We start from the raw sequence: 47,061 nt of genomic DNA on the forward strand, positions 1-47,061 counted from the left end.
CCTAAGAAGATTCTGAAGTATTCTTCAGGAGTCCGCCAGTCTTGGGCTATCGCATCTTCCAGTTTCGGTGAGACGTATTTTCAGAATCTTGATGAGGAATTACTGACAACTTTGACTGACATCAGTAAGCCACGACAAATCTGGTATCTGATATTCATACTATCGTTCATTTATCTGATCATTGTCGGACCAGTTTATTATCTGATCACAAAATACTCCAGATATTCTTATAGCTTCTATCTAATCTATGGTTTGAACACACTATTGTTTTGTTTCATATTTCTTTTTGTGGGCCGCTATAGCACAAACCAAACATCTCAAATTTATTCTCTGATCATTGCTGAAGTTGTCCCGGATCACAAAACAATCATTTCTGAATGGTCAAGTATGGGAATTGTTTCTGGTGGGAATTTTATAATCACTCATGAGGGAGATTCCCATATTTATTGTACGTGTCAACCCTATAACAAAGTGAGCGGTTTTACCACCAGTGGGACGCAAGGACAATTACAGGCCGATATTCCTCCGAATTCTTTTCGAACTTTCTTTCATCATGCAAGAATTCCAGAACCATTAATCATGGCGAAATCAGCTTCATTCCTTATCAATGAATCTGGCTTGGAATCGCTCACACTTGAGATTGGTAAAGAATTCCCCAGCAATGTAGAACAGGCTCATTTTGTATTTGATTCCAATATCTATGAACTGCAGAGGGAAAAGAACCAATTAATCTATCAGGGAAAATCGAGGAAATTATCCCCATTATTGTTAGAAAACCCGCTTCTCGATTCATCTTATATCGCACCGAACCAATTATTTCCATTTGTCAGACCAAAAGAAAATAATCAGAGTTTGGCTTGGGAACAATTTTTTCCAATCCTTGTTCAAAAGTCATTAAACGTATCATCAGACCACGTAAATCAAAATATCAGTTGGCCAGTGCACAAAGGAAAATTACTCGTGCTGGCCAAGGTACCAGAATCATTATTTCCAAAGACACCAGAAATCTTCAAGAAAGAGGGGCTGATTTTATATTCACTTGATATTCCGCTGTCTGATCAGGGGAGCTAACTTCCAGAATTAAACTTAAGGAAACAGGTGAGCTTTGAGAGGGTCATTCATTTTTGCCAGCTTTGCGTTAAAGAAAGATACGCGAGAGAAAAAAACGCATCTACTTCGATTTGCCTGTGTAGGAATTGTGTTCTGTATTCTCTTTTCTTCCTGGATATCCAGCTCACGAGTTGGTTCACCCGGGTTGGATTTTTTTACTAAAATAATATGGCTCAATTTCTGGCTGGTATCATTAGCCGGGATAGGATTTTTCTCCACAGCAATCACGGAAGAAAAAGAAGAAGAAACTCTCCCCCTGTTAAAACTTGCCGGGATCAATACGCTTGCATTGTTAACTGGAAAATCCAGTGTCAGAGCATTGCGTATCATTTTGTTATTATTGGGACAATTACCCTTTTTGCTGCTTTCAGTCTCGTTAGGTGGAATTACCCCGCTACAAATCTATGCAACATTTGCCGCCTTAATTGGCTACATTATCCTAATATCTAACTTTGCCTTACTCTGTTCGGTCTATGCCAGAAGATCAGGTGAAGCGATTGCGTTTGTACTTTTAGCATTATTCTTCTACTTCATAGTTCCAACACTTCAATATCGTCTCACTGTCAATCTTCAAACACGGGGATATCTCTCAACAACGGATCCCATTTCAAAAAGCAGCAAATATCTCTTTGAAATCAGCCAGGAACATTCAGTCGTTGAACAAATAAAGCAAATACTCACAACAGGATATTCAAACTCCATTCTGAGCTCACAAGTCATCAGTAATGTTTCACTGGGAATCTTGTTCTTTATTGCAGCCTGGCTGGTCTTTGATAGATGTACTTCTCATCCATCTTTCAAAGAGTCAGGAATCCGAAAAAAGCGGTCGTATCATCGAGTGATGAATTCACGTCCCGGCACAAATGTATTTGTCTGGAAAGAATTCCAGTTCTCGGGCGGTGGTATGAGAGCAAGTCTGCTGAAGCTGTTTCTATATCCAGCGTTTATTACCATCGTAGTAGGAGGAGGAATATTATTCGATCAATACACCACTTCCAGCTCAATACAGACCTTTACCTGGAAGGACTTGGTGAGCGCATCTCTTATATTGTTGTTTATCAGTTTTGCTGTGGAATGCACCATCTATACATCGCGGATTTTTCGTGAAGAACGCATTCAGAAAATGATTCCGCTCCTCTCTATTCTGCCATGTTCGATGTTGCGCATCGCTTATGAAAAAGTGGGGGGAATTCTAATTTCCCTGATACCGGTCAGTCTTACCATTGCACTTGTATTATATATTTTGCCAGAAAGCATTTCTTACCTTACAACGACAGGCCTCTACTCCCTGGTTCCCCTGATGATCATCCAATTCTGCGTTTTTCTCCATTTATTAGCATACTACTCACTGGTTGTCCGTTGGGGCTCCCTGGCAGTGGCGTTAGGCACATTTATTGTTGTGGAAGCTTGCGCAACGCCACTTTTACATCTTTTCTATTTCATGTTCCAAAATACGATCGGAGAAGCTGGGATACTGTTGCCAGCATTTTATTTGAGTCTGATTTGCTGTTTTATTCTGCAAATCCTGATCGCCGGCCGTTTACATCAAATTGCCGCAGAAGAATAAATTGATTTAATGCATTTTAGATGCGGGCATAAATCTGTTTCAATTTCTTTCCCGCAGCTTGTACTGCTTCGTAAGCACGATCGTATAAATCGGAGCGTCTGAAAAAACCATGGATCATGTCTTCATAATTCAGATGTTCTACATTCACATCAGATTTTCGCAGTAAATCCATATACTGAACTACTTCCGAATATAATGGATCATACCCTGCTGTAATAACGAGGGCATCTGGCATTCCTGTCAGATTTTTGCAGCGGAGCGGTGAAGCATAGATTTCTCTTCCCGCAGATTCGTCAGGCAGATATTGCTCCCAAAACCATTCCATCGCCCGCTTTGTCAGAAAGTAATTCGACCCAAATCTCTGGTATGATTCTGTATCGAAGCGGTAATTTGTGACGGGGTAAACTAATAACTGATAAACCAGATTTAAAGATTCTGACTGTCTCGCTTTAAGCGCTACTGCTGTTGCCAGATTTCCGCCCGCGCTATCTCCGCCGATTGCAATTTGCTGACGATCAATGCCTAATTCGCTGGCATGTGCCGAAATCCATTCCGTGGCTAAGTAAGAATCTTCAAAAGGAACCGGATAGGGGAATTCCGGTGCCATACGATAGTCTACAGAAATTACTTTACAACTGGCGGTACCAGCCAGATCCTGGCATACACCATCATATGCGTCCAATGTACCGATCACCCAGCCTCCGCCATGAAAAAAAACAAGGGCCGGTAACACTTCATTCTTTTTTATTTGGGCTTCGGGTGGAGTATAGAGTCGAATTGGGATTTCCGTACCATTCACTGGGATAGATCGATTCTCAATCGTACTGGATGGTATATGGGGATCCGGCGAAGGCGTAAGCGTACTTCTCATGAATTCCGGAGTCATTTCATCGAAGGGAGGTAGATCTATTTTTGCTATTTCTTCCAGGTATTGAGCTACTTGAGGATGTACCGGCATGGGTGTTCCTAAATCAAAAATGCGGGCTGAGCAAACCAGTGAACGCAATAAAACAAATAAGTAAGATCGCTGATCGACAGTCCGATTATAACGAAAGCAGGAACTGTTCCAGCATCTGTAATCAATTAGTTTTCAAAAAACGAATCACAAATTCGAGCATATCAAATAACTGACCTATCCTATTTAGGGGGAGAGTGTTGAATCAAAATTAACCTTTCATCTTTCAATTCATATAGTCAACCTGTTTGAGTTTGTTAAACACAAGGAAGTCTTCATGCCATCTAACCTGATTCGCGTTTTAGTTGTTGATGATTCCGCTGTCATACGTGGATTGATTTCCAAAGCTCTGGAACAAAATCCTGATATTGTAGTCGCCGGTACAGCAATGAATGGGGAATGTGCACTGAGCTGGATGAAGGCTCATCCCGTTGACGTAGTAATTCTAGATGTTGAAATGCCGGTAATGGATGGACTGACTGCGCTGCAGGAAATTCAAAAACGATTTCCTGACACCCCTGTCATAATGGCTAGCGGTTTAACCTCTCAGGGCGCAGAAACGACTGTGAAAGCCCTTTCTCTGGGTGCGATCGGCTGTGTTGCAAAACCACAAACATCCAGTGCAGCAGAAAGCATTCGTGTGCTCTCTCAGGAACTGGTTATGATGATCAAAGCCGTTGGCCCGAAGAGAAATTCAGCAAACAGTAACCAACCAGAAACTAAAAAACAAATCGCTCCTAAATTTGGAATAAAGACCCCTGACCCACAAAAAAAGCCTTTATTCAGTAAGAACATCAAATTTTATAAACAACCGGAAGTTATCGTCATTGGGACCAGCACAGGGGGCCCTAAAGCACTCGCTGAACTGTTACCTCAAATCCCGATCGACTTACCTATCCCCATACTGATAGTGCAACATATGCCCCCGGGATTTACCGAAATCCTGGCTGCACATATTCAAAAGGACAGCGGGCGAGTCACTGTGGAAGCCAGACATAACGAACCACTTGAATCGCATAAAACCTATGTAGCCCCCGGTGGCAGCCATCTTCTCATTGGTGAAAATGAGGGGCAGAAGGTAACGTTAATCAGTCAGGAACCACCTGAGCATTTTTGCAGACCTTCAGTAAACCCATTATTCAGATCAGCTGCGGAACATTTTGGAAGTGCCACACTGGCCGTTATGCTCACGGGTATGGGAGAGGATGGAATCGAAGGCAGTTTTGATATCGCAAGATCTGGTGGAACGATTATTGCGCAGGACGAAGCTTCAAGCGTGGTCTGGGGAATGCCTGGTGCAGTCGTCGGCTCAGGATTAGCGGATAAGATCCTGCCGCTCAAAGAGATTGCCGCAGAAATCAGATCCCATTGTCTTGTACGAGCCTGAATCCTGATCGCAAGGCTTCATGATCTACAGTTCAACCACCAGAATATCGTCACAATCGACACTCCTGTAATGATCCGGTAATCGTTGACAATCGATTTAAAAGTCGATTTTTTATTTCTTGTGAGGCTTCGCTCAATCACAATACGATAACTTATAATGACCTGATAAAAGAGACATCCAGCATAGTTCCAGCTGGAAATTATCAGTTTCACGACTAAGTTACCTCTCAAGAGCAAGCAACCTTGAATCTATCTGGTTGAAATTGTGGCCGTTTCGATTTGCTTCCTGTATTTTGTTTTGCCGAATTAAATATCTGGACACTTATCACTTCAGTTTTCAATTAGCTAACCAGATTTTTGTTGACCGCCAGTATCGTTCACCCCCCTCTGAACGGTGCTGGCGTTTTTTTATTGCTGCTTAGTATCGATTTCAAGCTATGTCAGGTTGTTACTATCACTTCAACCTGCAAGCGTCATATTTTCATTAATCAAATTGCGTTTTTTCGTGATGATTTATATTTCTTAAATCATCACGTTTTTTTTCAGCGTACAGTTTTGAGGAGGGATTTGCCTCTCTTGGGGCATGATAAATTCAACGTTCTTTCTATGTACAACCTGTCGTGTTGAGATAAATCCCACATCACTTTAGCTCTACTTCCATATCTAATACCTCGTTTTTTATTCAATCCGATGAAAATCTCAAAACCATTACTCAGAATAGCTTCCAAATTGCGAAAATGGTCGATCTCAGACCGTCTCAAGTTTGCTTTTGGCCTACTGGTCTTGATTCAGGTTGTCAGTGGAATTGTAACATGGTTCCAGATCTCTCTCATCAATCAGAATATATCTCAATTGGTGAATGTAGATGAACCACTTGAAGAATCCGTTCTTGAAATGGAAATCAAAGCGGGAGAAATCGCTCGCGCAGTATTGGATTATGTACGTGACAGAAACCAGAAACATCTCTCAAAACTGATTAATTCACGTGATGGTTTTTCTGATAATTATTTGCGTTACCAAAAACTGGCAAACTCGGATGACGAACTGATATTGAGAAATAAAATCTCGATTCTGTATGAAAAATATAATCTGATGTCTTCAGAAATTATTGATCTAGCTGATAGACGAGACGCTGCTCTCAATGTCTTTATCAACCATGTCGGCATCATCAATCAATTGATCGACCGTGAGAGGCTGAAATCAAATGATGATTTGTCTGAGGAGGGAATTAAACGCGCTGAAGTAACTCATAACATGGAGAAATATCTGAATATCGCTTTTGGATCGATAGAAGAATATATCGTCAAACGGAATCAGACTTTACTTTCACGCATCTTCGATGCCGAAAAGAAATTTAAAGTCTTTGAAGCAAAATACCTGAATATTATTTCGAATCACATAGAATACCAACGAGTGAAGCTAATCGATGAGGAATTTGTCAAGGCAACTACCTATGGAAATCAGGTTGTCAAAATTACTGATAAAATCGATCGTTTATTAAGCCAATTTGAACTATGCCTGGACTCGATTGATGCATTACTGCAGAATCAGGCTCACCCTTTAATACATTTAAAGACAGTCGCTGCGACACACAATGCGGATTCATCAATTCAATCAGCTAAGTTGGTAATCGGAATCCTGGCATGTGCGGGAACAATATTCGGCCTACTGTTTGTCTGGATGATCTCACGAGGAATTGTCTCCCCGATTCTGGAGCTGTCACAAAGTGCAGAACTCATTGCGGCTGGAAATGTGAACCACCGGATATCCGTTGAGTCACAAGACGAAATCGGTAGACTCGCTGAAGCGTTTAATCATATGGTGGAAGACTTGGTCATTGCACAGCAGGACGCAGAAAAAGCCAGCCATATCAAAAGTTCGTTCCTCGCAAATATGAGTCACGAAATACGAACACCGATGACAGCGATTCTGGGTTTTGCGGAAATCATGAGACAACGTAACGATGATCCGGAAATGAACCAGCATATTGACACGATCAGGAAAAATGGTGAATACCTGCTGGAGATCATTAACGATATTCTGGACGTTTCTAAAATTGAAGCTGACAAACTGGAAGTGGAAGCCATTCATTGCTCCTTAGTTGAGCTACTGGATGACGTAAAAACATTAATGAAAATTCGAGCAATCGACCGGGGACTTGATCTCTCTGTGCTAATTGATGGATCAATTCCCCGCTGGATTCAAAGCGACCCTGTCAGAATACGGCAAATTCTGATTAATCTGCTGAGCAACGCAATCAAATTTACCAGAAAAGGCCACGTAAAACTGATTGTTGCAGCCTCAGCGCTAGACACAAATGAACCGATAATTCAGTTTGATGTAGTTGATTCTGGCATTGGAATGACTGAGGAACAAATCTCACGACTGTTTCAGCCTTTTATGCAGGCAGACTCTTCAACAACTCGACAATATGGAGGAACCGGCCTGGGCCTGACAATCTGCAAGCGCCTCACTCATATACTCGGAGGAGAAATTTCTGTAAAGAGTCAGTATGGAAACGGAACCACTTTCTCAGTAACTGTCAAAACGGGTCGGTGTCAGGAACAGGAGCTTGTTGATCAAAAAACATTTGAAGCGGAATGCGTGCGTACTAATCATCAAAATACTGATACTCAATTCACGGAGATGAATTACGATATCCTGCTTGCTGAAGATGGGATCGATAATCAGAAATTGATCAGTTACCTGTTAAAAAAAGCTGGTAACACTGTGACCCTGGCTGAAAATGGATTGATTGCCCTCAAAAAAGCTATGATAGCCAAGGAAGCAGGCTCACCATACGACGTGATACTGATGGACATGCAAATGCCCGAACTCGACGGATATGCAGCCACCAGACAACTCCGATCCCAGGGTTATTCTTATCCAGTAATTGCCTTGACTGCTCATACAATGAATGGTGCCCGCGAAGAATGCCTGGTTGCAGGCTGTGACAGCTACGCAACAAAACCGATTCAACGTGAACAGTTATTTGAAACAATCAATCAGTGCGTACAGAACTTTCGGAATCAGGAATCAACAATCTGCTGATTAAGATGCCGCAGCTCGTTCGAGACGATTATTGATTGTTCTTCCCAATCCCCTCTCTGGTAGTCTAATAGCAATTATCTGATCCACGCCAGATGCATCTAAGTTTCTGAGGGCTGAAAAGAAATTGGTAGCAGCGATTTTCAGATCTCCAGTAGGAGATAAAATCTGCTGAGCGGAAAACTGGCAATCCCTGAATTCAGTGTCTTCTAACGGGTAGAGACTCAACACACCAAATAAGCCTGATTCAGGCAGTTGATCCGGATGATCAACAATGATCAGTGGGGTGCCAGGAGCATAATGCTTTGGCAGCATTCCTGGACTGACATGAGATTTTACTTCAGCATAATCTTCTATTTCAGCCATTCGAATCTCCCCTACACAAGCTTGAATATCTTCTAGAGAAATTCCCCCTGGTCTGAGTAGAACAGGACATTCCCCAAGACACTGGATGACAGTCGATTCCACGCCGACAGTACAAGTTCCACCATCCAGGATAAGTTTGATTTCTTCACCAAGCTGCTCAGCAACATCAATGGCTCGCGTTGGACTAAGGCATCCAAATTTATTTGCACTGGGTGCCGCAATCGGCAATCGAGCTAGATCCAGTAACTCTCTGGCTACGGGGTGTGCAGGAATACGAATCGCAACTGAATTTAATCCAGACGTCACAAGATCGGGAACGATCTTTTTTTTAGGTAATACCAACGTCAAAGGTCCAGGCCAGAATGTAGATGCCAGTTTTTCAGCTGTTGAAGTAAAGTCAGAAGTCAGTTCCTCAAGTTGATCCGTGTTCGCGATATGTACGATTAACGGATCAAAGTGTGGTCTTTGCTTCACTGCAAATATTTGTGCTACCGCTTCTGGATCCAGTGCGTTAGCTCCAAGCCCGTATACCGTTTCAGTCGCAAATGCAACCAGTTCTCCATTTTGAATCAGTCTGGCAGCTGACTGAACATTTCGTGAAATTTCACACTTCATCATCAATCTCGAATTGGATACTTGTAGGATGGGTTCTCTGAGGAACCCAATATAAATAAAAAACTCTCGCATCATACAAGTCTCGATGCCCGGCGAAACCGGAAAAGCAAGTCGCTCTATATCGAAACCCGAAAATACGAGAGTCATTATTTTATCAGGAACAAGTTGAAACTTGATAATCCAGAGACTTCAAATTAGCCTGAAAACTGAAATAGTGCTGGTTTTGCCTGTGGTTTTCCAGACATATTATTTACCAGTTCACCTGGTTTATGGCTTAAAATCGTATTGACACCAGCCTGCAGGTCCCGGTCGACAGGTCCGATCTCTTCCAGCTCCCGTTCGCTCATATTTACAGTCACGTCTGGATTTACTCCAACACCAGCCATCTCTCGACCTGTTGGAGAATAAAACTTGGCGGTTGTTAACCAGAAAGTACCAGAAACAGATTGCAGCGGAAAATGAGTCTGTACGGTCCCTTTACCATAGGTCTTTCTCCCGACAATCAGCCCCCTGCGATTTTCCTGTATAGCAGCAGCGAATATTTCGCTGGCACTCGCACTGTCACCATCGACTAATACGACAAGAGGTATTTTCCAGGTTTGATCATGCGTAGCTGACTCAACAGTATTATCACCCTGAGTTCGTCCTCGAGTTGAAACGATTTTACCAGATGGAACAAAACGATTCGAGATCGATATTGCCTCGGTCAATAACCCGCCTGGATTTCCTCTCAAATCGAATACCAGTGACTTCATGCCCTGTTGATGCAGGCTCCATAAAGCTCGATCTAATTCCTGTAAAGCCCCCTCACCAAATTTTTCAAGCCGGATGAGTCCTACCTTCTGTTGTACATCAACCATTTTGACTTCGCTGATATTGGTAATGCGAATTGCCTGACGATTCAGGTTCACACGGGCATTACTATCTCCTCTACGAACATCAATGGTCACCGTGGAACCCGCTGGGCCGGTAATCAGATTGGCAACTTCGTCCAGAGACAGCCCAGCTAAATTCCTCTGATTGACACCGACGATCACATCACCTCTTTGCAGTCCGGCTTTTTGAGCTGCACCACCATTCAATGTTCTCAAAATAACAGCTCCCTCTTGATGCGTTTTCAGTTGAACGCCTACTCCGACCACACTGTTGCCACCCACATCAACACGGGGACCTGAAGAACTGGGTGTAAATTCAAACCGAGAGTGCTTATCAATCGCTTCCAGGGACCCATAAGCAAACTCATAAATCACTCCTGTTGCCTGCATTCTCAGTTGACTTCCTGCAATGTCCGCAGCCTGACGCATTACCGTAACCGAATCCTGAGCATTCCGAGCAGGATTCTGATTCATCAGTTGCTGCCAGCTTTGCTGTACCATTCGAATCTGTTCTGGTGAGGCTGCGATCCGATTGGCATTGATGAAATTCTGGTTTTCTACTGCCAAAATCAGATTTTGAAGTGATTTTCGGGTTCTCACATCATAGGAAGGTGGCTGGACATGACGTGAATCGATCATACGGTTCACTTCCAGGTAAAATGAATAAGCTCGTTGCGGATCCATATTCTGCAAAGTTCCCACAACTGAGGCACTGGAATATCGCTGTGAAATTTTATTTCTCAGTTCCTGATCTGGGTCGACAGGATACTGTTTGGGAAATTCGGTTTCATATCGATCTCGGTCATACTGAGGCATACTCCTCTGTTGTAACTCTCGAATCAGCTCTCTTAACTTTTGACTGTCGATCCTGTCATCGAAATTTTCACGACTTTGACGTCTCTGACCGGAATCAAATCGATCTCTGGAGAAAGAGTTGTATTGGTTTTGAGGTCGTTCATAAGTTTGAGCCTCTTCCGACAACAGTTGCTTCAGCTTTAATTCATACTCATCAAATCGATTTTCATCTGTAACAGGGCGATATCGCTGATGACGCCGACCGTTTGAATAAGAAGGTGTATATGAATCCCGCCCCGCATTGAATGGGTCGCGTTCAAATGATTGTCCAGAACCATTTTGATTGAAATGATTCTGATATGGGTCATACTCTGCCGCATGCGATAGTGTCGTGCATCCTGACAGAAAAACTGCGGTTAGCAGAATCACCATACTCCAGACAAACAGTCGGGCAGAATTGATGGTTTCAGTTTGTGAATAATTGAATTGTGATCGGTTCATGATCCCCTCCGATATCAACCGCTATGCGGTTATTAAGTCCGGCCTATCAACTTCCTCTATGATGGCTTAACGGAATTCTTTGATAGAAAATAATATAACGGCTCACATAATATGCCCCGTTCCAACAATTCAGTTCGCTATGCACATTGTGCATTTAATCCCTGTTTTTTTTGTGCCGAGGCGGGAGTTTCTACAACCTCTGTCTGCTTTTCTGTTTCCAGTAGTTCTCCTCGAATGACGCGGATATCACCAGGTGCTTCAATACCAATTTTGATTGCACCTTTTCCTGTTTTTAAAATCTTGATCACAATATTGTCACCAATTTGAATCACTTCATCTCGTTTTCGAGTTAATACTAACATTTCAAACTCTCCTGTTATTGCTGAGCATCAATACTCATCTCATCCCGGAATCATAATGATGTCATTTGGACATTGTTAAAGTGGCTGATTAGATCTATAGCATTCAGTGTGCCAAATACTATCACCACAATCATAGACCACATTATCTTACTATTATATATACACTTACGAATTCACATTCTCATCAAACGCACATTGAAAGCATCTCGTAAAAGTGTAACATTGACAACACACAACTAAACGCCCCCAAAATTACAATGGATCAAATCAATTCCCGTCCATTATATGATTACACCATTTATCGTTTTCCGCGTGGAATAATCCATAAATATACCCTGCAGCACAAAGCCTGCACCTTTCCCCTGGACTGCCGTCTCAGGTTTTGTATTGGCTGCGTAATTATTCTTTTGAGCTTCGAATCTTGAAGCATTAAGACTCACGGAGGATTACCCCTGAGCATGGTCTTGACGTAATTTCCAAAACCAGTAAACTTCGCCGCCTGATCTGCCGGGACACTTTGATAGGATTCTCTTTTTCTTTAGAGCACCTTCTCCGGCAATATCTTATAACACTGATATAAACGTGTTCATTTTTGACAGGGCCCATTGTTTCGAGCGTCATTTCATGCTCGGTCTTTACACAACATCGACTAAGTGATCGTCAAGGAAGGCACTTGCTGGTCAAGCCGTAGAATTCACGAGAAAGGATTGTGTGAATGTATTCCCGCCTCCACCACACTTTTTGTAATCACATGTTTTGGAAGGACTCAAAGTCCTTTGGTCCCCAGATAATGGTTATCCTTCTGGTATCCGGACTCACATTAACCTGTTTAAACTCCAACGTTCAAGCACAATCGATCAATGATGGAAACAGTAAATTAGTTAATGATTTGCTTCGTCTGTTAGAGAAATCAGAACTGGCGACACGTGATCGGGAATACAAACCTTCTGGTTTGGACCTCCCCCCTGCACCACAATTGAATACATCACGGATTAATATCAATGAAGTTCGCCAGACCCTTGAGGAATTCTCCAAGGACAGTTCCGCTCTTGCGATCAGCTTAAATCGGGTGATGTATCAGGTTCCTGGAGTGAGAGAGTATATTGCAGATGTTCTCAAAGTGAGAGCTCGTGCTTCAATCCTCGCAGATCGTGTCCGCCGCGATAATGATTTAAATCAAATTGCTGCGGAATATGGTGAAATTGATCAGCTCTGGCGAGTTGTCTCGCTTCAATTGGAAAACGTTCGTGGCCTTGACCGGGAATCTCAAAATCTGATTGCGAAAATGAATCAGTCAGATCGTAAACTGGGTGATTTACTTCAGACCGGTCCTCAGCTGAAACGAACAGAACTCCTGACTCAAACTTCTGCACTTTCCAATGCACTCGGAATTCTGGTGGAAGATATTGAGATTGAACTATCTCGCGAACCTCAGAGATTTGAACTGGTAAGAGCAGGACAAGAAGTAGAGCAACGAATGATTCAGGTCTCCAATCTGATCATAGATCGCCAGAGCTATGATGCAATCAAACGCGAGTATCTGGCTTTTCGTGATTCCTGGAATTCGTTTGCAACTCGTCTGCGGCCTTACCACAATCGAATCTTAAGCCGTGGCATTCAACGAGTTGTACAGCAGGACCGATCCATCCAGGAATTACTATGGTTGCCTCAGGATGGAGCGAACATGCAGGAAATCGCTCACTTAACAGAAGCGCTTAAACGTGATGTTGATGAATTTTATCGTAGAGCAACACTGCGTTTGTTAATCAGCCTGCCACCAGCAAATTACATTGCGACTTCCGATGAATTCTACGGAACTGTGGAAAACCTGATCGATACAGTCAACCATAACAAGTAACCTGATTACATCTTTCTCGTATATTGAGCAAGCATGGAAAGATTTCTCGGCCATGTTCCATACAGTTGAGAGCCCTGCCGCTCTTCAACTGCTGGATAAAGTTGATAATTCAATCAATGCTTTGCGGGTTTCTCTGCGAATTGAACAACCCTCAGAGAGTATTGATCTGGCAAAACTGGTTGTTTCTCTGGAAACTCAAAGTACTCAGCTCTCAGTTATTGCCGAGCAATGGCTGGCTACAGAGTCTCCTTCATTCCGTCAGTCTACTCAGAATTCCATTCGGGATTTCTCGAATACAGCCCACGAACTGCATCGAATTATTCTCATGCGACCAGCATCACCTGCTCTGGTCCGAACAAAAAGTTCAGAGTTGTTTGATAGCTGGTTCCAGGTACACGAAAAGATTTCACGATGTGAAACTCGTGAAAAATTCCAACTCCAGGAAACAGCTGTTCGTATCACACAGATGCTGATGGACCTGCGTTACGCAACTAAATAAAAATCGAATTTATCACGTACTTACAAGGCCCTCCTTCCGGGAGGGCCTTGTGCATGCGCAGCGCTTTACAATCAAAGAAAGATCGTTTTGATTGAATCTCTTTCGTGGATCTGTCCCACACATCACTGAACCGACTTATTTGTGAGAACCCAGGATAAATATGACTGTCACAAATTCTTCCGGAGATTCTCCCTTTGGGGAACATCATTCAGATTCCAGAAATCCGAACGAAACTGACTGGGTGGATTACCTGTTCGCATATTTTGAAGCATTGCAGCGATGTATTCGCATACCGATGCTTAATCTCCAGTCTGATCGCCAACAGATCATCCGGAAACGAAGTACTCTGTTTCTTCCCGCTGCTGGATTGACGTTAGCAATTCTTCTGATGCTTCTGTTAATAATCGTCCAATTATTCTGGCCATTGTATATCGCCGTTCTTCTGGTTGGCTCTCTGGAATTACTCTGCCTGCGTACTTTTACTCCTGGCGCAATCCCTCAAAGTCGTGAATTAATTTTTCCGTCTTCTTCAGCAGGTTCTGCAGGAAATATTTTTGTTTTGACGATTACGCTGATGTTGCTGAGAATGGGGCTGCTTTATCATCTGCTAACTGACTCAGTTACTCTGCTGGCACCCTGCATATTAATTATCATCTCAATTACACTGGGAATCTGGCTAATCCCCTTCTCTATCTGCTTTGCAGAGGCAACTGATGAAGCAGCGAAATGGGCAAACCCGAAGTTTCCATTAACATTAAAACAACTCACTTATTCCAGTTTAATTTTAACTCCATTGCTTCTAGCAGGAATCTGGTTTTCTCCAGGGAGGTTTGCACCGGGTTTACTTGCAGCTGCCATATTGATTTACTGGATTATTCGAAAACTGGAAGACTATCATATCGAGATTTCTGATATGCATATAGAAGGTATCTCTTCGCTGTTTCAAATTATTTTTCTGCTGATATGTAGTATTGATTTCTCATTTTGGACTAAATTTGCAGAGTAAATCAGTGTCTCTGACAATTTAGAGTCCCCGTTGTCTTAGTTCAGCTCGCATCAATCCATTATCAAACTCATTGGAACATATCACTTGAAAGCCATTGCGATCAAGCAGTGTTGAAGGATCAGACAACCGCATTGTTTGAATGTCAGCAGCAAATTTAAAGAATAGATACATGATTTTTACCCATGCTATTGCCCGCCATCGTCGAAATCGATTACCGGTCACCTGAAAATCGGCATATAACCAGTGAGCCTCATCAGTACATGCTGAGGAAATCTTTGAGACAACCTCATTGAGAGTAGCTTCATTGAAAACATCGAGAAAGAAGTTCGTAACAATCAGGTCATAATTTTGAGCTGGCATTGCGTCGTGAGTCAAATCACAGCTGTGAAACTCGATTCTCTCTATCCCGGGTAGAACGTTTTTTCGCAATCGTTTTTGAGCAAGCTCTAACATTGTTTCGCTGGAATCAATGTAATGAATTTCTTCAAACGTACACTGTTGGAGAAATTGGATCAGGAAAGTTCCGTTACCTTCCCCGATCAAAGCGGCTTTTTTGATTTCTGGCAAATCGGAGAGAAACGCGGTTCTACAGAACTGCATCTGCTCCCGGAATACAATTTTTTCTAATCGCTCGAACCAGGGAGCAACTCGATTAAAATTCATATCCGGAGGCTCAAATATAAACACGGTGTGAGCAATGCGCAATCAGCTAACACTGGTTTAAGCTGATGATTTATCGAACGCCGATCAAGTATCAATAAAATCAAACTACTGGAGATCATCGATATTTCAAATACTGGCACGAGATTTATTGCGATCGCGTAACTACAGATACATAACTGAAACATGATGAACCCCGTCAGAAAGTACGGAACTTGAATCATTAAATCGGGGTGTCTTGTAAAAAATGATACTTCGCCAGCCTGTCTGTCAGTTTGATATTCCCAACGGGAAATACAAAGGCAGTTCAATGTACATAAAAAGAGAAAGCAATTAAATGTCCATATAAAACCATTGTCCCAGCTTTGGACCTGTGACCAGATAAAGAAGTGAGTTGCCAAGGAAAAAAACATACCCACCAGTAGTTCTCTCGGAAGCAAACCTCTGGCAAATTTGGGGATATAAAAACAACTGAGGAAGTAGATTGCCAGCACAAACAGTAAACCGAAGCCCCAAACCAACTCAATTTTTGTCAGCAATTCAAATAAACAGATTGTCGAAATGAGTGCAACAAGCCCCCAGCAGATCAGCAGTGGCCAGAAGAATTCCCGAGTAAATCGATGCCGCGGCGTTCTCTCTGGGGCATCTGGTAATCGTAAACTATCCAGCAATCGGTCTCCCAAATAGGCTAACCAGGTCACACTGAATAAGATAAAATAATCATGAATCTCGACTTTAGTTGAGTACCTTGTTGAAAAACACCATAACCAGGTGATCGCAACAAATGGAGCATCCAGACTTAGTGAATTAACGAGTAAGAGAATTTTAGCCGGAAATTGACTGACTTGGCTGCAGTGGGGGGAGACAGCCCTATAATAAGGTAATCTCTCGGCTGATACTTTTTGGGCTGTCCTGTGTGTGAATTTGCTTAACATCTGATAAGAAAATGACTTCTGATTATTTTTTCTAACAAGGGGCATGAGCAAGACCACAAAATTTATTATCCGCTTACTGATCAAGGTCTGTAATAATACAATTAGAGCTGACAAGCTTCTGATCCCATAGTGTTTAAATGTATCAAACCGAATAGAATCCGGATTATTATCAGATGTTGAAACAGATACGAATATTCTAATAGAGTATAATGCAAACATTCAGGGCGTCTGCAGCAGTTCATTCCATGAAACGTGGAGTTTCAACGCAATCATCAAATCGGTTCGAGGTATCTTCGAAGCACAATCCCCCTCACCCAAATTTCATAAACTTTTAATTTGCGAAAATCGGGTCTATGAATTCTGATTCAGGATGTAAAGAATGCCGTTAAAAACGGGTACCGTCGAAGAGCCAAAGCTCGATTTGACCCCCATGATAGATATTGTTTTCTTGCTGATCATCTTTTTTATGGTTGGTACTCAGTTTACAGAGATGGAGCGCCAGTATGATATAAAGCTTCCAACAGTGACTGATGCGAAGCCTTTAACAAATCTGCCCGATGACATCATCGTCAATGTACAACAGGATGGTCAAATTTCGATTAATGGTGAGAAGAAAAGTCTGGAAGATCTGGAATCTTTCCTGAAAACGGCCACTCAAAATTTCCCGGGACAATCCGTCGTTATACGGGGAGACTCCACAGGCCCCTATCAAAATGTAATGAATATTCTGGAGATCTGCCACAGGGTCAAAATTCGTTCTGTCTCTTTAGCAAATCGATTAAGAGACGATTCCTGACATGAATAATCGCATTCATAACCTGATCGAAAAGATCCTGGCTGGTCGAGAGATGACTTTCGAGCAGATTCTATGGGGGTTTTTAATCTTAGCAGCGATCTTCGCATCCATTCATCTGCTTTCGATGCTGGTCACGCGCTGGGGAGATCGGAACGCATCATCGAAAGCGCTCTTATTTTCTATCATAGTTCATCTGTCATTATCGCTCGGAGTAGTCACTTTCTGGCCGGAGCAGGCAGTAAAATCACTGGCTAACGCAAAGCCGGAACAGGAAAACGATGACATTACCCTCAATCTGGCAGAGAGCACGGAAACGATAAAAAATAAACTGTCAGGCAACTCGCCTGTCTGGGAAAAACTGACTCCCCCCCAAAAGCAGGAACTATCCCGCATTGATTTGAGTCGACCTGAGTTCACTCCCCTGTCTGCGCCCCCAGAAAAAGAACAGCCACAGGAAATCTCAGAGACGCCGATGCCAGATGTTGTTTCGAAATCTGACTTGCCGGTCACTCCATCGAAAGTAAACATTGAAAGCGTCAGTCAGAAACGCATACAGTCTCAGGCACCTCTGGAAATCACTGATACTACTGCTGAATCCAGAGCAGAAGTCTCAGTACCGTCGACATCAAATACTCGCAGCAAAATGATTCGTAGTGGCCAGTTCAATCAGCAACTCGAGCGTCAATCAACACCAGGAGCAGTAGATCGCATTCAGCCTTCATTTAATGACCAGAAAAAAACATTGGCTTTAAATGCCCAAACAGATCCTCAGTCGGTTCTGGAACGAAATGCCTATGATTCCCTGCTGTCCAAGCGAACCGGTCCTGCACCATCAAACCTGAAAATGAATACTACAGGTGTGGAAACTGCTGAGTCCAGCGAAACCAACTCTAACGTCGCCCCCACGGAACCTCGCTTTGCCAGACGAAAATCTCGCACGACGCGATCTGCAACTGATGGGACGATCCAACGTTCAGCTCCTCAAACCACTTCGGGTAAAGCCAATCCCGACTCTGATCGATTACTGGCAGAACGAAGTACGCTGCCACTCACAATGAATCAAAAAGGGCCTCAACCTGATGCACTTCGTCCTAACTTTGATGCTGTTTCCAATCGAACCAAGGCCAATATCCCTGCAACTTACAGACTGAGAAATTTATCAAAGAGAAAAGAGATTGCCCAGAAGTTTGGTGGGACGGAAGAATCGGAACGTGCAGTTGAATCGAGTTTGAAGTGGTTAGCCAATCATCAGGAACGGGCAGGTTACTGGGACGCAAATCGGTTTGGTGCAGGCCAAGTCAAAATTGATGAACAGGGAATTGATCGCCGCAATGCAGGAATACAGGCAGATGCAGGATTAACAGCTCTCTCAATATTAGCATTTTTGGGTGCAGGCTACACTCAGGAAGAAGGCCTGTATGCTGATAATTTAAATCGTGCGATACAGTGGATGATCAAACAGCAGAATTCCGATGGTTTTCTGGGCGGAGAGGCAACCCATTATGCCCGTATGTACTCGCATGCCATGGCAACATATGCGCTGGCAGAAGCTTACGGCTTACAAAACGATCCAAAATCAAATCCGCAGTTACGAGAAAGTGTCGCTCGGGCTGTTGCTTATATTATTGAAAACCAAAACCCATATGATGGTGGCTGGCGATATGTCAAAGGACAGAAAAGTGATATGAGCATGTTTGGCTGGCAACTGATGGCTTTGAAGAGTGCTGAAATTGCCGGTATCCCCATTCCCTCGGACGCCAAACAGCTGATGGTTAAATTTCTGAAAGATCGCAGCATGGGTAAGCACGATGGCTTGGCCACATATCGTCAAGTCGAACCTGCGACGCCTCCCACCCCTGCAATGACGGCTGAATCTTTATTCTGCAAACAAATGCTGGGGATCCGCAGAGATAATCCTGCATGTACTGAAGCTGTACAGTTTCTTTCTGAACGGCCACCCCGTCGTTCAGAACACAATCTTTACTATTGGTACTATGGTACCCTGGCCATGTATCAATATGGCGGAAATCCCTGGCGGGAATGGAATGAGGATTTGAGAGAACTTTTGATTTCAGAACAAATCACTCAGGGAGATAATGCGGGAAGCTGGGAACCGCGCCCCCCGTGGGGTCCTTATGGGGGTCGACTCTATTCAACAACCCTGAGCACACTTTGTCTCGAAGTCTACTATCGGTTTTTGCCACTCTATCAGATGGGAGGTCGTTATGGAGATGAAGGCACTCCAGACTAATCTGAACAAAAACCAATCGTTTGAAAAGTAGACACTGTCTCTAAGTCATGAGTACGAGCCGGAGTTCAAAAGATCTCATTAATCTTTTTACCGAAACGAAACACTATTCGGCAGAAATAATTATTCAATGAATACTTCTAATAATACATATGAACTGTTACTTACCAGACTGAAACAGACCTCATTGCTGGCCTCCTGCTCAGCTGTGCTGGAATGGGATGAGCAGACCTGTCTGCCTCATGCAGGAGCTGAACATCGTGCGAATCAACTTGCTTTAATGGCAGGTCTGGTTCATGAGCAGGCTACCAATACTGAAATTGGTGATCTCCTGGATGAACTGGAATCAAACTCTGCCTGGGATGAAGATTCATACGAACAGGCTAATATCAGAGAATCACGCCATGAATATGACCGCATGACGAAACTTCCACGGCGTCTCGTGGAAGAACTTTCCAGGGTGGGAACTCTTTCTCACCATGCCTGGGTTTCAGCACGAAAACAAAACAGGTTCGACGACTTCTTACCCTGGCTGGATCAGATGATTGCCCTGAAGCGCGAACAGGCGTCGGCGATCGGATTTGAAGGAAATCAGGCCTATGATGCCTTGCTCGACGAATACGAACCAGGGGCGACTGCTGAATTAATTGAGCAGGCTTTTCTCCCCTTACGGAATGAACTTGTTAACCTCGTAGCAGAAATTCAGAACTCCGGAGTGAAACCTGATATTTCAATTCTGACCAGAAGCTATCCCATCGAAAAACAACGTGAGTTCAGCCTTAAAGCAGCTGAAAATATTGGATTTAATTTTGAAGCCGGACGACTGGATATCGCAGCTCATCCATTTTGCAGTGGAATTGGCCCCGGGGATTGTCGCCTGACAACCCGATATGACGAACATCATTTTCCTGGTGCTTTTTTTGGAACACTGCATGAAGCCGGTCATGGAATCTATGAGCAGGGCCTGCAAACGGAATTCTTTGGCACTCCAGCCGGGAGTTCAACATCACTGGGAATCCATGAATCGCAGTCACGGATGTGGGAGAATCTGGTTGGCCGTAGTCGAGCATTCTGGAACCGATTCTATCAGCCCGCACAGAAAATGTTTCCCGAAGCTTTATCGGATGTGGCAATCGATGATTTTTATAGCGCGATCAATAATGTTCGCCCCTCATTTATACGAGTCGAGGCGGATGAAGTGACTTATAACCTGCATATCATGCTACGTTTTGAATTAGAAAAAGCACTAATCTCGGGAGATTTGAAACCCGCTGATTTGGAATCAGCCTGGAACGAGAAATTCAAAGAGTACTTTGATCTCACTCCAGACACCCCTGCAAATGGATGCCTGCAAGATGTCCATTGGAGTGCCGGGTTGATTGGTTATTTTCCTACTTATGCATTGGGAAACATGTATGCAGCTCACTTCTATCAGGCAGCAGAAAAAGAACTGGGAGACCTGAATCAGTTGATTGAAGCCGGTGAATTTTCTTCACTTAAGAACTGGTTGAACCAGAATATTCATCACCACGGTAAACGTTATCGTGCCAATAGACTGGTCGAAGTTGTCACAGGAAACACTCTTTCACATTTCCCGCTAATGAATCAACTCAAACAGAAATACAGCGAACTCTATCACCTGTAATCAATTAATAAATAGTGTTGGAACCTGTCTCTATGAGCAATCAGAGTATGAAAAAAGATTTTACGATCGCGCTTGTGCTGGTCCTGGCTGGAGTGATTCTGTTTACTGTCTGGTTAGGCTATGGATTGAATGGAAACCGACGAGCATCACAAAATCTGACCTTGTTAAATGTGGGCGAAACGGCACCTCCATTGAAAGCGGAAGGATGGGTAAATGGCAATCCACACCAGAACAACTATCTTGAAGGAAAAGTCATTGTCGTCGATGCATGGGCCACCTGGTGTGGACCATGCAGAATGGCTGCACCGCATATGGTTGAAATCTATGAGAAATTCAAAGACCAAAAGGTGGCTTTTATCGGCCTGACCTCAGACAGTGAAGAATTGCTTCCCGAGATTAAAGAATGGTTATCTGACACAGGAATCACCTGGCCTAATGGTTACGGAGCCATCGATTCTCTTACTGCCTTCAAGGCAGAATTCATTCCTCAAGTATGGGTGGTCGGCACTGATGGAAAAATTGTCTGGAATGAAGATTCGAGATCAACCGAATCTCTCGAAGAGGGGATTCGACAGGCCTTGAAGAAGACTGACTAATCAGAAGTGGCTTCTTCATTCACTTCAACTTGCAATCAATTCTGGAATGATGAAACCGAAAGACTGGAACATGAATCGGAAACTTGTGGAGCAGAGTGTAAATGGAATTTGTATGCGAGCCCTGATCGCGGGATCTGGACCTCCTTTGCTCCTGGTCCATGGATTCCCTTTGAGCCACCAGATGTGGCTGCCACAAATTGAGCATTTTCAATCCAGCTATACGGTTATCGCGCCCGATTTGCGTGGATTTAGGGATTCAGATATTTCTCCCGGGATTGTAACAATGGAACAACACGCTCGGGATTTGAACGTGCTTTTACAAGACTTGAAAATTGAAGATCCTGTTTCCTATTGTGGTCTCTCGATGGGCGGATATATCGCCTGGGAATTCTGGAAGCATTTCCCTGATCGATTACACGCATTGATTCTGTGTGACACTCGAGCGGATGCTGATTCAGAAGAAGACGTCAATAATCGCTTGAAAATGGCCGATCTAGTGCTGAGGCATGGTCCGGAAGCGATTTCAACAGCCATGATTCCGAACCTGATCAGTGAATCCAGTCAACAGAACCAGCCTCATATTTCTGAACACCTTATCTCGATGATTGAAGCGACAGACAGCGAGGGTATTGCCGCCAGTCAGAAAGGTATGGCCGCACGTTCTGATTTTTCTGATCTGATCAAGGACATCCATATCCCGACTTTATTTATCGTAGGGAAAGAGGACCGATTAACCCCTCCGGCGGTGATGCAACAGATGAGTACTCAAGTGCTGGAATCAAAGTATTTCGAAGTGAGTGATGCAGGCCATATGGCTCCCATGGAAGCTCCAGATTTAGTGAACCAGGCGATCGATGATTTTCTTTCCACCCGTTTGAATTCCTGATATCACCTTGCTGATTATCTTAATTTTTTATCTAACTACCTCTGAACAAGGAACTGATATGGCCAAAAATCATTCACCTCGTTTTCTCGATATCGTCAATTCTGCCAAGTCACGCGTTCCTGAATGCACGGTTCATGATGTGAAATCACGCCGTGATAAAGGAGAAGAATTCACTCTGATTGATGTCCGGGAAGATCATGAATTCAGTCAAGGCAGGATCCCTGGTGCGATTCATCTGGGCAAAGGAATTATTGAACGAGATATAGAACAACAGATACCTGATACATCTACACTTTTGATTCTCTATTGCGGAGGTGGCTTTCGTTCTGCTTTAGCGGCCGACAATCTGCAAACGATGGGTTACACGAATGTGATCTCGATGGATGGTGGCTTTAGTGGCTGGAAATCTGCCGACTATGATATTGAAACCGATTCACCCTGATTCCACCAACTCTAAAAAAAGAGCACTGTATCCGTAACAGATACAGTGCTCTTTTTGAATTTGTGAGTAGCCTGGTGGTCAACCACCCAGTTCCCAGTTGTAAGTCTGGAGCTCCAGTACGAGAAAGACAATTCCTGCAATCAATGCGGAAAGAGAGACAAATAACAATCCTACGTAGATATTAGGGCCAGCTGCTTCGCCTGCACCGGCTTTTCCTTTAGATTTAGAGCTTCGAGTTGACATGGTCACCTTTCTCAATCACACCATTTTTAGCGGCGTCTATTACTGTCCCGACAGCTTTATCAGGATCGACATAAACGAGTTCAATCTTACCCAGATACTTGGGGCGATTCCCGTTCGCTTCAGTACCAAAACGATATACAAACAGTTGATGCCCTTTGCTGAGTCCATCATCACTACCCAGTGATACTTCGACAAACCGTGTACCGTTTCGTTTATCTTTCTTAGTATTGATGATCAGGCCTTCCACAGCCGGTGGAGGAGACTGCATTCCGGCGATTGCGGGATCTTGGGGATCAATCCCCAGGTTGGCAACAATCTTGTTTAAGTAGTTAAGTTCTTCTACCACTTTTGTGTGCTTGGCAACCAGGTTTTTCTCACGAATTGACTGTGTGAAAATTGTATCTTCAAGACCTTTGATTTTGGCACGTAATTCATTCACCGTATCATGCAGAGATTTATTCACAACCCGCTGTCGATCTGATTCCTGACGCCGAAACTTTGCTTCTTCCCCGGTTGTTTCTGCTTGAGCAACAGATGTGTCGCGCTCTACGCGAGCAGTATCGAGCTGAGTCTGCAAAGTCTTAGTCTGTGCCAGCAGTGCTTCGTTGGCAGCTTTGGCAGTCTCTGCTTCGCTTTGAGCTTTATTCAGCTCTTTCGTCATCTCAGTTTTTTCATTATTAAATTCTGACTCTAATTCGTTCATGCTTTTCTGCAGAGAGGCTACATTGTCTTTGAGTTTAAGACTTTCATTGCGCCAGTTGTTTTGAGCAGTAAAGACAGCACCTGCAAATCCCATGAAACAGACACTGAGTACAACTTGAACGACGACCAGTACTTTGCCGACAAACGACATCTAATCGCTCCTGATATTTGTTTTAAATGACGAGTTTATATTTTTACTTCTGAGAAAGCTCTTTTTTTTCTTCGATATTGTTTCCAGGAGCCAGCACGACTTTTTTCAACGACTCTTTTTGTCTCTGCAGTCGCTGAACTTTTCCCTGAATGCGATCGATATAATCACGAAGAGTTTTCTGTTGTTGTTCCGCTAGAAATCGTTCATTTCGAATTTCATCAATCTGATCTCGCAGGCGAAATATATCGGCTCTACGTTCGGAAGCTTCCTGATTTACTTCCAGAGTCTGCTGGCCAATTTTGATGCCTTCATTTGCAAGCTGAATGATCTGCTGATCGAGTTGAACTATTTTCTGTTTCAGCTCGGTTGCTTTATCCTTCATTGCCGTTCGATCGACTTTATTTATCAATTCCCATCTTTTGATCGATGTCTTAAGTGGTTCAATTGTTTTCGTAACCTCATCCAGCTTTTCATTCTGTTGCTGAAGTTTGTGTTTTTGTGCGGCCACGATGACTTTTGCCAATACGGGAGAAGTAGTAAGTTGCTCACCTCCCCTTCTGGTCTTTACAGACCAGATCGGGTTCTCACCAGCCTGGTATTCAAATACATAATCAGTCAAGGCGTCTTTTTCTTGAGACCAGTTGGGGCCTCCAACAGCACTGACTGCGGCAAATCCCATAAAGGCAATACTGGCAAAAAATACCAGTACTAACAGGATTTTACTTAGAAGGGTCATTGATACATTCCTGTGTCAGGGTAAATACGCTGAACTACTCTGATTTCTCTATATTTATTATGCTTTATCTTTTAAGCTTAGGCTATTCACTTTATTCCTATTGCGGAATAAGAGTTAAAAGAATTGAGTCATTTCAAGAAAGAATCAGGGCAAAATACCTGAGTTATGAAAGTAATAAAGCAGAAAATCGATCTGCGGCGAAAAGGCTCTCTTGAGACGATATGATTAGATAACTGCTACAGGTAATTCGTACGCAAAAACAACCTATATTGTGAAATCGGTTATTTCCTAATTATAAATACGCCTAAAAAGCATAGTCAAACTGAATTTAAGCTAACTGTCTGGTATTTAACTGTTTGACCTTTCTAACTTGGGTTGCAGACACAATCCCTACGTTCAGAATACTTGACATAACATCAACTTCCAGTGAAAAATCCTGAATTAATGCCTGTCGAATATCTCGATCGGTTATTTCCAGACAGCCAGCAGACATACCAGCAAGCTGATATGTTCATAAATACACATTCTTGGTTTGAAACTATATGGATGATTATTTGAAAATATTAACAAGTGATGAAGCGAACTTGTTTGTATTAAAATACTTAGTAAATCCCGCACTTTGGTCCAAATTTCGATAGGTAAATTCTGGTTCCATTGGTATTTTGCATTACATGCAACGATTATTGCCGATCTTATATAGTACGATCAAACCAGTACTCACTGATTAGACTTTAATCTAATGCCGGGCCCTCAGATGCATCAGATACCGAGATTAGTTGGAGATTGGTTTAAATGACTACCCGGGAAGCCCCTTACCGTATCACAAACGTAAACGAACATCTCAAAGTCCAGTTACTTCCAGAATTGAATGATTCAGCCTGGACGGAACTGGAATCACTGGGTGATTCGCTTCTACTGGTATTGAAGGAAGTAAAACGCCCCACGGTGATAATCGACTTATCAAAATTGAACTATATAAGCAGTTCACTGGTCGCCATAGTGATTCAAGTCTGGAAGCTGGTTGATGAACAGGGCGGGAAAACGGCCGTTCTGAATCAAAGCGAAATGGTTGAAGAAGTACTTAATATCTCCGGCTTGAAAAAAGTCTGGTGTATTGTCCCCACTGAAAAAGAAGCCATCAACCACTTAAACCAGACCCTCAAGCAGGAGCGTATTGAGCGCAGACGGAACTTCTCGACACCCATTCTTCTAGGCATTGTGGCTGTCCTTTCTGCTGTTATCTGTTTCGCATTATATGTGAGTGAATCACTCAACCTGGATCCGAAGGTTGCCTTAGCGGCCACCATTTCCTTCTCAGTCGCGGGCATATTACTAAGTGCAACAGTACTTACTGACCGCAGAAAGAATATACGGGTATTGGGTGTAGTGGTTCTTATCTGCAGTCTTATTGTAGGTGGACTTGGCATATTCAAATTGTTTTGAACCCGGAATAGCCACCACAATCACAAACGACAAATAAGAAAACAACTTGAATATCATAGGTCAGGACAGAAAGAGTTGAGCCATGTCAGATTCGTCAGCAAAACCCGAAAATAAGCAGGAAGGACGTCAGCAGGCCCTTCAGGCAGAGTTGAGAGAACTGGTTGATGTTGTAGGTCCAGGCCCCCTTGTAGATTTATTGATGGAAAGAGCATTCCAGTTACAGGCAACAGACATCCATCTGGATCCTCTGGATGATGGGTTGCGCCTCCGACTACGTGTCGACGGAATGCTGCATGACATTATTCAGCTCCCCAAAGAGGCAGCAGCTTCAGTCATTTCCAGACTCAAACTGGCGGCAAACATGGATATCACTGAACGTCGCCTGGCGCAGGATGGTCATATCAATAACGAGACGTTGCAGAACCGTCGAGACATACGGGTAGGCTCAGGGCCCACGATTCACGGCGAAAGACTTGTACTGAGGTTGATGCCAGATCATAAACGGTTTACCCATTTCAGTGAACTGGGGCTCAGTGAACGACAGACAAGTGAGATCACAAAATATTGTCAGGCCCCCTACGGGATGATTCTAAGTGTAGGTCCGGTAGGCTCGGGTAAAAGCACTACAATCTATAGTTGCCTGGACCATCTCAACCAGCCTGAAATGAGTCTGGCAACTATTGAAGACCCAGTGGAGCGTCGGATTGAAGGCGTGAACCAGATCCAGATCGACCCCAAAATCGGTTTCAGTTTCGCTGAAGCATTACGAGGTGTGCTCCGCCAGGACCCCAATGTGATCATGGTCGGGGAAATTCGTGATTCTGAAACAGCTCATATCGCCGTAAGGGCAGGTTTGACAGGCATTCGTGTACTCTCCACTTTGCATTCCAATGATGCTGTAGCTGCCATTGATGTTTTCCGTGAGTTTGGAATTCCCTCCATGTTTATCACTGACAGTCTGCAGGGCATTATTTCACAGCGTCTGGTGAGGTGCATCTGCGAAAAGTGTCGAACTCCCTATCAACCTGATACCGGAGCCTGCGAATACCTGGGCATTAATGCGGATCAACTGTCTGATTCAAAAATAGCCAGGGGTACTGGTTGTGAACATTGTTTCCAAACTGGCTATTTAGGCCGAACGGGAATATTTGAAACGCTCGGGATCAAGGGAGAGTTAAGAGACGCCATTCTCCGCGGATTGACACAATCGGAGATCCTGAAACTAGCTTCCAGCCTGGGCATGACCACCATGGAAGAATCCGGAAAGGCCAAGGTGCTGGAGGGACTTACTACCGTCCAGGAATTGCATCGTGTTCTGGTCTGATCAGACACATTCGCTTGAAATGCCTCGTTCTCAGAACCTGGTTTGCAGGCCCACTCTGTACACTATTTCTCGTCGAATTGGTAAAACAGTCTCTTTGGAGAACCTTATGTTCTCAGGAAAAAAACATTCAATTCTGGTAGAACTGTTATATAATAATACGTAATTGACAGTAATGGGTTAGCACCCTGCATAACCCTTCCGGCCATCCTCATTCACTCAGATGAGACGTTGAAGGATTGCCACATGAATTTGAACCACAGAGAGCCGACTGGTATCAATGACACAGGTGATGCCACCCTCGGCTGTTCCCAGTCAGCGACGGTTTCTATGTCGAACCAATCCAGGTCCGCAACGTATTTTAAAGCGGACTCATCATCCAAGGTCTCTGCATTAAAGGAGCGCCTGGACTCCCCTCAGGATGAATTACATCCGGACAAAAATGATGATACCATGCTCTCGCTGAAACAGAAAACCGTAATCTGGCTGGCCAGTTTTACTGCAACGGGATATTTGATTTCCTTACTTTTCCATTCGACAGTATTAACCCTGATGGCGATCGTGATTGTCGGAGGAATTAAGGGAGATGATGATATTTCTACACTTGTCAGTCTTGAGGATGATCAAAACTTCTCACTGAATGGTCCTCTCGATACCCGCATCAAAGAAGCAGGGGGGCAAACCACCGAGTTTAATGTCATGCAACCTGTCAAAACAATGACGGGGGAGAACGAAAATACAGTCGAAGAAATTCAGGAAGATTTTTCTGCTCATTTTGGCAAAGGAACAGGTGAATCTGAAGGTGACGGGGCCGGTGCGGGGGGGGGAGATTTTAAATTAAAACCAATGGGAAATGCCGTCACCGTTGGCAGTTTTACTGCCTGGACTGTCCCTAAAGACCCGGATTTAAATGAAGACTATCTGATTATTATCCAGGTTAAACTTCCTGCCAGTTATAACTCAACCCGTTACCGTGCCTCGGACCTCTCAGGTCTCGTTCTGGGGACTGATGACCATCGCCAGGCGATTCCCTGGGACTCGAAGTGGCTCAATTCTACCTTCACACCTAATGCAGTAGGCGATATCCGACCGGTTGATAAAGGGGATTATCTACCTCTCAAAAATCGGGTCGCACAATTAATCGTTAAAGTTCCAGGATCAAAAATCCCAGCGACGCGCGACACCATCAAAATCAGATCCAGAGTTCTGAAAGAAAATCAGACTCTGGAGATTGTATTCTGAACCCTGTCTCGAATCTCAGTCAATCGTCTGTCTGACCTGTTACCACCGAGATCCAACCTCTCTGATAGATTTCACCAAAGCTGGCCCAGTGAGCGGGAGGAACCATTAAATTTCCTGAACAACAAGGGCAGGGCAGGTCCGGTTGAGCGGGGAACATAGGTTTCTGTGAAAGATCTGTCGATTCCCAGGCTGCATCACACTCATCGCAGAGTATGAGAGCGTGTTTTTCACTGCTGCAAATCCGAATCCCCAGTGCGCCCTGTTCGCAAAAAGAGCAAATCCCTGCGTAATACATGTTTTGCACCTTCAATTTAATCTTTACAAGGGAAATGCTGAAATGACATCAGTGCCTTCCAGGACTATCCGTATCCTGTAAGCTTTTGGGTTTCCCTGTTGGTTACCGACGCGACCTCCCACATAACCGATCGGACGTTTCATATCGACGGTGTAAACAACTCGTGTCCCTTCTTTCTTTTTATTTACAGTTTTGCCACCTGCAAGCGCTTTGAGATAAGCCTCATCGATTAGCGCCAGTATATTTTTTCTCACACCATCACCGTCAAACACTCCATGTTTACCGGGGCGATCCGGTTGATCTTCTGCATGTTTCATCACATGCAATAAACGGTGTTTTTCCTGGCTTCCAGGACCATACTTGAGTCCTGCAGCGGACTCCCAGACTTTACCTCCTAAATCACGAAGCTGCCCCAAGTCTGGCTGCGATTTCGAATCAGATACTTTCTCAGCAGGAGGTGGCCTGCTGGATTTTGCCGGCGTTTGCTTTTCGCCCAATCCAGGTAGATCCGGCATTGTGGATTTATTTTCGGAATTCGAAGACGGTAGCTGTTCTTTCAGGGACATGCTGTCAGATGTCCTGTCTGAAGTCTGATCCTGAACTGATCCCGGTTTTAAAATGGAAGAACCACCCGATCCCGTTCTATGTGCGGAGTCCTGAGTGGCGTGCTGTTTCGGGGACTCGAACGTTTCGTTGCGAACCTCTTCAGAAGGTGTCCGCTGGTTTTGTCTGACAGAATAAATCACCAGCGCGAAGACGATGATCAACCCGATACGAATCGACCGTGAGTTAAATTTTTTCTGTTTCTCTGCGGAAAGATTCATGTGTTATCCTTTCAGGTCACCGTCAGCTTTATTCAGACAATGATTTCTGATACTGATTGTAAATCTTCTTGAGGTGATCTACCTTTTCGGGATGCCGGGCGGCAAGATTCTTTGTTTCGCCGATATCTTTGGAAAGATCAACCAGAAAAATTTGATCATCTTTTCCCAATGGTGCCTGCTGGCTGGTGTCACGGGGGTTCTCCAGTAATTTCCAGTCACCTTCTCGGACTGCCCAGCTTTTACCAATCTGCCAGTAAAAATGGTCGTGCGGACTCCTGGCATCTGCAGACTCGATGACTGCTTTCAAATTTTTGCCATCCAGTTGATGCTCAGGCAGTGGTGCGCCAGTTAAAGCTGAAATGGTAGGTAGCCAGTCACATCCGGTTGCCAGTTGATTTCGTACTTCTCCTTCAGCGATTGTTCCCGGCCAGGAAACCATTGCCGGGACACGGATTCCTCCCTCAAACAGGCTGAATTTAGCTCCTCGATACGGGCCTGCACTGCCTCCGCCTCCGAACGTTCTTTCTTCCTGTGAATGTCCATGGTCGGACTGGAAAATGATGATCGTCTTTTCTCGAAGCTGGCATTCGTCGAGCGTTGCTAACACTTCACCAATACAATCATCCATCGTTGAAACAAATGCCGCATATTTATTTCGAGGAGAGGGCAGGTGAGCATAAGCTTTTCTCCACTTTGCTTTTCCCTGTAGGGGATAATGAGGGACATTGATGGCCCAATATAAAAAAAACGGTTTATCACCTGCCTGCCGAATATAACTCTGACACTTCTCTACCATGAGATCCGGAAAAAACGCGCCATCATGCCAGACTTCTCTGCCATTCTCCCATAAGTCATGTCGGTTTGGTCCATTCCAATAGAAGAAATGTGAGTAATTGTCGATGCAGCCACCCATATGCCCGAATGAGGTCTCGAACCCTTGTCCATTAGGCATTGTTTCGGGTGTATAACCCAGATGCCACTTTCCGATATGCGCGGTTTGATAGCCGGCCTGCTGCATCATCTCTGCAATCGTGACCTGTTCAGCAGGCATGCCACTTTTACCGTGATGCGATGATACATTTCCAGGTACTCCCGCTCGTGCAGGAAATCTGCCGGTGAGCATCCCCGCCCGGGAAGGAGAACACACCGGCGCAGAGGCATAAAACTGTGTGAAGCGAATTCCCCGGCGCGCAATCGAATCCATGTGAGGCGTGATTAGATCTTTCGCACCATAGCAATTCAGATCGACTGAGCCCTGATCATCCGTGAAAATAATAATCACGTTTGGCTTCTCAGTCCTGATTGCGCTTGATGCAGTGTTGGAGAACTGTAAAAGCTGGTAAATCAGGACGAAAACCCCAATGCAAACGAAATACTTTGGAATAACAATACAATATTTCACCGAGGTCTTGTTCATACTTTCACCTGAATTTGTATCGATTGACATTAGTCGGAATTCATTATCTGGTATGGTCATCTTCAGGAATCCTCAGAGGGAGTTTCATCCCAGGCAGCCTGGAATATTTTTTCCCCGTGAACCGTGTAAGGGTTCTGCATGCTCTCTTGATATACGGCAAGGCCGGCAGTCACACAGTGTGCTCCTGCGAGGGCAACATCTGTGATCTGACGGCTGTTCCTGATAGCGGCTGCGATGATCTGTGAATCATACTCATGTCGCTCCAGCATTTCTGCAACTTCCAGAATAAAAGTCGTGGTCGATTCGCCGTATGCTTCTTTCCAGCCTATGAAGGGGCTGATAAAATAAGCGCCTGCACGCGCAGCATGCCAAGCTTGAGAAACAGAAAATATCAGGGTGGCATTTGTTCTGATGCCCAGTTGAGTCAGTTCTCGAATGGCTTTGAACCCTGACTCGCTGGCACCGACTTTAACAACAAAGTTCGGTGACATTTTTGAAAGCTTCACTCCCTGTTCCACAATCTTTTCCCAATCTGTGAGATGCGGGTCCACTTCAACACTGACCGGTTTATCTGTTCCAGAAAAGAGTCCCGCGATTTCCTCAATCACCCTAAAGAAAGGCTTGCCTGAATTTTTAATATGTTTGGGATTGGTAGTCAGTCCATCTAAATCCCAATATTCCAGGCTGTGTTTGATCTCATCTGTAATCGCACTATCCAGAAACAACTTCATTGTGTATTCCTTTCGTCAGGATAAAATGGCTATAACTTTGAATATGTGACATCAAGAGCAACTCGAAAGGAAGATTCCTTGAGAGCAAACTGATATTTTAAATTTTCCTGAATCCATTATTCTATCGCTTCGTTATTAATATAGCAGGTAATGAGCCAGCCATCGTTACTGAAAACAACCAGAAATACCCCGCCCTGCTTCAATAAAGTGTAGATTATATCATGACATTTCACTTCCCTGACTACCTGGATATCAGACGCAATGAACTTGCGACGGGAACTTCCGTTAAGTTCTCAGTTGTCAAAGATATGCCGGATATCGCACAACATATGGCGATAGCCATGCTGCGAGTTATTGAGACTGCAGAAGCGAAAGGAAAACCGGCAACGCTTATTGTCCCAGTGGGCCCCGTCGATCAATATCCCATTCTGGCAGATATGATTAACCAGCAACAATACTCCGTTAAAGACGTAATGCTGATTAACATGGACGAGTACCTGACAGATGATGATCAATGGGTCGATCTCTCTCATCCGCTCAGTTTTCGAGGTTATATGAATCGAAAGTTTTATGATCTGCTAAAACCCGATCTGGCTCCTCTACCCGAGAATCGAATCTGTCCGGATCCCAATGATGTTGGTGCCATACTAAAAATGATCGAACAGCGAGGAGGAGTGGATGCTTGTTTTGGCGGGATCGGAATTAATGGTCACATCGCATTCAATGAACCTCCGGAGGCAGATCAAACAAACAGCGCAGAAGAATTTGCGCAGCTTTCGACTCGGAATCTGGATTTGACGCGTGAGACCCGCACCATCAATTCGGTAACTGTCGGCGGTGAGATTTCGATCATCCCATGGCGGGCTGTTACGATTGGCATGAAAGAAATCCTGTCTGCAGCGGAGCTACATTTTTATTGCAATCGGATCTGGCAGAGCTCTGTCGTTCGTAGAGTCTTGCATGGCCCTGTTACCAGTGACTGCCCCGCTTCACTTCTCCAAACGCACCCTGCCGCCTCACTAACCGTTGCGGAATATGTAGCTGAGCCTCCTGATATTCGTCTTCGTTGAATAGAACTGGAAACATACTTCTGGAGCACATCACATTTAACCATAGCGTCTCTTAATATATTATACTCGGCTCAAATGGCCCTGGAAACGCTACAGTAAAACTAGATACAGTCTAAGAGTACCGTACCAATGAAATTGAATTTCGAACAGGAACGAATCCTGGCAGTCGTCGCCCACCCAGATGATGCCGAATTATTATGTGCCGGTACACTGACGCGTGCACAACAGGCAGGCGCCGTGATTGGAATCTGCGTGCTCTGTCAGGGAGATAAAGGACAACCAGACCCTCCTCTGGATAATCTGGTAGAAGTGAGACAACTGGAAATGCAGTCTGCAGCGAAAATTGTCAGTGCGGAACTGTTTTTTGGAGAGCAACCGGATGGTGGCCTCTTTGACAGTCTTGAATTACGCAGGAAACTGACCGAGATCATGCGTCAGTTTTCACCGACACTTGTCCTGGCCCATTCTCAGTCGGATTATCATGCCGACCATCGGGCGGCTTCGGTGATCACAGAAGCTGCGACATGGTTCAGCGCATCAGCGGGTAACAAAACTGCTTCACCTGCTCTGGCCAAACCACCTGTACTATGGTGGATGGATACGGTCAACATGACCTCGTTTGCCCCCCATTTTTACCTCAACATCAGTGATTTTGTCGAAACGAAAATATTGATGTTAAACTGCCATCAGAGTCAGCTGCAACGAGGAAAGGATTCCAGCTTCTCTCCCTTGCAGGAACTGATGCTTCAGCAATGCAGTACACGTGGCGCTCAATCTGGCGTGAAAGCTGCCGAAGCTTTTCAGACGCATACTGCCTGGAAACGCTGCGCCGCCTGGTAAGGCTGTCAAATTAATCCAAACTGTCGTGCTTCTTCCTCATGTCTGGGTCCACAATATAGAAATCCAGCTGTCACCCTGCCATTGCTGGAAGCGAGGCGGCGTTTACCGTTTTTCTCCAGACCCATTTGCCGGGAAACGGAAGAAGGTTCTCGCGTCATCTGCCAATGTTTTGATTTTGCGCGATGCTGAATCATAGCGGGATGACCTGTAACACTGGTGTATTTTTTCCTGCAGGCATAAAGAGAGGCTACAAATTCGCTGAGTGCGTTACCAATTCCGATTCCCTGAAAATCGGGAAGACATACAGTACGATGTTCGCGAAATGATGAAGATTGTCGGTGTGGAAAATGAATGACAGCCGTGAAAGCAGCCGGCTGCCCATCCACTAAAGCCAGAAAACAATTCGCTGATTTTTGAATGGTAGAATCTAAATAGTGATGTTTGCGGAATATTTTCCAGGCATCTCGATGCACGTTAATAATTTGGAGTGTAACGGGTGGTCGCGATTGCCTTTCAGACCTCCATTGAAATTCGCTGGTCGCAGGCAAATAAATCCAGTCTGGATTTAACCATTCGATAATATCAAAATGACAACTGACGGCGACAAACTTCTGTTTTCTTTTTCTAACAGCCCTGGCAATGGCGCAACTTCCGACTTTTGCAACAGTCCGATCAACAACAGAAGTAAATTCATCGATAACAACGGTTTTTGATTGTTCTGCAAGTGCCCTTGCCATTGTCACTCGAAACTGCTCTCCATTTGACAATGCATTGAAAGGTCTTAACCAGCCGGGAGGCGAGGAAAATCCAACCGATGAGAGTAATGACGTAATCTCTTTTATTCCCATTTCCTCTGGGAACGAATCAATAATACTTTTCTGCTTGTACCAGTTAAATTCACTGATAATTTCGTTCTTGAAACATTCCCTGGCGATGGTGGTTTTACCACATCCTGAGGGACCGACGATCAGACCTATATTCCACTCATTCTTTTCGATCGGCAAATCGACTGTCCATTGTTGTCTGCTGGTTGTTTCAGCAGACATTCCAAACATGCCTTCCAGTTGGATGACTCGGGGACTGCGAATGACCCGCGTTTTCTTTACGAGATCCAGGCGCGGCATTGTATTCCCTCTTTCTTGAATCGTTTTAATAAAGCAACCTGCCCCGCTTCATCTTCACAGTCAATCAGGATTCTGTATGTGTCCACCAGCACTGGGGTCTGATCTTCAGCCTCATACACTTCCTGGAATTCCAGATTTTCACGCTTCAGGGAATCCAGTAAATCTCGTACTTCTTCAGATTCTGTCGAAATGCTTCCGATTAGCCGTTCCAGCGCCAGCTGATCGGTTCTGGCCATGGAAGTCACGACATCAAAGGTCGCCAGTATCTTGTCGGCTTCTTTTTTAGTGACATTCAAAATCAGGCAGGGCACTTTTTCATCTTCGGCTATATCAGCCCGTAAATGTCCATCGATCAGTTCAAAAGTTCCATTCTTACAGTCACGTACCAGACATGCGGAAGCAAATCCGACTTCATTCAAAATCGCACGTAATGCCGTTTCCTGTGATTCTGTATGCTCACGCCAGTTATTGGCATTTCTTTTTAATAGAGATGCCTTGATGCGTCTGAAACTGCTGATTCGATCTTTCAATTAACTCTCCCACTCTGATTAATGAACTCTACAAGCAATCCAGACATCGGTTAGTTCCATTTCGCTGTCGAATCTGATCTTTATGAAAGTCTCCTTTAAATACAGGTCCGCCACACCTGGCGCATGTGGAAATAAGCTCATGTTTTTCCAGGACAGAACTCACACACAGATCCGGAAATTCTGCTTCCACCATTTTTGCTGCTAAAACATGTGTCTGCGCTTCTCGGTCGAGTCGTTTGACAGGCCGTGCTCCGTTAACTTTTGAAAGATAAACAATGAATTGAGGCATCTGTTTCTCCCTTTAGAAATCCGCATTAAAAAGACTTAAATCAATACACGTTTTGTATTCTAAAAGGAGAATCTCAGTTTTCTTGGGGTGCATTCAGGCAGCAGTGATCACAACGAACCAACCGGTTAAATTACGGCAACAATTCCACTTCATATTCTGTGTTGGTATCGATTGTCTGATCGACTTGTGTTGGCTGATTCTTCAACGCTTCCCAGATCATGTAACCGCCCGCTGGCACTCCGATTCCCGTTGTGATCAATCCCGCTCCCAATGCGAGTTTCGCAAGTGAACCCATCACGCTGCCCTGCTGCTGTTGTGGTTGCAGGTACTGGTGTATCACGCTGTTATCGTCGCCAATGTGCATGTCTTCGCCCTCTGGACGATTGTTGTCGGTAATCTCCTTGCCAAGAAGTTTTTCGCGGGTTGCCATTGTCAGGGAATTCACGTTATTGAACCTCGCTGCCGATTGCCTCAGCCCCTCCGCTCTCTCCCCCACTTTCACCGCCCACAGTTTCTGCGCTAGCTTCTCCTTCCAGTTCAGATCCTCCACCATCGTTACTGCTCCGTGATTGCACGAACTCACCGAACGTTCCACCTTGAAACGCCCGGTCCAGTTCGCTGTTTTCCAAGATCATGGCATTATGAGCCTCTGTACTCTGCCTGATCAGCTCGTCCAATGGGTCAGTCATTAGCTTGCCTGAGAAGGACCACCGGGAGTTGTTTTGCTGGCGACTTCACGAATACCAACGGCTTCGTCCAGGGTCACCATGCGTTTGTTTTCGAGGTAGTCATAATCAACCACCTTCTGAACGGTCACGAAGTTGTTCTGCGCGACAGTCCCGGTCTGCATCAGTTGCGTCAGCATGTGATTGGCAACATTGTCGGATAAATCCACAGCCATCTCCTTCTCACTTTCTCCCTCAATGGGGATCTCAACATCTAAAACATCATCGCCGTCTGGCATTACTTTGCCTCACTTTGTTTAACGGCCTTAAAACGAAGCTTGATAGGATCACCAAGCGGGTACGTTTGTTTTGCGACTGGTTCACCGTCTGCACCTACAATCCAGACAGGAATCTGCGTCTTATTCAGTTTGTCTATCTCGACCCTGAGTTTGTTCAATTCCCCCTGCAGGGCTGTCAGATCGGTTGTGTCCGCTGGTGGTGCTTCCGGTGTTTCCTCAACAATCAACGGCTCGCACTCACACTGGGGAAGCCTGCCGTAGATCTGGATCAACTGCCGCCGAATCAGCACGCCATCCGTGTAAATCGTGTTCTGGTAGTCATGCCCGCTGATAATGCCCACCACCTGACCATTCACCAGAATCGGCCCGCCTGAGTCACCCTTGGCTACCACCTTAGAGAAATATCGCCCGCGGCGTGTCACTCGGATCTTGGCCCGCAGTGATCGCAGGTTATAAACCCCGTTTGAATAGCCATAAGCGACCGCATCAACTCCATGTACAGGATAGGCTTCTGCCACCTTAAAGCATTTCGTGGCCTTGATGCTCTGGGTTTCGATGATTGCGTAATCGACGTTGCTTGCGTACTGCTTGTGAACGACGCGAGCGCCCCACCACTGGCCGTTATAGCCGATGTGGATGGTTTTAGCCTGGTTGACGTTGTGAGCTGCTGTGAGGAAGACAGAACGGCTCTCGATGTCTCCCACATAGGCACACGCCCCGATCCCGATCAACTGCCGACATCCACCATTGGGAGTGCATTCGGTTTCAGTCGTCCTGATCGCCAGCGCCTGCGCCTGCACAACGGAAGTTATCATCAACACAAATAGAATTGTGAGTGTTTTTACCATTTCAGATACCGATCCCAGAACAAAAGCCAGTAGTGCCAGGGGTTGTTTGGAACCTTCCCCTCAGCCCAATTAAATGCCGCCACACCAAATAACCGCACACGACGGTAGTAAATGTTTGCCATGAACTTCCCCAGATCACAGCGTCTCAAATTCCGATACAGTTGACCGTCTGCCAGTTCCCGATCTTTCTTACATCCACCCCGCTGATAGGCGAAATCATGCCAGTGGCAGGCAGGTCGGATATCAACGCCTCCCCACTGGTCCGGTGAGTAGCTGCAACCGTTTGAGATGAAGTAATCAGGAGGCTCTGGACCTTCCATCAGCTCTACCAGTGCTTCTGGCAAATCAGCTGTTGCAAGCTTTATCATGGGCTATCTCCAAACACACGGTCCTCAATGCGGCTGATCCGCCTTTCATGCGAGTTCACCATTTCGATCAACAGTTCTTTATTCGCATCCAGTTTTTCATCAATTTCTATCAGTTGATGACTGTGCTCAATTAACGTTTTCGCTGTCCAGGTAATCGCGCCCACGCCACCCGCAACAATGGGCGAAAAAATGCAGGCTATAACCCAGGCGGGAATGAAAATCCCTTTTCGATTTGACTCTGCCATGATAATCCCGCGAAAACATATATTTCTGTTGTCAGAAACCATGATTTTCATGAAAGGCACGAGTGACACAACAGAGACAGGCAATAAAAAAACACCTGCCGTTGCTCAGAACGACAGGTGTTTAAATTGCATCGGATACTATATTCCGACTCTCATAATTAAGTTATCAGTCAGTCAAACAGATCCAGCGGAAATTCGCTGATAGAAAGTTGTTTGTTTTTGACTTCCTGTAATCTTCTCCAGCCTCTGGTAACCAGAGATTCCCGCAACTTGACTTCTTCGGAATCCAGTTCCCGTTTATCAAAAGGCCCATCTACAGTAATCGGCTCAAAGCCATTGTCGACAATGAACTGAGCCAGAACGGGATTGCAGCGTACATGGTGCTCAGGCTGCGCCTGCAATTCCTCTGCATGTACTTCACCAATAACGTAGCGGAGATATAAACCGCTATCTTCGATATGTTCTACTTCTTCACCACATACCACGCAGAGATAGCCTTGGTCACACTTTGCCATAATTTTCCCTCACTTCGGCTTACCGAATGGAGTTATTGAATCTGTTCCTGATGTGAATTTTTCACCTGCCAGTTTATTTTAAACTGATCGAAATGATGAAGTGAGGGGTGATCAGGATGTTTTCAGATATTTCTTCAGGTTGGCAATTTCTTCCAGCAGAATTTTAAGAAACTCGGACGCCGCCTCTTTATTATCAGCCTCAACGATTTCTCTTACAGACTGCCTGACTTTTTGAGTCGGCGAGTAAAGATGCAGAACCATCTCACTTTCTGTGGAATGAATCACATTCAATGACATGTCATTCAGTTCCTGTTTTAATTCATTCTGGTCGAGCGGCTTGAACATGATTTTAGAGAAACCAAGTTCATTAGCCAGCTTGATTCTCTGAAGGTTTTTATCCTGGGGGTTTTTGTCAGGTCTGACGGCAGTCATCAGAATGAATTGCGGTGGCGCAACCGCACCGCTGTCTGAGTATCGCTCTACCTGTTGTGCCTGTTGAAATAAATCAACTCCATCCATGCCGCTCATGACCAGGTCTGTCAGTACGACATGAATTTCGTTATCCGTCTGGAGCAACTTGATGGCTTCGTATCCAGAAGAAGCAGTGATTGCAGTGAAGCCAATTTTTTCGACGAGTCGCGCATAATAATGGCAGGAATATCCAATATCGTCGACAATTAAAACTTTCATAGACAAACCCAAAGAATTGAAGAGTTGTATACAGTTTCATCTCTCAATAGCGTTGGCGTTTTGATCAGAAGGCTGTTTTCAACAAGTTGATTACTGTTTATATATAAATAATATTTAAATTCGACACTTTAAGGTTTTTAACTGCATACGTTTTAAAGATTTATCCCTCAACATAGAATCACTTTCGAACCTCGTTCCAGTTGACTTACGTTTGAAAAATGGACAGTTCATACAGATCGAAAACAGCCGAATACGCTAACTTCAGTGATAATAGCTCGATACTAAATCGCACTTAAATGTCTGAAATATAACAGACAACTAACTCCAGTCTTTCAGAAATTTTTTGGTCCAGTTTACCAATTATTCCAAGAAACACCTGATTTAAAATGCACGAATGTTTCAGAGATGTTTCTTTGATGGAATTGTTTATAACCAAATATCGACATGGTAAATAAGAATGATTCCAATCTCGCAATGTAACGGGATTCAGACCTCTAGGTGAAGAAAATTGGTTTAAACTTCGCGGTGCGATTGGCCTGACCAGAAATCCTGGGCATCTACGATGATATTGCTGCCAAATTTAAAGTAGGGAATTCTGGTTTCTTTCAAGAGTTCTTTGAAATTCTTCTCTGTCATTCCAAACAGCTGCGCCCAGATCTTACTGCTGAATTTTCCGGTTTGAGGAAATGCTCCAGGAGACTTTGCCAAATTAGCTACCAACTCGAATGCAAATCTATCAGACTCAATGTGCGTATTTGATTCCGTCATGAGATCAAACCCTACCAGTGATTTATCTCGTCTTTTACCAGATGCGAATGCGCGTACCTCTGACGCAAAACATATGCTTCAAAAGGTGAAAACGCGTTTCCTGAGAGTCAGGAATGACGCTTGGATTGGGTAGAATGACGCGATAAATATTTAGTGACACCTACAGCGGTCACTCCGCGGCTGCCCCCAGGCAGATATGGTATTGTGGCTTGAAACCACTCCCCGACAACGAGAATTATTGTACCAGCGATCCCTGAACAAAGCAATATACATGTTGTTTTTTTCTTGCTTCCTCAGAAACGATATTACACAGAATGAGACCTGTTTTATAGGTCTTTGTTGCATTTTTGTTGCACTTCAGGTTTACAAATCTCACCATCCTGTAAAAAGCTGATGCAACATTAAACTTCTCTTATATAATCGGCAGTTAATATTGGCAATCACGAACCTTCTGACCGGCCCGGGACTCACGATGGACTTTCAAAACGGTTTTAAAGCGGATTCCCATTTCTCACTGTCACGCCGCTCTTTCTTGAGCTCAGCCATTGCCACCACTCTTGGAATTCAGCCATACAACTTTAGCGCCGCTGAATCCCCGGTTACCTCGAAAGCACAAATCGCAATTACCTTTGATCTGGAAATGAGTCGCCAGTATCCGCGACGTGATATGCTGGAATGGGATTTTCAAAAGGGGAATCTGAATCAGGAAACAAAAGCCTATTCTTTAAAGGCAGCTGAAATTGCATCCGGACTGAATGGACTCGTTCATTACTTTTGTGTGGGACGAGTTCTGGAACAGGAAGATATCCAATGGTTGAAAACCATTTCCGAACTGGGCCACCCGATTGGCAATCATACTTATGACCATGTCAATGTCTGGGCAACAGATCCGGAGAAAACGCAATTTCGGTTTCAACGTTCGCCCTGGTTGTTGGGAGGAAAGTCTGCAGATCAGGTTATTCGTCAAAATATTCGCCTGACTACGGAAGCGATGAAACAACGACTGAACATTTCACCTGATGGTTTCCGGACCCCGGGGGGATCCAGTACCGCATTGGATGCTCGAGAAGACTTACAAAACATGCTCTTGGCGGAAGGCTTCTCCTGGGTCAGTTCCAAATATCCCAGCCATAAATACAGCTCTCCCGACACGGAACCGGACAACGACATTTATCAGTCGATCCTTACTGCACAGAAAGAAGCTCAACCCTATATTTATCCCTCTGGTCTGGTTGAAATTCCCATGAGCCCCATCAGTGATGTCGGCGCGTTTCGCACTAGTCACTGGAAATTGAAATATTTTCTGAAGTCGGTCGAACTCTGCATCCAACAAGCGATCGAGCAGGGCTCCGTCTTTGATTTCTTATGCCACCCCTCAATCATGTATGTCGAAGACCCTCATTTCGAGACAGTCAAATTAATTTGTAAACTGGTAAATCAGTCGGGAGGTCGGGCAGAGATAGTTGGTTTAAGTGACATCGCAAAAAGTGTGCCTCGAAAAACCTCTTGAAAACCCTCCATCAGTCAGACTGAGAAGAGTGAATTTCCCCCATTGATGACATCCATCGTTTCTCGCCTTTTCGGTAGCGACATATAAGTGGAGTGGCGATCCTGTTTCATTCTCCTTAGAATAAAAATCCTTCTGAATCCCGCTCGCCGTTCACGAAAGACGCCCCATGTCCAACCATAGTCAACCTGCTGTCGAAGAAGAACTGGTACCCGATGAAGTCATACCACACCAGTCCTTGCCGCCTCTGAAATATCGGGACCTGCCACCAGCAATCTCCTGGCGAAAAATGATCGGCCCCAGCATCATGCTGGCTGGATTATCACTGGGTTCGGGAGAATTCGTGCTCTGGCCCTATATCACATATAAAACGGGTTTCATTTTCTTTTGGGCGTGCCTGCTGGGAGTACTCACACAGTTTTTCATGAATATGGAAATCGAGCGCTGGACACTGGCAACGGGGGAAAGTGCGATCACCGGCTTCTGTCGACTGAATAAACACTGGGCCTGGATTATGCTGTTGTTAAATATTATTCCCTGGGCGTGGCCAGGCTGGGCTACCGGTGCTGGCACGATGCTCAGTTGGACTTTCTTCGGGCCTGAGACGATTGCCAGTGTTCAAATAGAGCCGACTCCGACTCAGTTCTCCCAGGATAAACTTCCTTTCCAAAAGATTGAGTACTCCACCGAAACGGGAGTTTTAAAATGGCGTGGAGACATGAGTGCCGACGAACGCGACATTCTCGGTGATGCATTTATCCAGAATCAAGTTCAAAATCATGCACCGGCCCTGTTTGAAAAAATCAACCAGGGACAAGATTTGCAGTATGAAGCAAAGCACAGCACCTTCCTGGGAATAGGTGGCCTGTTACTGGTTGGTATTGTCTTAACGACTGGACCTGTCGTTTATAACACAGTAGAAAAAATTCAAATCTTCCTGGTAGGCATGATCTTTGTAATTGCAGTCATCCTGGGGATCTATCTGATAGAGCCCTATGCCATTACATCCATGATGAAAGGTGCCATCAATATTGGTCAGATGCCCGATGAAACGAGTGGATTGAATACGATGGCATTACTCGGAGCACTAGCCTTTGCCGGTGCCGGCGGTACGATGAATCTTGGTCAAAGTAATTTCATCAAAGATAAAGGTTATGGCATGGGTAAATATATCGGACGCATTACCAGTCCGATTACAGGGCAGGAGGAAGCAGTCAGTGAAGTTGGCTATCATTTCAAACATACCGCCGAAAACCAGACGCGTTGGCGTCAGTGGTGGCGGGCTGCCAATATTGAGCACTTTTTCAGTTTCTTTCTGACCTGCCTGGCATGCCTCGTTTTATTATCACTGATATCCTATTCGTTGTTCTATCAAGCCGACGGACAATTAAAAGAAGGCGTATCGCAGTTTGGAACAGGCCTTAACTTCATCTGGGGACAGGCTATTTTGCTGGAAGGCCGTCTCGGCAGCACTTTCAAATTGATGTTTCTGCTGATGGGAGCAGCCATTCTGCTGACAACCGAGCTGGGTGTACTTGATGCGACTGCCCGTATCTCAGCCGACATTCTGAAAGTCAATTATCTCAGAGACAATGCACTCTGGTCGCTGAGTAAATTATACTACTGCTTCCTCTGGGGCGAGATTCTGTTGGGTTCTGCAATATTACTATATGGTTCTGTCAATCCCCATTTCAAACAGCCTCTGTTTCTGATTGAAACCTCAGCCGCCATGAACGGGGGTGTGATGTTTTTATATTCGATGATACTGCTCTATATGAATTCAAAGATTCTCAGTCGCAGCATCAGTACCAGCCCACTTCGATTTGTAGCAATGGTATGGGCTGCAGCCTTCTTTGGATACTTCAGTCTTCAGGCGTTTCGTGTGCAGATTATTCCCTATTTTTCTTCGCTCTTTTAATTTTTGTTTTTATTCCCAGGTAAGTTTCAGGCCCTATTCATGCTGTTCTTAATTCTTCAATGTTGCCGAAACCAGCTTTCAGCTTTACATCTTACTCATTGTTGTCTGTTACTTTTGTGGTTGTTATTCAATCCACAGGTAATTTCATCAACGAGTGCCGCCATCTGGTATGTGGATAATCAAGCGGGTAGCGACAATCATGATGGTACTTCACAGTCAACGGCGGTCGCTACAATTTCCAGAGCAATCTCGTTAGCCGGGACCAGTGATACATTGGAACTCACAAATACGGGAATTCCCTACCGGGAATCCATGCTGTTCCGCAATCTGGGCGGGCGGCCTGATCGCTCCTTTGCCATCGAAGGTAATGGGGCCGTATTATCTGGATTGAAAGCCATCGATGGATCCAAATGGGAAAATGTCAAAGAAGACCTCTATGTATTCCCTCTTGCTAAAACTCCCTATGGGAATCCATTTCTGGTCTCTCAAGGCAAACGCATACCTCAAGCGAAAAGCCTGGCTCTGCTCCAGACCGGTCAGCACTACTGGGACCGCAACGGAAACAAAATCTATTTTCAATGCGCTGTCGGCAAACAACCGGCTGACTATGAGCTGGAAGCAACATTACGCGTCAGTGGTTTTACACTGACCAGCGCCAGTTATATTGTCTGTCGCAATCTGTCAGCTGAATTTTTCTCAAATGATGGATTCAATATCCATGGCGATTGCCGTGGCGTTCGGCTTGAGAATGTGATCGCCCGACACAACGGCGATGATGGAATTTCGATCCACGAGTCCGGCGGATTGATTGTGCAACATGCTTATGTCCATGACAACTTTTTTGGTATCCAGGACGTGAACGCTTCGCGATCGGTTTACAACGGTGTACTCGCTGAGAGAAATCAGATTGGCGTCAGCCTGGTCGGCGGCTATCACTCGCTTGTTGACTGCCAGATTAGAGACAGTATTCAGAAAGAAATCGATATTGCCGGATCAAACCCCGGACACCTGATTGGAGCTGAACACAATCCTCTCTGCAGGACCATTTTATTTGCACAGAATTTATCTCTCTTTGGAAAGGGAAATCTGGCGGGGTTGACCATTCGAAAAGGTGCAACCGCAATCATAGAACGTTCGGTCATTTCCGACTCGCAGACGGGTCTGGTCGTTGATAGTACCAGCCAGTGCCATATGACACAGACGGCAATTATCGATTGCAATACAACTCTGGAATCCACCTCCCAGGACGTCTATTTTAATTACAACTATTATACCCCTGGTCAGATCAGCTGGCAGAATACCATCTTTCAAACAAGGCAGTTTCCTGATTACGTAGCGACATCAAAAGAAGACACAAATTCTAACGTCGGCCCCTTGAGAGCAGCACCCGATGGAATTGTTGAGTTACCATCTACGAAAACTGGTATTCAAACGAAATTGAAACCCGGTCCATCGGGTCCCTTTACATCCACTTTCTCAGCAATCAAACGATAATAGTCTTCACTCGCCATTCGATTTCGAACTATTTCCAGAAGCAAAAAACTTCGAATATCCAGGACGAGTCAGGTCCCGATTCTGCCAAAATCGGCTCGCACCTGCTATTTTGTAATGAGTTCGACTTACATTGCGGAGTCTATCGAAAAGGGATTGCCTCAATTTAGGCGATTTTACATAATACAGGCGATCTGGCGAGGGCTGTCAACTATCAGCCCCGTCAACATTTACGTTACACGAAAAACAGCATCGGACTCTGATCCGTTTAGGTAAATCGTCTGGAAGTTCCTCTGATCGAAAGAAATAGACATGTCCATATACAATGATAATTCTGAAACAATCGGCCGAACTCCGCTGGTGAAAATCCATCACCTGACTGAAGGACTTAAGGCAACGGTACTGGCAAAAGTGGAAGGACGAAATCCCGCTTACAGTGTGAAATGCCGAATCGGCGCCAATATGATCTGGGAAGCAGAAAAAAGTGGACAGTTGAAACCGGGCATGCAGGTTGTTGAGCCAACCAGTGGCAATACCGGAATTGCACTTGCCTTTGTTTGTGCAGCACGGGGATATCAGTTAACTCTCACCATGCCGGACTCCATGTCTGTGGAGCGTCGTCTGATGCTGAAAGGCTTTGGTGCGAATCTGGTTCTTACTCCTGGTGCGGATGGAATGAAAGGTGCCATTCAGAAAGCGGAGGAACTGGCAGCCAGCCCTGAGTTTTTTATGCCACAGCAATTTGAAAATCCAGCCAACCCGGAAATTCACTTTAAAACAACTGGTCCAGAAATCCTGAAAGATACCGAAGGGAAGATCGATTACTTCGTTGCCGGAGTCGGGACAGGGGGAACGATCACCGGCGTCTCCCGGTACCTGAAACAGGATCAGGGATTGAACCTGAAGTCTGTGGCTGTAGAACCGACCAGCAGTCCAGTCCTCTCAGGCGGAGAACCAGGCAAACATAAAATTCAGGGAATCGGAGCTGGTTTCATTCCCGGCAATTGTGATACATCACTGATTGATGAAGTGATTCAGGTCACGGATGATGAAGCATTTGAGATGGCAGGTAAAATTGCCCGCCGCGAGGGAATCACTTGTGGAATCAGTTGTGGTGCCGCGATGCATGCCGCTTTAGAGATCGCCCGGCGCCCGGAAGCAGAAGGCAAAACGATTGTCGTCATTTTACCTGACTCCGGGGAACGTTATTTGTCCACCTCACTGTTTGATGATGCTCGCTGATCGCGCTTGCAGCTACAAGTCATTAGAAAATAATCAGTTCCGGGCAGTATTTCAGTACAGACCTGCTGTACAAAGATCTTTACGTCCTGTTCTCCTGCCCGAACGGTAGCCACCAGCGGTCAGCGGCTGTATTCTTCTATAAAACAGAAATTACACGGAACCCTCAGACTGGACCGGTGTCTTTCGGAACAGCACACCAGCCAGTAGTAGTTACGGGAATCCCTTCAGATATTCACACAGATTTGGACAGTTAACCATGCGTTTTGAAACCAAGTGCGTACATACCGGCGTTGATAAAGACAGCACCTTTAACAGTTGTACAACTCCCATCTATACCTCATCGACTTTTTACTGGGACAGCCTTGAAAGTCATAAGGGGTTCGATTACACCCGAAG

Annotated in this window: 44 protein-coding genes; 22 read left to right on the forward strand and 22 right to left on the reverse strand. The window is 44.8% G+C overall.

Annotated elements, in window-relative coordinates; translation table 11 throughout:
- Together AACZ40_RS07585 and AACZ40_RS07590 are read left to right on the forward strand one after the other, a co-directional pair.
- On the forward strand, positions 1-1,071 hold a 1,071-nt coding region (locus AACZ40_RS07585), incomplete at its 5' end, for a hypothetical protein (RefSeq protein ID WP_339673836.1).
- Between the two features lie 34 nt (positions 1,072-1,105).
- Positions 1,106-2,677, forward strand: coding sequence for a hypothetical protein (locus AACZ40_RS07590; RefSeq protein ID WP_291171289.1), 1,572 nt, complete (start codon positions 1,106-1,108; stop codon positions 2,675-2,677).
- A gap of 16 nt (positions 2,678-2,693) precedes the next feature.
- Here AACZ40_RS07590 and AACZ40_RS07595 read toward each other — a convergent pair whose 3' ends face one another.
- Positions 2,694-3,635: an alpha/beta hydrolase gene (locus AACZ40_RS07595; protein WP_291171291.1), complete on the reverse strand. Its 942-nt coding sequence runs from the start codon at positions 3,633-3,635 to the stop codon at positions 2,694-2,696.
- Between the two features lie 274 nt (positions 3,636-3,909).
- On the opposite strand from AACZ40_RS07595, the gene AACZ40_RS07600 reads away from it, so the two are divergent.
- Both AACZ40_RS07600 and AACZ40_RS07605 read left to right on the forward strand, forming a co-directional pair.
- On the forward strand, positions 3,910-5,019 hold the full coding sequence (locus AACZ40_RS07600; protein ID WP_291171293.1) for a chemotaxis response regulator protein-glutamate methylesterase: 1,110 nt from the start codon (positions 3,910-3,912) through the stop codon (positions 5,017-5,019).
- A 728-nt stretch (positions 5,020-5,747) separates the two neighbouring features.
- A complete protein-coding gene (locus AACZ40_RS07605) occupies positions 5,748-8,069 on the forward strand; it encodes an ATP-binding protein (RefSeq protein ID WP_291171295.1) in 2,322 nt (773 codons plus the stop codon).
- On the opposite strand, the gene AACZ40_RS07610 is transcribed toward AACZ40_RS07605, so the two are convergent.
- The 3 genes from AACZ40_RS07610 to AACZ40_RS07620 form a co-directional block, all read right to left on the reverse strand.
- A complete protein-coding gene (locus tag AACZ40_RS07610; RefSeq protein ID WP_291171298.1) occupies positions 8,070-9,194 on the reverse strand; it encodes an L-threonylcarbamoyladenylate synthase in 1,125 nt (374 codons plus the stop codon). It lies immediately after the preceding gene.
- 47 nt (positions 9,195-9,241) lie between these two features.
- Positions 9,242-10,312 (reverse strand): S41 family peptidase, encoded by a 1,071-nt coding sequence (locus AACZ40_RS07615; protein WP_291171300.1) that lies wholly within the window; start codon positions 10,310-10,312, stop codon positions 9,242-9,244.
- 1,043 nt (positions 10,313-11,355) lie between these two features.
- Positions 11,356-11,580, reverse strand: coding sequence for a carbon storage regulator (locus tag AACZ40_RS07620; RefSeq protein ID WP_291171302.1), 225 nt, complete (start codon positions 11,578-11,580; stop codon positions 11,356-11,358).
- Between the two features lie 1,090 nt (positions 11,581-12,670).
- Here AACZ40_RS07620 and AACZ40_RS07625 point away from each other — a divergent pair.
- The 3 genes from AACZ40_RS07625 to AACZ40_RS07635 all read left to right on the forward strand — a co-directional run bounded on the left by AACZ40_RS07625 (position 12,671) and on the right by AACZ40_RS07635 (position 14,943).
- Positions 12,671-13,438 carry a hypothetical protein gene (locus tag AACZ40_RS07625; RefSeq protein WP_339673842.1) on the forward strand — a complete coding sequence of 256 codons (768 nt, stop codon included), beginning with the start codon at positions 12,671-12,673 and terminating at the stop codon, positions 13,436-13,438.
- A 52-nt stretch (positions 13,439-13,490) separates the two neighbouring features.
- On the forward strand, positions 13,491-13,937 hold the full coding sequence (locus tag AACZ40_RS07630; protein ID WP_339673844.1) for a hypothetical protein: 447 nt from the start codon (positions 13,491-13,493) through the stop codon (positions 13,935-13,937).
- A gap of 160 nt (positions 13,938-14,097) precedes the next feature.
- Positions 14,098-14,943, forward strand: a complete 846-nt coding sequence (locus AACZ40_RS07635) for a hypothetical protein (RefSeq protein ID WP_291171305.1) — start codon at positions 14,098-14,100, stop codon at positions 14,941-14,943.
- Between the two features lie 18 nt (positions 14,944-14,961).
- On the opposite strand, the gene AACZ40_RS07640 is transcribed toward AACZ40_RS07635, so the two are convergent.
- A complete protein-coding gene (locus tag AACZ40_RS07640) occupies positions 14,962-15,606 on the reverse strand; it encodes a class I SAM-dependent methyltransferase (protein WP_291171306.1) in 645 nt (214 codons plus the stop codon).
- Positions 15,607-16,917: 1,311 nt separating this feature from the next.
- Here AACZ40_RS07640 and AACZ40_RS07645 point away from each other — a divergent pair.
- From AACZ40_RS07645 to AACZ40_RS07670, 6 genes are all read left to right on the forward strand, one after another.
- Entirely contained in the window at positions 16,918-17,334 is a 417-nt protein-coding gene (locus AACZ40_RS07645) for a biopolymer transporter ExbD (RefSeq protein WP_291171308.1), read from the forward strand.
- Position 17,335: 1 nt separating this feature from the next.
- Positions 17,336-19,585, forward strand: coding sequence for a terpene cyclase/mutase family protein (locus AACZ40_RS07650; protein WP_291171310.1), 2,250 nt, complete (start codon positions 17,336-17,338; stop codon positions 19,583-19,585).
- A 127-nt stretch (positions 19,586-19,712) separates the two neighbouring features.
- Entirely contained in the window at positions 19,713-21,227 is a 1,515-nt protein-coding gene (locus AACZ40_RS07655; protein WP_291171312.1) for a carboxypeptidase M32, read from the forward strand.
- A gap of 47 nt (positions 21,228-21,274) precedes the next feature.
- Complete coding sequence (locus tag AACZ40_RS07660; protein WP_291171313.1) at positions 21,275-21,823, forward strand: TlpA disulfide reductase family protein; 549 nt, start codon at positions 21,275-21,277, stop codon at positions 21,821-21,823.
- A gap of 112 nt (positions 21,824-21,935) precedes the next feature.
- Positions 21,936-22,709, forward strand: coding sequence for an alpha/beta fold hydrolase (locus AACZ40_RS07665; protein ID WP_291171529.1), 774 nt, complete (start codon positions 21,936-21,938; stop codon positions 22,707-22,709).
- A gap of 58 nt (positions 22,710-22,767) precedes the next feature.
- The gene (locus AACZ40_RS07670) at positions 22,768-23,151 is read left to right on the forward strand and encodes a rhodanese-like domain-containing protein (protein WP_291171315.1); all 384 of its coding nucleotides are present in this window, start codon (positions 22,768-22,770) and stop codon (positions 23,149-23,151) included.
- Positions 23,152-23,229: 78 nt separating this feature from the next.
- On the opposite strand, the gene AACZ40_RS07675 is transcribed toward AACZ40_RS07670, so the two are convergent.
- Genes AACZ40_RS07675 through AACZ40_RS07685 form a run of 3 tightly spaced genes read right to left on the reverse strand, consistent with a single transcriptional unit; the run spans position 23,230 to position 24,983 of the window.
- Positions 23,230-23,394 (reverse strand): hypothetical protein, encoded by a 165-nt coding sequence (locus tag AACZ40_RS07675; protein ID WP_291171317.1) that lies wholly within the window; start codon positions 23,392-23,394, stop codon positions 23,230-23,232.
- Positions 23,375-24,247 (reverse strand): hypothetical protein, encoded by an 873-nt coding sequence (locus AACZ40_RS07680; RefSeq protein ID WP_291171319.1) that lies wholly within the window; start codon positions 24,245-24,247, stop codon positions 23,375-23,377. The genes AACZ40_RS07675 and AACZ40_RS07680 overlap by 20 nt, the downstream gene beginning before the upstream one ends.
- A gap of 43 nt (positions 24,248-24,290) precedes the next feature.
- Complete coding sequence (locus tag AACZ40_RS07685) at positions 24,291-24,983, reverse strand: hypothetical protein (protein ID WP_291171321.1); 693 nt, start codon at positions 24,981-24,983, stop codon at positions 24,291-24,293.
- 792 nt (positions 24,984-25,775) lie between these two features.
- On the opposite strand from AACZ40_RS07685, the gene AACZ40_RS07690 reads away from it, so the two are divergent.
- The 3 genes from AACZ40_RS07690 (at position 25,776) to AACZ40_RS07700 (ending at position 28,989) form a co-directional block, all read left to right on the forward strand.
- A complete protein-coding gene (locus AACZ40_RS07690; protein WP_291171323.1) occupies positions 25,776-26,426 on the forward strand; it encodes an STAS domain-containing protein in 651 nt (216 codons plus the stop codon).
- A gap of 82 nt (positions 26,427-26,508) precedes the next feature.
- Entirely contained in the window at positions 26,509-27,750 is a 1,242-nt protein-coding gene (locus AACZ40_RS07695) for a GspE/PulE family protein (protein ID WP_291171325.1), read from the forward strand.
- 243 nt (positions 27,751-27,993) lie between these two features.
- Positions 27,994-28,989 (forward strand): hypothetical protein, encoded by a 996-nt coding sequence (locus AACZ40_RS07700; RefSeq protein WP_291171327.1) that lies wholly within the window; start codon positions 27,994-27,996, stop codon positions 28,987-28,989.
- 318 nt (positions 28,990-29,307) lie between these two features.
- Here AACZ40_RS07700 and AACZ40_RS07705 read toward each other — a convergent pair whose 3' ends face one another.
- The 3 genes from AACZ40_RS07705 to AACZ40_RS07715 all read right to left on the reverse strand — a co-directional run bounded on the left by AACZ40_RS07705 (position 29,308) and on the right by AACZ40_RS07715 (position 32,256).
- A complete protein-coding gene (locus tag AACZ40_RS07705; protein ID WP_291171329.1) occupies positions 29,308-29,850 on the reverse strand; it encodes a hypothetical protein in 543 nt (180 codons plus the stop codon).
- 286 nt (positions 29,851-30,136) lie between these two features.
- Positions 30,137-31,390, reverse strand: coding sequence for a sulfatase-like hydrolase/transferase (locus AACZ40_RS07710; protein ID WP_291171331.1), 1,254 nt, complete (start codon positions 31,388-31,390; stop codon positions 30,137-30,139).
- Between the two features lie 197 nt (positions 31,391-31,587).
- On the reverse strand, positions 31,588-32,256 hold the full coding sequence (locus AACZ40_RS07715; protein ID WP_291171333.1) for a transaldolase family protein: 669 nt from the start codon (positions 32,254-32,256) through the stop codon (positions 31,588-31,590).
- Between the two features lie 221 nt (positions 32,257-32,477).
- Between AACZ40_RS07715 and AACZ40_RS07720 the strand changes: the two genes are divergently transcribed.
- Both AACZ40_RS07720 and AACZ40_RS07725 read left to right on the forward strand, forming a co-directional pair.
- Positions 32,478-33,326 (forward strand): glucosamine-6-phosphate isomerase, encoded by an 849-nt coding sequence (locus tag AACZ40_RS07720; protein WP_291171335.1) that lies wholly within the window; start codon positions 32,478-32,480, stop codon positions 33,324-33,326.
- A gap of 129 nt (positions 33,327-33,455) precedes the next feature.
- Entirely contained in the window at positions 33,456-34,166 is a 711-nt protein-coding gene (locus AACZ40_RS07725) for a PIG-L family deacetylase (protein WP_291171337.1), read from the forward strand.
- Positions 34,167-34,171: 5 nt separating this feature from the next.
- Here the strand turns inward: AACZ40_RS07725 and AACZ40_RS07730 are convergent, their stop codons facing one another.
- From AACZ40_RS07730 to AACZ40_RS07780, 11 genes are all read right to left on the reverse strand, one after another.
- On the reverse strand, positions 34,172-35,290 hold the full coding sequence (locus tag AACZ40_RS07730; protein ID WP_291171339.1) for an ABC transporter ATP-binding protein: 1,119 nt from the start codon (positions 35,288-35,290) through the stop codon (positions 34,172-34,174).
- Positions 35,269-35,820, reverse strand: a complete 552-nt coding sequence (locus AACZ40_RS07735; protein WP_291171341.1) for a ParB N-terminal domain-containing protein — start codon at positions 35,818-35,820, stop codon at positions 35,269-35,271. Before AACZ40_RS07735 ends, AACZ40_RS07730 begins: the two co-directional genes overlap by 22 nt.
- A gap of 419 nt (positions 35,821-36,239) precedes the next feature.
- Positions 36,240-36,554 carry a hypothetical protein gene (locus AACZ40_RS07740; protein WP_291171343.1) on the reverse strand — a complete coding sequence of 105 codons (315 nt, stop codon included), beginning with the start codon at positions 36,552-36,554 and terminating at the stop codon, positions 36,240-36,242.
- A 1-nt stretch (position 36,555) separates the two neighbouring features.
- A complete protein-coding gene (locus AACZ40_RS07745) occupies positions 36,556-36,798 on the reverse strand; it encodes a hypothetical protein (protein WP_291171345.1) in 243 nt (80 codons plus the stop codon).
- Positions 36,798-37,073, reverse strand: coding sequence for a hypothetical protein (locus tag AACZ40_RS07750; protein ID WP_291171346.1), 276 nt, complete (start codon positions 37,071-37,073; stop codon positions 36,798-36,800). Before AACZ40_RS07750 ends, AACZ40_RS07745 begins: the two co-directional genes overlap by 1 nt.
- On the reverse strand, positions 37,073-37,921 hold the full coding sequence (locus AACZ40_RS07755; protein WP_291171347.1) for a trypsin-like peptidase domain-containing protein: 849 nt from the start codon (positions 37,919-37,921) through the stop codon (positions 37,073-37,075). The genes AACZ40_RS07750 and AACZ40_RS07755 overlap by 1 nt, the downstream gene beginning before the upstream one ends.
- Positions 37,915-38,289, reverse strand: a complete 375-nt coding sequence (locus AACZ40_RS07760) for a hypothetical protein (RefSeq protein ID WP_291171348.1) — start codon at positions 38,287-38,289, stop codon at positions 37,915-37,917. Before AACZ40_RS07760 ends, AACZ40_RS07755 begins: the two co-directional genes overlap by 7 nt.
- A complete protein-coding gene (locus AACZ40_RS07765; RefSeq protein ID WP_291171350.1) occupies positions 38,286-38,534 on the reverse strand; it encodes a hypothetical protein in 249 nt (82 codons plus the stop codon). Before AACZ40_RS07765 ends, AACZ40_RS07760 begins: the two co-directional genes overlap by 4 nt.
- A 170-nt stretch (positions 38,535-38,704) precedes the next feature.
- Entirely contained in the window at positions 38,705-39,049 is a 345-nt protein-coding gene (locus AACZ40_RS07770) for a hypothetical protein (protein ID WP_291171351.1), read from the reverse strand.
- A 111-nt stretch (positions 39,050-39,160) separates the two neighbouring features.
- Entirely contained in the window at positions 39,161-39,739 is a 579-nt protein-coding gene (locus AACZ40_RS07775; RefSeq protein ID WP_339673864.1) for a response regulator, read from the reverse strand.
- 513 nt (positions 39,740-40,252) lie between these two features.
- Positions 40,253-40,507 carry a hypothetical protein gene (locus AACZ40_RS07780; RefSeq protein WP_291171355.1) on the reverse strand — a complete coding sequence of 85 codons (255 nt, stop codon included), beginning with the start codon at positions 40,505-40,507 and terminating at the stop codon, positions 40,253-40,255.
- A gap of 472 nt (positions 40,508-40,979) precedes the next feature.
- Here AACZ40_RS07780 and AACZ40_RS07785 point away from each other — a divergent pair, with 472 nt between their 5' ends.
- The 4 genes from AACZ40_RS07785 (at position 40,980) to cysK (ending at position 46,665) form a co-directional block, all read left to right on the forward strand.
- Positions 40,980-42,017, forward strand: a complete 1,038-nt coding sequence (locus AACZ40_RS07785) for a polysaccharide deacetylase family protein (RefSeq protein WP_291171357.1) — start codon at positions 40,980-40,982, stop codon at positions 42,015-42,017.
- Between the two features lie 166 nt (positions 42,018-42,183).
- On the forward strand, positions 42,184-43,932 hold the full coding sequence (locus AACZ40_RS07790) for an Nramp family divalent metal transporter (RefSeq protein ID WP_291171359.1): 1,749 nt from the start codon (positions 42,184-42,186) through the stop codon (positions 43,930-43,932).
- Between the two features lie 120 nt (positions 43,933-44,052).
- Entirely contained in the window at positions 44,053-45,426 is a 1,374-nt protein-coding gene (locus AACZ40_RS07795) for a right-handed parallel beta-helix repeat-containing protein (protein WP_339673869.1), read from the forward strand.
- 309 nt (positions 45,427-45,735) lie between these two features.
- A complete protein-coding gene (cysK, locus tag AACZ40_RS07800) occupies positions 45,736-46,665 on the forward strand; it encodes a cysteine synthase A (RefSeq protein WP_291171366.1) in 930 nt (309 codons plus the stop codon).
- Positions 46,666-47,061: the final 396 nt, after the last annotated feature.

It is taken from the genome of uncultured Gimesia sp., from assembly GCF_963972345.1.
In the GTDB taxonomy this organism is placed as follows: domain Bacteria; phylum Planctomycetota; class Planctomycetia; order Planctomycetales; family Planctomycetaceae; genus Gimesia.

Coding starts and splice junctions, on each gene's coding strand:
- AACZ40_RS07785 (WP_291171357.1), top strand. CDS start 40,980: ATGGACTTTCAAAACGGTTTTAAAGCGGATTCCCATTTCTCACTGTCA.
- AACZ40_RS07640 (WP_291171306.1), bottom strand. CDS start 15,606: ATGAATTTTAATCGAGTTGCTCCCTGGTTCGAGCGATTAGAAAAAATT.
- AACZ40_RS07725 (WP_291171337.1), top strand. CDS start 33,456: ATGAAATTGAATTTCGAACAGGAACGAATCCTGGCAGTCGTCGCCCAC.
- AACZ40_RS07690 (WP_291171323.1), top strand. CDS start 25,776: ATGACTACCCGGGAAGCCCCTTACCGTATCACAAACGTAAACGAACAT.
- AACZ40_RS07615 (WP_291171300.1), bottom strand. CDS start 10,312: ATGCAGGCAACAGGAGTGATTTATGAGTTTGCTTATGGGTCCCTGGAA.
- AACZ40_RS07715 (WP_291171333.1), bottom strand. CDS start 32,256: ATGAAGTTGTTTCTGGATAGTGCGATTACAGATGAGATCAAACACAGC.
- AACZ40_RS07595 (WP_291171291.1), bottom strand. CDS start 3,635: ATGCCGGTACATCCTCAAGTAGCTCAATACCTGGAAGAAATAGCAAAA.
- AACZ40_RS07675 (WP_291171317.1), bottom strand. CDS start 23,394: ATGTCAACTCGAAGCTCTAAATCTAAAGGAAAAGCCGGTGCAGGCGAA.
- AACZ40_RS07755 (WP_291171347.1), bottom strand. CDS start 37,921: ATGGTAAAAACACTCACAATTCTATTTGTGTTGATGATAACTTCCGTT.
- AACZ40_RS07770 (WP_291171351.1), bottom strand. CDS start 39,049: ATGGCAAAGTGTGACCAAGGCTATCTCTGCGTGGTATGTGGTGAAGAA.
- AACZ40_RS07630 (WP_339673844.1), top strand. CDS start 13,491: ATGTTCCATACAGTTGAGAGCCCTGCCGCTCTTCAACTGCTGGATAAA.
- AACZ40_RS07665 (WP_291171529.1), top strand. CDS start 21,936: ATGCGAGCCCTGATCGCGGGATCTGGACCTCCTTTGCTCCTGGTCCAT.
- AACZ40_RS07660 (WP_291171313.1), top strand. CDS start 21,275: ATGAAAAAAGATTTTACGATCGCGCTTGTGCTGGTCCTGGCTGGAGTG.
- AACZ40_RS07695 (WP_291171325.1), top strand. CDS start 26,509: ATGTCAGATTCGTCAGCAAAACCCGAAAATAAGCAGGAAGGACGTCAG.
- cysK (WP_291171366.1), top strand. CDS start 45,736: ATGTCCATATACAATGATAATTCTGAAACAATCGGCCGAACTCCGCTG.
- AACZ40_RS07685 (WP_291171321.1), bottom strand. CDS start 24,983: ATGACCCTTCTAAGTAAAATCCTGTTAGTACTGGTATTTTTTGCCAGT.
- AACZ40_RS07705 (WP_291171329.1), bottom strand. CDS start 29,850: ATGTCCCTGAAAGAACAGCTACCGTCTTCGAATTCCGAAAATAAATCC.
- AACZ40_RS07760 (WP_291171348.1), bottom strand. CDS start 38,289: ATGATAAAGCTTGCAACAGCTGATTTGCCAGAAGCACTGGTAGAGCTG.
- AACZ40_RS07775 (WP_339673864.1), bottom strand. CDS start 39,739: ATGAAAGTTTTAATTGTCGACGATATTGGATATTCCTGCCATTATTAT.
- AACZ40_RS07635 (WP_291171305.1), top strand. CDS start 14,098: ATGACTGTCACAAATTCTTCCGGAGATTCTCCCTTTGGGGAACATCAT.
- AACZ40_RS07650 (WP_291171310.1), top strand. CDS start 17,336: ATGAATAATCGCATTCATAACCTGATCGAAAAGATCCTGGCTGGTCGA.
- AACZ40_RS07610 (WP_291171298.1), bottom strand. CDS start 9,194: ATGACTCTCGTATTTTCGGGTTTCGATATAGAGCGACTTGCTTTTCCG.
- AACZ40_RS07780 (WP_291171355.1), bottom strand. CDS start 40,507: ATGACGGAATCAAATACGCACATTGAGTCTGATAGATTTGCATTCGAG.
- AACZ40_RS07620 (WP_291171302.1), bottom strand. CDS start 11,580: ATGTTAGTATTAACTCGAAAACGAGATGAAGTGATTCAAATTGGTGAC.
- AACZ40_RS07750 (WP_291171346.1), bottom strand. CDS start 37,073: ATGCCAGACGGCGATGATGTTTTAGATGTTGAGATCCCCATTGAGGGA.
- AACZ40_RS07645 (WP_291171308.1), top strand. CDS start 16,918: ATGCCGTTAAAAACGGGTACCGTCGAAGAGCCAAAGCTCGATTTGACC.
- AACZ40_RS07655 (WP_291171312.1), top strand. CDS start 19,713: ATGAATACTTCTAATAATACATATGAACTGTTACTTACCAGACTGAAA.
- AACZ40_RS07765 (WP_291171350.1), bottom strand. CDS start 38,534: ATGGCAGAGTCAAATCGAAAAGGGATTTTCATTCCCGCCTGGGTTATA.
- AACZ40_RS07720 (WP_291171335.1), top strand. CDS start 32,478: ATGACATTTCACTTCCCTGACTACCTGGATATCAGACGCAATGAACTT.
- AACZ40_RS07730 (WP_291171339.1), bottom strand. CDS start 35,290: ATGCCGCGCCTGGATCTCGTAAAGAAAACGCGGGTCATTCGCAGTCCC.
- AACZ40_RS07670 (WP_291171315.1), top strand. CDS start 22,768: ATGGCCAAAAATCATTCACCTCGTTTTCTCGATATCGTCAATTCTGCC.
- AACZ40_RS07700 (WP_291171327.1), top strand. CDS start 27,994: ATGAATTTGAACCACAGAGAGCCGACTGGTATCAATGACACAGGTGAT.
- AACZ40_RS07600 (WP_291171293.1), top strand. CDS start 3,910: ATGCCATCTAACCTGATTCGCGTTTTAGTTGTTGATGATTCCGCTGTC.
- AACZ40_RS07745 (WP_291171345.1), bottom strand. CDS start 36,798: ATGACTGACCCATTGGACGAGCTGATCAGGCAGAGTACAGAGGCTCAT.
- AACZ40_RS07680 (WP_291171319.1), bottom strand. CDS start 24,247: ATGTCGTTTGTCGGCAAAGTACTGGTCGTCGTTCAAGTTGTACTCAGT.
- AACZ40_RS07790 (WP_291171359.1), top strand. CDS start 42,184: ATGTCCAACCATAGTCAACCTGCTGTCGAAGAAGAACTGGTACCCGAT.